The sequence below is a fragment of the Roseibium aquae genome (genome assembly GCF_008711285.1).
Lineage (GTDB): Bacteria > Pseudomonadota > Alphaproteobacteria > Rhizobiales > Stappiaceae > Roseibium > Roseibium aquae.
In genome coordinates this window covers 1-45,792 of record NZ_VXDC01000019.1, presented here as the reverse complement: position 1 = coordinate 45,792, position 45,792 = coordinate 1, and the positions used below count along the sequence as shown (strand labels likewise).

Genomic DNA, 45,792 nt, shown 5'->3' with positions numbered 1-45,792 from the left:
CGTCCCCGTCCCGCCAGTCGGACAGCGTCATGTAAGTGTCGATCCCCACCGCATCGATGGCGCTGGAACTCCACAAGGGATCGAGATGGAAGAAAAAATCCCCGGACCCGTCCGCCGGGTCATGGCCGCGGTATTCCGACCAGTCGGCAGCATAGGTGAGCTTGACGGAAGCCCCCAGGATCGCCCGGCAGTCCGCGGCAAGCTGAACAAGCTGGCTCACGGCCGGATAGCTGCCTGGCCCATCGCGCACGAAGGTCAGCCCGCGCAGCTCCGAGCCGATCAGGAAGCAGGTGACCGCGCCCGGTTCGATCGCGTTCACCGCCGCGCAGAGCCTGGCATAGTGCAGCACCATGCGCCGCCAGCCCCAGTCCGAAGGGCCGGAATAGCTGGTCGTGACGGCATGCGAGGCTGGGTCGATCGTTACGGCGATGTCGGAGGGGGCCGCGCCGCCAAAAAAACTGCTCACCTGCGCCCCCGCCGCCGCGGTTCTGTCCACGCTGCCCGGTTGTCCGGCCGCCGGATGGCAGGTGATGCGCCCGCGCCAGGGAAAGGCCGGCTGCTCCGCCCGCCCGTAAGGATCGGCAAGCCCGTTGCCGGGCGCAATGTCCATCAACAAAAACGGGCAGAAGGTGGTGGAGATCCCGCGCCGCTTCAGGTCCCGGAGCGCGTCCACCACGGTGCTGTCGGCGGGCGTGCCGCCATAGGCCGGGCGCTCGGGATCCTCCACGGAGCGCGCCAGCAGCCGCGCCCCGTCCCGGCCGAGCCCGTGCACCTGCCAGCTCCTCGGCGCCGTCGTCTTTTCCGGGCCGAACTCCACGCCGGGCCGCACCTCGCACGCCCCGCATCTGAGGTCACTGCCGAACCAGGAGACGACCAGCAGCACCGAGGCGGCATTGGGAAAATCGCGCTGCAGGCTGTCCACCGCCACCGCCCAGTCCGGCCCGCCCACCTGGTTGTTGACGTTTTCCGCCGCGCTGGTCCCCTCGCGGTCCGGGTCGAGGCGGCGGATCTCCTCGCCCGCATAGACCCATTCCCCGGCGCCCGGGATCATCACCATGCCCTGAACCTGCTCCTCGATGCCGGGCAGCTTCCGGATCACCTCGAATTCCAGCTGCGGGATCCGGTTGCCGAAGTCCCCTAAAAACAGGTCCTCGAACACCACAAGGGCCGTGCCGCGATAGGCGGGCGCGGCGCCCTCCTTGGCGCTGATCAGCGGATCGGGCAGCTGGTCCGCCGTGCCCGCATGCACCCGGTGTGTGATCCTGGAAAGATCCAGGATCTTGCCATCGGCCCAGACCCGGCCGATCCCGGCGATCGGTCCCTCGCACAGGCCGACCGCGAAATTGGCGAAGTAGCTGTAGGTCGTGGTGGTCACCGTCTGGCGCCCGCCGCCGCCCTTGCCCCCCACCTTCTCGCTCGAGGTGTTCACCTCCATCCGCAGGCGCGTCGCCCAGATCACCTGGCCCGCCAGCCGCACCCGGCCCACCGCGTCGGCGACCGGCGCCCCTTCCGTGGAGGTCTGCAGGCGCAAGTCGCCAATGCGCGGGCCTTCGGTGGACATCCGCCGCGCCGGGGTCAGGGCGCCGGCGATCAAGCCGTCGGCATACGCCCCCGCCACCCCGGCCGCGCCGCTGATCAGGGCCGAGACCAGCGGGCTTGCCCCGATCGAGCCGGAAAAGGCCGTCGCCGCTGCGCCCAGAACGAGGGTTGCCATCAGTTTCTCCTCACGGGCGCACCGCCCTGCGGGCTGCCCTCCGGAGGGGGCGCGCCATCAGGCGCGGCGCGCAGTCGCGCTTGCGGCGCAGATTGCGCCGACACCACCCCCGGGAACTTGAAGGCGAAGCGGATCCGTGCCCGCCAGGCCGGGATCAGGGGCACCTCGCAGACGGGAAGATGCTCATGGGCATGGAGGATCCGGGGCTCCGGTGCATCGATGGCAGTGGTCAGCAGCGCGCAGTGCTTGGCCGGCAGCCGGTCGCGGAACGCAAACAGGAGCACGTCCCCGGCATCCGCGTCCCCGGGATCGATCCCGATCAGATGCCGGGCGGCCGCATCCCGCAAGGTCTCGGTCCGGCTGCGCTCCGCCCAGTCCGGCGTATAGGGCGGCGGGGTCTCGGGCTCACAGCCCATCACCTCGCGCCAGACCCCGCGCACAAGACCGAGGCAGTCGCAGCCCGCATGTTTGCGCGCGGCCTGGTGGACATAGGGCGTTCCAAGCCAGCTCCGCGCAGCCGCCACGATGGCGGATCGGGTGAGCGGGGGCCGGGTCACAGACCCTGTGCCTTGGGCGCTCACCGGAACAGGCTCCCGCCATCGTTGAGGTCGTCCTTGTCCGCATAGGCGATGATCCGGTCATTGCCGGGCATGTGCGGAAAGCCGCCGAAGTTCGTGAGGTTCGCGAACCGGTCGCGGCAGGTGGCCATCGCCTTGTCGCAGCCCGCCCGCACCATAAACCCGTCCCCCGGCGCAATCGGGTCGGCCATGGGCAGCACCAGTTCCAGCGTGACCGTGCCGCCCGGGGCCGCGTGCCGCTTCACCTCGATCGCCTGGCCCGCATTCGCCCCGGACGTCCAGGTCAGGAGCCCGGCCGCAAGCACGCCGGGCGCGGCCGCCTCCAGCCCGGTGGCCGTGAACCTTCGCCGCTCCCCCGCTCCGGCCCCCGCTCCGGCCACCACCCCGGCCACTTCCCCGGCAAAGGTCCAGGGCGCCAGATCCACCCGGCAGCGCGCATCGCCCAGCTCCCAGGCGCAGGTCCGGCTGAACAGCCGCCCGGCCGGCTGGCCCAGCCGGTGCGACAGGCCGCGCAGTTCCGCGGTGAACGCCGTCCGCCCCCGCGCCACCTCGCCGATGTTGCCGGAGCGCAGGAGCACCCGTTTGTCCGGGTCCGTCCAATCCACCAACCATAACGACACGGCCGCATCGTCCCAGAGCCCCCGCGCCAGGTCGTCTTCCGTGATCGCGGCCGAGGACAGCGCCCCCTCCACGTCCAGATTGTCGACGGCAAGACCCAGCGACGCCTCCAGCGACGAGGCTGTGAAGCCAGAGGCCGCCTCGAAGGTCACCCCGCCAAAGGCAAGCGCCCGGTCGTGATCGGTGAAGCCGAACACCGCACCATCCTTCCGGGTGACCTGCCAGCACCGGCAATGGGTCGTCGCCCGCCTGTCGAGATCGGCCTGCATGGCCGGTGGTATGGTCTTCATACCCGCACCTCCACGATCGGAATGGCCCGGATCTCGCCGAGCTTCAGCTCGCGCAAGGATGTCTGGATCAGATCCGTGTCGAACCGGCACGGCACGTCGAAGGCGAAGCCCGCCGTCACGGTGCCGCTGGCCGGGGCGGCCTCGAAGGTCACGGTGCCGTTTGCCGGATCCACCGACCAGCCGGAGGCCTGGACCGCGCCGTCCACGGCGATCAGGACCGTGCCCGCCACCGGCTTGGCAATCCGCCGGATCCAGCTGCGGCTGCCGGAGGAATAGGCCTTGATGAGCTGGAAGGAAGTCTGGCTCCCGTCCGCCGCGCCCAGCACCTGATCGAACGGGGTGACCGGCGCCGACGGCCGGGACGATGTGAAGTCCGCCCAGTCCTTGAACCGGAACCCCCGCAACCGGCCGGAGCGGGCCTCGAAGAACGCGATCACCTCGGCCAGGTGATCGGGATGGCGGATGCCGGAGCCCACATCGTATTTGCGCCGGCTGTCCGCCCAGGGCGTGTTGCGCTCCTCAAAACCGGACGTCAGCTCGACGATCTCCGTGCGCCGCTCCGGCCCGCCAAGCGCGCCGCGCGCCACCACATCGGGAAACCGCACCTCGTCGAAATCGCTCATGAGCCCTCCATCGGGTATTCAGAGTCACGCATTTCTGTTCCCCCGCATGGCCAGCCGGGCGAACTCCCCCGCGATCTGCGCGCGGGACGCCCGGAAGCTCTGGATATCCGGCGTCGTGATGTGGACATGGACATCGCCCCCCAATGCGCGATCAGAAACATGATCAGCCGCGCGGTCTGATCCATGATCCAGGCCGCGGGGCCTTGACCGGGCCGCCACCGGCAGGGGCAAGGCCGAGGTGGTGACCAGGCCGCCGGTCTGGTACCCGCGCAGGGCGGAATGCCTCAAAGCCTCCAGGGCGGGAACACCGATCCGCGCGGTCGACCGGGCGTCAAAGACATATTCATTCCGGTGCACCAGCCCAGCGACCTCGCTGTCGGCCCCGGCTCCGGTCGGCCCGCCGCGGTCAAACGACCCAAACAATCCTCCCAGAAACCCGCCATTCAAAAACCCGCCCGCCGCGCTGAGCGTCGGCCTGGCCGTTCCGAACAGCGCGTTGGTCAGCGGATTGATCGCCGCAAGCTGGAGCCCCAGTTGCGAGACCTCCTGGATCACCGACCGCAGCGCGCCGGTCAGATCTCCGTCGGCCAGCTTTGTGGTCAGCGAGCGGATCGCCGCCTCGCCGGTCCGCTGCACCGCGCCCCAGGCGGTTTCTAGTTCTTCCAGCGCCAGCGTCTCCTCGGCGATGGCCCTTGCGTTGTCGCGCAAGGTAGCCGCGCCGGTCTCCGAGGCCTGCGCCCCAAGCTCCCGGATCGCGATCTCCGCCTCCAGGGCCGCCAAGGCCCGCCGCCGCGCCGCCTCGGACTGGCCGACCAGGGAAATCTCCAGCCGCAGCCGCTCCAAACTCTGGTCCTGGGTGGTGAGATAATCCCCGATCCGGTCGGGCTCGGCGCGCACAGCGGGTCCCCCGGTCCGGGATTTGGGCAATTGCGACCGCAGACGGTCCCGGGCGGTTCTCTCCTCGAAAATCCCGAAGGCTTGAGCGATCCGGGAATTGGCGGCTCCATCGATCCGGCCGAGACTGTCGGCGGCAGAGCCGACCCCCTGGAGCGCGGCCTCCACCTCGCCCAGCCGCTCGACCAGCGCCAGAAGCCCGGTGTCGGCCGCCCGGGCTTCCGTAATCAAGGCGCGGATCGCCCGCTCGGACGTCGTATCCGGTGCCGTCCGGGCGAGTTCCAGCAACCGGCCGATCAGCTGGTCGGCTTCCGCATCCGCCAGCGCGAAGGTGTCGGCGGTCGCCCGAAGCTCGCCCTGGAATGCCCGGAACAGGGCCGCGTCCTCGGTCAAGGGTTCGGCCAGGGCGCTCAAGGCATTGGCCTCGATCCGCAGGCTGCGCTGCACATCCTGTTCGATGTCCGCGATCAGCGACCGGAGGGTCTCCCGCTGGCTTTCCAGCGCGTCCGTGTCGAGCGCGAGGATCGCCGCGCTCGGACGGCTTTGCAGCCGGTCCAGCGCCGCCTCGACTTCCCCGTAACGCTCGGCGAGCTGGCCGATCAGCTGGTCCTGGTGTTCCAGCGCCTGTGTCGCGCTGGTGTCGCTGGCAATGGCCCGGTAAAGCGCGGAGGCCGCCGCCGCCCCTCCGGCCAAGCCCACCAGCGCCAGATTGAGCGGGTTTAAAAAGCCGATCAAACCCTGTTTGAGAAGACCCAAGGACCCGCCGATCGTGTTGAAGCCCTTGGAGCCCAGCAGGAACTGCACCTGGCTGCCCTGCTGCAGGATCGCGGTGAACAGCGATTGACCGCTGGCCACCTGGATCGCGCCATCGGAAATCTGCTGCGCCAGAATGTTGACTTCATTGGCGGCCAATTTGTTGGCGTTCGCTGCCTGTTGGCCCGCCACCTTGAACGCCGATCCTTGCGCTCGTGCCGCCTGAAGCGAGGCCTTGGCTGCGGCTGACAGATTGCTGATGTCTGTGGACGTTGCCTTGGCGCTCGTGCCGATCCCGGCAAGCGCCTGCCTAGCGTCGCGAGCGCCGCTTTCCACGCCCGAGGCGTCCAGCCGGGCCAGCATCTGCAGGTTCAAGGTCATGGCCCAAGCTTCGCGCGCGGGCGAGGGTCAGAACATCCGGGCGGGTGCAAGGTGGTGTATCACACAGCGCAATAAACACATTTTGAAGTACTTTAGCAGTCTACGGGTTGCGTTGACGCCTATTGGATACTCTACGAGAGAGCTGAAGATCGCAGCTTTGGCTTCTCAAAAGTGACCCCACCTAATAGTCAGTTTCCGAATATTGGCCAAAAAAATCGCAGTTTATAAACTGCGAAGCGGCAATAGGCACCCATAATGGTGTCGTGATATTGCTCATATCTAACCGGTCAATTAAAAGGGCGTGTAAGGAGAATTATTTCAACTAAAGGCATATCAATGACGAATAGTTTCTCTGAGTATTTTGGTCTTTCCCTCGAGGAGTTTTTAGAAATCAAGGAGAAAAGCAAGAGCTTTATGGAAGGAAATGATCGCCTCGAAGCGTGGAATACGCTCGATACCGTGTCAGCGAATACGAGCTTAGCGATCCGCTCCACACTTCTGGAAAGAACGCACGCTCTTCAGTCAGAAATTGGTCACATACAAAGAATTATGGCGATTAGAGATACCCCGGGGCGCTACGCGAATCGGTATTCAACCGTATATGATTTTATGGCAGATCATTGCAACTTTCGCGATGTCGCGGTTTGGACGATGTTTGTGGCCACGCTCGAAGCAGCAACAGATTTTCAGATACGGCACTGTCCAACCCGATCCAGGGAAGATCGTCTCACAGGAAATCTTATAGCCCTGTGGGGAAACCAATGCTGCCTTTGGAGCGAACGTATGGCAACTGCTCTCAGGGCGCAGGAGAGCACACTGATCCTTCAAGAGCTTGATCTTTCCGTCGGTGGCGGCGAACAGGTGAACGGCGGCGACTTTGGAATTATCCTCGATTTTGAAAAGAAAGCTCACGATGACGGCAGCGTCTCGGTGAGAGAAATAATACCCCTAGTCTTTCAAGCAAAACGATATAGACGTCCCAACGCTGACATTTCGCAGCGCAGTTCCGGCACTACCCAACAACGAACTTTACTGCAAAGAAATGCTTGTACGTCGGCTTATATTTTTTACGAGAACGCGACGGGAAAAATTCTCTCTCCATTGCCTGTACTTGTGAAAGCGGCTGCCGCGGTTGGGGATTCAAATTCTACCAATGTACTCGCAGATAGCCTTGATCTCGCAACATTCCTTTTGGTCGCACTTGGTGACCAGACTTACGCTGAACGAGCGCTGTCGCCTAAAAACGCGCTTAACATGATCTATGACCGTGCGAAATTCGATGAACTCGCTGCCCTTATGGTCGTTTCGAGTGACGGAACTGTGGGACCACGCTATCAAAAGGACTACGAGGATGTTTTGTCTGAGCGTTCAAAAGACAGCTCGCCGGATACGGATGAATACGATCCACCAAGATTCGACTAGCACCGCGTTTATGCCAACCAATGATCATCGATGCAGCTGGCCTGCGTGAAAAGTGCCAATACCCAATAAATTCACCCATTCAACACCTCTAGCGCCGCCGATTCCATCACCTTGAGCTCCCCCAACAGCCGCTGCCAGGCCCGCCGGTTCCGCCCCCGGACCGCAGCAGCCGCCGCGGCATAATCGAGCCCGCACCAGATCAACCCAACCGGTCCTGCCACAACGCGCCACTGGGTTTCGAGCGCCAGGAACGCCGTGACCGCGCGCCAGTTCTCGCGCGGGACGTCGAACGTTTCAGGATCTGGGATTTGAGCGTCCGGCACAGGAAGCCCAAGGGCGGCGAAGTCCGCGGCGCTTTGCGCGTCCAGCCGGACCGCTCGGTCCGGATCGGCCAGGCCGCGCCGGGCATAGGCCCAGGCCCGGGCGGCCTCTATCCGTTTTTTGCCGCGGCCTGGCCGTTGAGCGCGGTGAGGTAAGCCCGGTAGACGCCGACGCGGAAATGGGCAAAGGGCAGGCATTGTTCCAGCGCTTCCGGGCCAAACGGGATCTCGGATCCCCCTGCCCCGCTCACCCCGCGCCAGTCGCGCAGGATTTCGGAAAGCAGCGCGGCTTCCCCGTGGGCTTCCAGCTCCGCCAGCCGGTCCTTGCCCACCATAAGGAACTTGGCCTCAAACGTCTGGCTCAGCACCGCGCCCGGCCGGTCCGGATCGGGAAGGGTCACGCGGACCGGCCACCAGAACTCGAAGGGTTCGCACAGGCGGAACTGCATGAGGCTCTCCTTGATCTCAGCGGATGGTCAGCACGAGTTCGTCGTCGCCCGTGTCGGCAAGGAACATCAGCGGCACGGCATAGTTCACGATCCGGTCGGTTTCGCCCTGGGAGGGGCGGCCGATCTGCACCCTCGGCGCGGTCAGCTCCACCGTATGGCCCGCCGCCGTGCCATGAATGAGGCTCAAGGCCCCCGTGGTCTTGGCAAGCGCGGCGTCGAACCAGTCGGCCGCCGCCATCGTCTTGGCTTCCAGGACCGCCGTTCCGGTGACCTGCCGGCCGGTCAGCTGGATGCGTTCATCGCCAATGAGAAAGCGCGGCACGATCTCCACCCCGAGATCGACGGCAAGGCTTTCGGCGATCCGGCTTGAGCCGAACAGCGACAGACTGGTCATCGCACTGGACACCGGCCGGGGGGCTTGGAACGCTGACAGGATGGCGGCCGGCAAGGCTTCGTCGGTGACCGTGCCCAGAAGACCCCAAAAGGAAAACCGGAATCTTGGAATTTGTTTCGGTGCGAACTCCAGCTGGAAGGTGCCGCGGCAGCCAAGCGCCACATGGCGCACGCCGTCCTGGTTGAAATAGAGCGACAGGCTTTCCTCGCCTTCCGAGACCGGCTGATAGGCGACCGACACGCCAGCGGTCACCGTTTCCGAAAGCCCGCAGGCCCGGAGCAAGGCGCCATAGGCGGGCACATCCCCGGCCCCGCCCGCACCTGCGCATTCCACCGCGAAGTCCAGCCGCAGGTGATTGGCGGTGAGCTCGATGCCCTGATGGCCGAGCGTCGGCAGCAACAGATCGCGGGAGACGTCTTCGCCGGCCAGCGGCGTCAGGGTGACATCGGTCGCCAGGATCGCGTCCGCCGTGCCGGTCGGGCCGCTGTCCGTGCCATAGGCGGTCTCGATCTTCGCCAGGATCGCCAGTTTCCGGGCCTTGCGCATCCGTCACTCCTTTGTCTTCACGGGCGTGCCGCCGCCCTTGGCCCGGGGACCGGCCAACCCGCGTTGGCCCCCCTCATCCTGAGGAGGGCCAACGGCCCGTCTCGAAGGATCCTCGTCCCCCGTCTGCGCATCGCGGACATACCGGCCGCCCTTTCGGGGTGTGATCGCATTCATGGCAGTTCCTCCAGAAAGCGGGCGCAGGAAAACCGTTCCTCGGCCCAGACCGCCCCGCCGCGCACCTTCAAGAGTTCCCCGGAGACATGCTCCATCGGTTCCGCCGCACTGTCCGGCCGGAAGCCGATCAGCCTGGCCCGGACGAACGCCTTGAGCGCCTCGATGTCGTCCGCCACTGTTCCGCCCCGCGGATCGCCGAGATTTTCCAGCACCAGCACCACGGCGATATCGGTCTCGAGCCGCTGCAGCACCGGGCCGGTCATGCGCTCGTTCGCCCCGCTCGCCTCCTCGGCCACCATCACAAAGGCGGCCGGGGTCCGGGTGCGGCGCTGTTCTAGGACCGCCAGCCCCGCCGCACCGCCCACCACCCGGAACGGCGTTCCGGCATCATCAAGGCGGCCGATGATCACCTCGACCAGGCTCATGCCCTGCCCTCCCCGGCCGCAGCCTCAAAATGCGCCTCTGCCAGCGCCAGGATCTCCGCCCGGTCCGCGTCCGAAAACCCGAGATAGGGCCGCGCGGGAATGACAATCGTGCGCGTGCCATAGGTCACCGGCTTTTCGAAGGCCCGCTTGTGCGCCTTGCGGGCAAAGCGCAGGCGCCCGCCCACCTTGCGGAACCGGACCTTCCGCGATTGCGGATATTGGGTGATGGTCCCGCCGGTCTGATGGATTGCCGCATAGACCACATTCGTGCCGACCGCGGCCGTTTCCGGTGTCGTCTCCGAGGTGATCGAGGAAAAGAGCCTTGCGCTGTCGCGCAGGAGTTTTGGCGTCAGCGGCGCGTTGCCGCGCGATCTGCGCCGCGCCCTTTGCCGGGCCGTGCGCGGCGCATGCCGCGGCCAGGGCGTTCCATCCGGCCCGGTCTCACGCTCGAACCGGCGCTGGACGGAATAGAGCATGGCCGCGCCGATCTCCGCCATCAGGGCGGAGGTGTCGCCGCCCGCCCGCGCGACCCGGTCCAGCGCGGCGTTCACCTCCGCGTCCTCGATGGTCAGGGCCTGGCGCACTCCGCTCATCACAGCTTCCTTAAAACCCCGTCAGACTGTCCTTGGAAAACACCCGGTCCGGCCCGCGCACCTGGACCGTTCCGCCAGAGGGCTGCTCCGGGGCGAGGCCTTCCGCCTCCAGCTGGACCAGCCCCTTGACGACATCCTTCAGCCAGGCCACCGCATCCTCTTTGGCCTTGGCCACCGGATCGTCCTTGTCCATGGTCCGGCCATGCAATGTGGCCCGGGCGATGTCGCACACGATCCGGGTGAGCACCTCCGGCACCGGATCGAGCGGCAGCCGGTACCGCTTGGCAAGATAAGAATCGGCAAGGTTCTCGGCGTCGGAAAGATGCGCGGCAACAATGCCCGTGTCGATCGTGCTCGCCGGCCTATTGGTCCGGTCCGTCAGCTGGAACAGCTCGTCTTCCCCGAACCGGTCGATCAGGTCTTCAAGGACTGCGTAAGGCACGGCGTACCTTTCAAGAATGGCGAGAGGCGACCTTAAGTCCTTATGGGCCGGAGTGCCGTCAATCGCCCGAAAGCCGGATTGCGCGGGCGATGCTGGGGGCCTTGCGAGCCGTACCAGACCTCTCTCTGGGTATCTTTAGGTGCGGGCTTCCCACCCGCCTGAACGCCGGAACCCGGGTACCCGGGTCAAGTTGCGGTCGGGGCTCGGCGCCTTCCCCTTTTATGCTTGTCAAAGATCCTCGACCACCAGGTTCGGCTCGGCCTTCAGCACCGCGATCTCGGCGTCCGAGAACCGGCCCGCCCCATGTTCGACCGGTTCGGCCGGATGATGCACGCCGCAGCGCCGGAAGCCGTCCCTGGGCTTGGCCGTAATCCGCAGCACCGGTTTCGCCGCATCGGGTTCTGTGTCCGCAGCTTTTGGCGGGGCCTGTTTCGCTTTGGCCTGTGTCATGGATTGGTCCTTTCAAGATCGGCGGCGTCAGGCCAGCCACGGCACCATCATCATCTCGGCGGTGCCCGCCCAGGGGTTGGTCTCCCCGCCATTGACCAGCTGGCTTTGCAGCAAGCGCCGTCCGGCTTCTTCCAGCGACGGCGGCACGACCAGAAGATTGGGAACGATGGCCAGCGGCTTGCCGAAATCGGCCTTGAACTCCGCCATCGCCGCCCGGGCGGCCGCATAATTGGCGGCATTGAGGGTTTGCCTCGAGCCCCAGGCCATCTGCCAGAAACCGAAGCCGACATTCGCCCGGCCATCGAGGCCATAAAGGAACTGCTTCTTCATGAAAACGTTCTGGTCGTCTTCCCGGTCCATGCGGACCAGATTGCCGAACGCCTTGCGCTCCTGGTAGATCAGCGGTTTGAGCGCCTGGCGCACATCCAGGAGAAACCAGGGTGTGCCGGAGCCGCCATCGGTGTTGGCAACCGAAACGGCTTCACCATTGGCGTCCAGCACCGGATGGTCGGTGTCGAAGAAATACTGGCCGTCGTAACAGGGGGTCGAGAACCCGGCCTTCAGAAGCGGCCAGATCAGCTCGTCCGGAAAGGTGCCCGCGGCCATGCCAAGCTGCGAAAACAGCGGGGTATAGATACCGAGATTGTCGTCGGAAAAATCGTCCCGGTCGACCTCGACAGTCAGTTCGAACGGCCGGTTGCGGATCGAATAGCCGTGTTTGGCGAGCGAGTTGATCACCCGGTCGCCGATCCATTCCCGGAAGCGCGGGAACTTGCCCAGCCAGCCATATTCGTTCTCGCGCGTGGTCGAGGGCACGGTCGTCGCGATCCGGCCATACATCGAGGTCGCTTCCCGCAAGCCCGACTGGAACGCGGCATTGAAGCCCACATAGGCGGAGCGGAGCGTTTGCGTGTTGATGTCCATCTCAAAGGGACTCCATTGTCAGTGCGGATTTCCCGCCACTCATTCGGTCGTCATCCCCGGCCGCTCGCTGGCACACAGGCAGCTCCGAGGCTCGTCGGGGACAAGGGTATGGACCCCGGATCTCCGCTTCGCGTCGTCCGGGGTGACGCGCCGGGGCTGATGGGACCCGCGTGCCTTGATCCTTGCTCCATCGTCATCCCCGACTTGATCGGGGATCCATTCCGTTCCCTCTCCGCGCCAAACAAGCGGGGAAAGACGAATAAACCTGCCTCACCGCAAATCGACCCAGACGCCCTGGGGATCGACGTCGAACACCGTGCCCGCGGGCGACCGCGTGCCGGTGCCATCCGTCAGCGCCACGGTCTGGTCGTCCACGCCATAACAGGCCTGGCCGATATGGGCCGTGGTGATCTCGTCGGCGCCGGCGGAATTGGACAACCGGTAGATCCCGGCGCCCACCGTCACCGCGATGTCGCCGTCCGCGCCGGCGCTGTTGTCCGCCCGGGTCTCGCAGCGGCCGAGCGCGATCAGCCCGGTCGCGGTGGTCATCGGCACGGCGAACCCGTCCGCGCCGAGCGCCACAAGCGCGCCCGCATAAAGCGTCGCCCCGGCCTTCACGGGATGCTGGCGGCGGTCGCCGGAGCGTTCCGGCGTGCGCCGGTCTGTTGTCAAAGCCGTCATGGCTGCACCTCCTGGTCAGACCCGGCCCGGGCCGCGACAAAGGCCTCTTTGGACAGCCCCATCTGGCGCATGACCTGCCGGTCGGCCTCGGAGAGATCCGGGTCCCCGGCGTCTCTCGGCTTGGACCCCAGCTGCGTGGCGGTCAGAACCGGTGCCGTTGCGGTGAAGGCGGTGAATTTTTGAGGATCGGCCGTAGCAAGCTGCAGGCCCCAGTCCTTCAGCGCGGGGGCGAGCTTGCCCCCGGAAATGGCGGCCGTCACCAGGGCCTCGGCCTTGTCCGCGGCCAGCGAGGCCTGCAGGGCGGCAAGGTCTTGTTGAAGCGCGGTCACCTGGTCGATGGGAACGAATTGGGTCGGATCCGGCGCGCCTCTGTCGAACGCTGCCTGAACGGCGGCGACCAGGGCTGTGCCATCACTGCCCTCGGGCAGACCGGCCGCCGCACGGATCGCGGTTTGTGTGTCCTGCAGGGCGCGGAGCGCCGCAACGGCCTCAGCCTTCCCCGTGCCCGCGGCAAGGCCGAGGGCTTCGAGCAGTTCATCCATGGAACTATCCTTTTGCGTGAGATGCGCCCGCGCCGCGATGGCGGCAAGATCGATGGCGGGCAGATTGACCAGCGCCACATTCACAAGCCGCACAACCAGGCCTGAGCGGTCGGTCAGAAACACCGGCGAGAGATACCGGTATTCCCGGGCTGCCAGCGCTGTCCGCGCCGCCTCGGTCCAGGCGACCTGGCCATAGATCCCGTCCGCCCGCGCCTCGAAGTCCGAAATCCAGCCCGCGGCCTTGGCTGTGCCGCCAACGCCTTCAACAGCCGAAAACACCGCCTGGTGGTCATAGTCGACCATCATCTGGGTTTGCCCGAGATGGGCCTTGGTGCGGGCAATGATTGCTTGAAGCTGATCTGCGTCCCCGGCCGTGAACGGGCCACGCCCGTCGCGGGTGGAAAACGTGCCCGAAGGCAGCAGCTTGATCCAGGGATCGGCGCCCGCGTCAGGCGCGGCAACTGGATCGGCGGCGGTGATCAGAAAGGGGTCGGTTCGCTTGGACATGAGCGAACCTTGGGGGATGAGCGGGGATCAGACCATCCGGGCGGAGGCGTGGGGGAGGACGTTCATTATTGCGGGTCGATCACAAATGAAATCATAGATTGACGCGCCGCTCGCCTATTATAGGGTATGGGAAAATTGGCTAGTGATTCTAGATGGCACCGTTCGTTAATGCACTTATATCTGAAAAAGATATCAATTGATGTTCAATTCCGAAAGGTCGGCTGTGATGGGCTTTGATCAAAAGAATTTAACTGAGGTGATTTAATCCATCAGATGGAAATGAGTCGGAGGCATTTCTTTAACTGTCACGAGAGAGCATATTGCAATTATGGATACAAAGTCTTCAAACTCCAAGCATTCTACTATTGGCAACGATCCAGCAACTGATACGCAGAAAAGTTATGATCGTTTTGCATATGTGTCGAAGGCTGGACACTTTGCGGGGTTAATGCATGGGGACTCCGCGACTATGCTCAAATCGCTACCCAATAACGTTTTCAATGTTGCCGTCACTTCACCGCCTTATTTTTGGGTGCGCGATTACGGATATGATGACCAACTCGGACACGAAGAAACAGTCGACGACTATGTTGATGCACTTATGGGTGTGTTTGATGAAGTCAAACGTACCCTCCATCCCGAAGGCGTATTCTTCCTGAATATTGGCGACACGTACTATTCTGGGAACGGGCAGCCCCACGGCAGCGATCCAAAATGCTCATCCCGCAACTTCTTTCGCAAGAAGGTCCGTCCCGTTGACGTGAGCGGATGGGATATCCCTAAGAAGAGTATGATCGGCATTCCCTGGAAAGTTGCTTTCGAAATGCAGCAACGTGGCTGGACGCTTCGCAGTTCGATCATTTGGAACCGCTGCAATGCATTTGTTGAGCCGACCGCGCGGGATAGGCCATATCGGCAATACGAATTCGTCTTCATGTTTTCCAAATCGCGCTTTTACAGCTTTGATCGCTCCAAGCTAGTTGAGGAGGATGTCTGGAATATCCCTATCGAACGTAATCGGCGCGCTAAGCACAATGCCGCTTTCCCTTCGGAGCTTGTACGGCGCTGCGTCGAGGTTGCAAGCCCCCCTAACGGCCATGTTCTCGATCCTTTTGTAGGTAGCGGCACGTCCGTACTGACTTCGATGGCCCATCACCGCAATGTTGTCGGGATCGATATGGGTGATGACTATATCGACTACGTTCAGGGTGCTATCGAGAGCGAAGGATACCATTCCTCGTCATGGGGTGACCTTGTCGAAAGCCTGCAAAAACCGTCACCGCTTTGGGACGAGTGGGCTGGCAACAGACAGAACTTCCGCAAACCAGGGACAGCAAAAAAAGTATAGATCGTGCAGTACTTTGATATTCCAACAATCAAAACGTCAATTGAGGCTCTTCAAGAGATCAGTGCGAATTGGCTGATACCCGCTTTTGTTTTTGCTGCCAACGATGTCGGCCCCGCCCACTTCGTCGATATGTCCAAAAATCTCGGCACCGATCACTTTCTCGACCGCTATTTTAACGCTAAACTTGTCGGAGTTGATGCTTACCCCTCGGGCCACAACCTTCTTCGCCCTCGCCTGAAGGGCATCAAGTGGAAGAGCGGAAACTTCGCTGGCGACTACATGATCCGCCAAGACACGAAGATGTGGGGCAACCTCTTCTCCAGTCGCGGCTACCGCGAGATGCGGCTGAAAGGATATATTGAAGGCGAGAAGACAACCGTGCGCCTCACGGCTGACTTCCAGCCCGCGCTCGAAAGTGAAATCCCCGAAACGTTTGATTTTGAAGACTTCATGGTCTGGCTCTTTGCCTTCAACGGCTTTCCAGACGAGATCGAGAACTGGCAAGCCCTGTACGATCATTTACTCCAGACCGAACTCAGACTTCAGGATTTTCAACCGCCCTACAAGGGCAGGTTCAAACTGAACCCGGAGCGCTCTTGGCCTAGCACACTGAATGCTCGGCCTACTGATGCTTCCTTCATCAAACAACTCGCGCCCAAACTTTCGGCCTATATCGCCGCACCGCCAGCCCCCACAGAGCCCGAGGACGATCCCGCAAAGAAGGGTATTATGAGCGGCGATGATGCGATCTTGTCCGTTATCCTCAACGCCATCAACAAAAATACGAGCCACTCCTTCCTTCTCGCAGGACCGCCAGGCACGGGTAAGACCAAATACGCGCATGATATCGCCGATTTCCTTACAGGCGGCGATGAAAACCGCGTGCTGTTCCTCCAGTTTCATCCTGCCTTCGGCTACGATGATTTCGTCGAAGGGTTCCGTCCCGTCGAGGCCCAGGACGAAGACGGCGAAGCCAAGAGTGTTACCTACAAGCTCGACCCGCGCCACTTCCTGAATTTTGCGGAGCGGGCAAAAACAGATGGCGACAACAAATACGTGCTAGTCATTGACGAGCTGAATCGTGGCGATGTCGCGCGCATCTTCGGCGAGCTTCTTACCTATCTTGAACTCGATTACCGCGAGAAGGAGTTCACGCTCGCAATCTCAGGCAAGAAGACAAAGCTGCCCCGCAACTTAATCGTTCTGGCCACGGCTAATCCGTTCGACCGCTCTGTCACCGATCTCGACGATGCGCTCTTGCGTCGCTTCATCGTGATCATGATGGAGCCCGACAAGCCGTTCCTTCAAAAGTACCTCAAAGACAAGGGTGTTGAGGAACGAGTGCTGTCACGGGTCTTGCGCCTGTTCGATATCCTGAATGAGTCCTTCCCCGCTGGCTTTGGCCATACAAATTTCCTTCATGTTCGCACCATTGAAGATTTGGCAGATGTATGGGAAGGGCGTGTCAAGCTCGGCTTGCAGCGGACCTTGTTCCATGATCGCCAGAGATTCAACGCCATCAAGGAAACCGTCGATGAGCTTTTCGAAATCGACGAAGCAGCCGAGGCGGCGGGTGATGATAATGACGGTGACGATGGGGCTGCCGAAGGCGAAGCAACCGCTGAAGGCTAGGGCAGGCAGGATTGATGCCACTTCCTGAGACACGCATCGTCGAAGTCGAAGAACGCGGCAGACGCTACTTCGCACGCAGTGAGCTTGTTGACCATCGCGGGCATTCGCTAATTCTGCCCGAAACCCGCGAGCTCAAGGCTCTCGAATTCAAGGACGTTGCCGATGGTGTGAACCTCATGGCACTCGGGCTCATAGGCTATTTGCCTCTGACCAGCTCGATCACACTCAACATCGTCCCCAAGTTTCCGATTGAGAACCTCTGGACGATGCTAGAAATAGGCGGGGAGACATACGATCGTATTCTCCCGACAATCAGGCGGTATCAGACCACAGACAAGCCTGCGCCGATCCAACTTCTTGCGCGAAGCTTCTGTCACTACCTGCGGGACGCACTCTCAGCAGGGCTCGAGCGAAGCTACTATCCGCGCACCGTCGACGGGTTCTACAAGCCGCGTGTCGAGTTCGGCCAAACGATTAGCCGTTATCTCTCAAGAGGTAATCCCATCGACACCGTTTCCAGCGTTTTTGAGTTCGGGCTCGACAGCCCCGTGAACCAGATTATCAAAGCCGCTTGTCTGCGCTTTGCGCGGATTATTCCACCGACCAAATCCTGGGATGAAGAACGCCGTCTCATTCAGATCGCTCTCGATACCCTGCGCCGCGTCAATGAGCGCGAACCGACTGGGCAGGACTTCTTCCTCGATGATACCGTCTCGCTCAGGCTACGGGGCAACTATGAAGGCTTGCTCCGTGTCTATCAGCTCTTGCTGACAGGCGGTGGCATCGCCTTCACCTTCGAACCAAGCGGGAAGGAGCTGCCATCCTTCCTCTTCGACCTTGAAGACATTTTCGAGCGATTCATTCGAAAGACCTTTATCGATGCGCTTCGCGAACAAAAGATCACAGTGCTCGATGGCAACAAACACCAAGGCAGGCTGTTCGAGGACAACAAGACGTATCCGACGAAGCCTGACCTGATATTTCGGCGCGGTAGGAAAAACGTGATCGGTCTCGGCGAAGTTAAGTACAAGCCCAAGATAAAGGAATCTGACCGATACCAAATCATTAGTCACGTTACTGCGGCCAATGCGCCATTCGGCATTCTTTTCTCGCCAACGAACGAGGGCGAAAGCCAGCGGATGGAGCGGATCGGACGTCTCGCGACTGGCGCACAGTTTTATCACTATCGAATTGATGTCAGAGGAGATCTGATATCCGCGCAGGCAAAAATGCTAGCAGATATCCGACCGTTATTGGAAAACTCTACACAAGGCTGATCGCGCTTTGGATTTCGCCGCTATGCGAATATCCCTCGTATTAGTTACTGCCCATTACTCACAATTCCCCCGTTAAACACCCCTTAAACACCCCCACAGCGCCGCGCGGTTCTTTTCCGCCCCATCCTGCGCTTTCGCACCCTACGCGCCCCAGCGGCGCTTTATGGCGCTTGTCCCAAATCCGGCCCGCCACGGCTTTCCAGCCGCCGCACCGTCTCGGTATGCCCGGCCTTCCCGGGATTGTAATCCCAGCCCGGATCGATCCCCTCCGGCACCAGCCGCACCTCTCCGGTCCGCTTGTTCGTCCAGGGAAGCAAGGAAACTGCGGGCGGCGCGAACCGCAGCGCCCCACCCTCGGCCTGAAGCCGTTCGATGTCGGCGTCTGACAGGCTCTGCAGTGTGCAGCGGCAGTTCCAGCCATTGGGCGGCGCGTGCGTGTCCCACAAGGCATGATCCACGGGCAGCACCAGATTGTGCAGCTTCAAGTGCTGCGGCCGGGTCAGCCCGTCCTGGACGGCGACATAGCGGAGATAAGGCCGCCGGGCCTTGGTGCGCTCGAACGCCGCCCAGTGCCCGGCCGCATAGGACACCCGCATGTTGACCTCGAAGATGGTCCGGAGCCGCCGCAAGGACCCCAGCCGGACCTTGACCGGCTCGCCGGTGAGCGGATCCACCTCGACCGCCTCCCCCCACCACCCTTTTTGAACGAGGACCGGTTTCAGGCGGCGGGAAAAGCTGTCCAGGGTTTCGCCGTTTTCGAGGGCGTTCAAGACGGCATTGAAAATGTCTTCCAGGATCGAATGCCCCGCGGATTTCGCCACCGTGAACATGGCCGCATGATCCTCGGCATACACATCTTGCCAGGCGAAGGACGGATGGAGCCGCCCGCCGCGGGCCTGAAGCGCCCGGATGGCATCGCGGGGCGGCAGCGGGGTCAGGTCCACGCTCACCTGAGATCCTCATCCGCTTCCCCGGAAATCCGCGCGGCAAACGCGGCTTGCGCCAGCGTGTCGGTAAAGGCCGCAAGTCCCATGAATTCGGCCCGGCGCCGGATGATCGCCCGCACCTCCTCCAGTGTCTCGGCCCCGCCGATCTCGGCGTCCAGCCCGTCAACCACCGGCCCCACCAGCCTTTCCCAGCCCTCGTCGAGCAGCCCATCCACTGCCCGCTCAACGGCGTCAGGAGGCGCGGCCACAGGCCCTGTCCGGAACGCTTGCGCCCGTAATGGCTCAGATTTGGCTGGAGGTGTTGGTTGGTCCGGCGTTTGCGGGTCTTGCTGGGCTGGCGCCCCCAAAACCTCCTCGTCCGGATCGGGATCGGGCAGGCCGAGATGATCGCGCAGGGTCGACATGCCGACCTTCAGCCCGAGCGGCACGAGCTTGGCGACATTCTCCACCAGCTCGGTCACATCCACCTCGTCCGGCCGGCCGATCCGGATCGCCGGATAGGCTTTCTGGGGTCCGAGGTTCAGATCGATCAGCGGGCGGACCAGATCGCGGTTGAGACTGGCGGCGAGCTGGCGGGCGTCCGCCTCCTCGATGTCGGCGCGCACCTCGTCATGCACCTTGCCGACCGCATGGCCACCGGCAATCGCATCCGTCGTTCCGGTCTGGCCGAGCACCAGCTTGGAGATCTGCCGGTCGAGCCAGTCGGCGCGCCGTTCATAGAGATCGAGCGAGCCGGTGAGTTTCGCCTCGATGAAGTCGATCGCCATGGTTTCCGGCACGATCGCGGCATAATCCGACGCGATCCCGGCGACCGCCTGCATCAGCTTCTGTTTGTCGTCTTCCGTCGCGCCCGGTCCGAACTTGCCGAGCCGCAAGGGCTGGCCATAGCTTTCACAAAAGATCGCCCAGTCCTTCAAGGTGAAGGCCTTGAACAGGAACGACCAGGCCGCGCCCCGCGCCAGCCCGCCGCGGATCGGCAGGCCGGACTTGGCCTTGGCGGTGTGCACGATCCAGCCGAAGGGTTTGAGCGGCTCGTCGGTCTGGACCCCGCGCAACAAGAGACGCTCCGGATCGTCCCGGTCAAAGCGGAACCAGCGCGGATCGCGCCACTTGAACGCCTTTGGCCGCCATTCGCCCTCGGACGTGTCCCAGAGGATTTCCGTGGCGGAAAACCCCTTGCCGACCGCGTCCAGAATATCGATCAGCTCATCGCGGAACCGGTCGCGTTCCGTGACCTCGCGGATCAGATCGGCCGCGGCCACATCCATTGCCGCATCGCTGGCCGCCTCGACCGTGATCTCCAGCCCCGCCACCTGGCGTTTGCGGGTGCCCAGCACCCCGGCATAATGTTCGTTGCGCTCTTCCATGTCCTCGGCGAGCGCCAGATAGGGCTCCGGATCGCCATCGATCGAATCCCGCAGGATCCGCGCCAGGCGCTGCGGCGTCAAACCGCTCGCCGGATGGAACGTATCGTTCCGGCGCACGGCCCTGAGCTCGGCCCCCGCCTGCTCGGTCTTGAGCGACCGTGCCGAGATGGACCGGCCATGCATGTCCACCAATCCGGTGTGTTTAGGTGCCATCACCACAGCCCTTTCCGCCGGGATCCGGCCAGTCTGAAGGCCCCGTCGAGGCTGTCCCGGTCCTCCGCCCCGCGCTCCTCGAACCGCGACGGGCTGTGCGGCACGGGCTCATAGCCGAATTCCCGCCATTGCATCCGGCTGGCAAAATGCGCCAGCGCCAGCGCGATGGCATAATCGCCGTGACGCTTCTTGCCCTTTTCGCCTTCACGGACGGGCGGCACGCGCGGAATGCCCCGGATCAGTTTGACGGCGCGCAGGTCGCTCAGGTGATCCGCGTCCCGGCCCAGAAACAGCGTTTCGTCCTCGAAGGCGGCTTTCAGCGGCGGCATTTCCAGCCGGTACCAGGTTTCGGAAAAATGGACGGCCATCACCAGCCCGGCGCCCTCCGGATCTTCGCGCAGGCCAAACCGCCGACCCATGTCCTCGGCGACCGTCCAGCCCATGCCGGTGGCGTCGAACGCCGCGCCGACAAGCCGGGTTTGAACGGCGGATAAAACGGCTTTGACAATGGCCTTTTGTTCCTCGCCCGGCACGCCCCTGAGTTCAAAGGAGAGCACCTCGCGGCGGGTAAGCCGCTTGTCGATCGAAAGCAGGCAGCCGACGGTCAGATCCGACACCCGCCCGAAATCGAAGCCGAAGGCATAAAGCGGGGATAGGTCGAGATCCTCCAGCACCGCCTCGAGCGCGTCGCGGAACGGCGCCACCAAAATCCTTTGGGCCAGCCGGTCAAGATGCAGAAAGTCCCGGGGCAGATCGAGCCGCAGCACCGGGGCATCGGCGGTCATCCGCGCTTCGATGAGGGGAGCTGCGAGCCAGGTGCCCGAGCCCATGGCCGGAATGCAGAACAGTTCCTCGTCCGCGCCCTCGCCGTAAAAATCGATGATGTCCTGCCGGAACGCGGCCTCGCCTTCCGGGCTCCACGCCCGGCCCTGCACCAGGCAGATCCGCTCATAAAGCCCGTCCTTGAGCGCATCGTCCAGATCCACGCGCAGATGGGCGTATTTCGAGCGGCCGGCCAGAATGTCCTGAACGGCGATGTTGAACGGATTGTCGCTGCCGTCATGGGTGGAACAGACCACCACCTGCCCGCCCCACATCAAAAAGGCGAGCGCGGCCTTCAATAGTTCGGCAAGTTGATCGACGAACGCCGCCTCGTCGATGATCACGACGCCCTGCTTGCCGCGGAGCGAACGGGGCGCCGACGACAGCGCCAGGATTTCAAAGCCGGAGGCAAACCGGATCCGGAAGGCCTGGATGTGCCTTGTCTCTGCCGGGTCGGCCGGGTCGGTGTCCTCGAACAGGAACTCGTCCTCGGAGAGTGCCGCCACCGCATAGGCCCTTGCCCACATGGCGCAGGCATCGATGAACTCGCGGGTCATTTCCTGGGAATAGGAGATATACATGGCGTCCATGCCGCCGGCGGATTTTTCCCGGGCCGCGCGCAGCACCGCGTAGGACGCCAGCCCCCAGGTCATGCCGATCCGCCGGGACTTTTCGATAAAGAGCACCCGGATGGCTGTCGATTCCAGCAGGCCGACGGCCCTCGACTGATAGCCAAGCAGCACATTCGGCAGGCCGACCTGGTCCGCGATCCGGTCGATGGCCGTCATCGACGCCCGGCGCAGCTCCGTCCAGTCGGCTTTTGTGAGCGGGGAACTCATGCCGCCCCCTCCCCCGGTTTGGCAACGCCCAGGATCTGCGCCTTGATCGCCTCGGCCGTGTCCGCGCTCAGGCCTTTCACCTTCGCCACCCGGTCGACGGCCTTTTCCGTCCGTCTGGCAAAATCGCTTTCCACCTTCTGGCGCCGCTGGGTCGAGACGCCTTGCGCCTGCGCCGCGGCCCGAAGCGCCCCGGCGAGATTGAGCGCGCCTTTCGGGTCGATCCCGCTTTCGCCCGCGTCCGTCAGCACCTCGAAGACCAGCGTCTTGATCGCCTCGGCCGCGATCAGCGTCAGATCGTCGGACGCCTGCGCATCGAATTTTTCCGCGATACTGGCGGCGATCGCCCGCGTGTCCTCCAGCCGCCGGGTCAAGGTCGCGAGCTTGATCGCATAGCGGTTGAAGGCGGAAAAGGAGGGAATGGCAAAGTCCAGTTCGCCGCGATGCTCGCGCTGAAGCACCTCCAGTTTCAGAAAGAACTCCTCATAGATCTCCTTCTGGGTCTGGTCGCGGGATCGCAACTCATTCGCGGCCCAGGCAATCACCGGATCGCAGGCCGGTGGCAGCTGCTCGATGGCGGACAGGCGCCCCCGCCCCTTCTTGACCCGTCCCATGGTCAGGTCCCGGGCGAGGGTTTGAGCACACCGTCCAGCAGCGCCCGGCGTTCCACATGATCAAGGCCGGGGCCAAGCAACTCGGCCACCAGGACCGACCCAGCGGCAGACAGGCGCACCGCGCCCAGGTTTTCCAGGCGGCTCAGCTGCGTGCGCACATAATCGCGGGGCTTCGTGTGCCCGAAGCTTTCCAGGATCTTCTGGATCAGGGTCTCGTTGAGCCGGTGGTCGGTCTCGCCCGCCAGAGCTTTCAGGATGATCAGGCGGCAATCGGCCGCCGCATGGTCGGCATAGCTCATCGGCTCGATTCCTTCATCAGATAGTCCTCCACCCGGTGCACGGTGCGCGAGACGCCCGACAGGCTTTCATCGAGCCGCCCGACCGTGCCGCGCAGTTCCGCCAGCGCCAGTTTCAGCTCCAGCACATCGTCCTTGGCGGGCAGATGGGACAGCTCGCTTTCGGCCGCCTGGATCCGCCGGTCCAGCTCGATCAGCTTCTGGTCGACCGCTTTCAGATGTTCCGAATTCACCTTCACCCGGGAGGTCAGCCAGGAATGCACGATGGCGCCGAGCGACAGGAGCACGGCGATCAGGCTCGCCCAGTCTTTCAAGGTCTCAGGGAGCATGGCCGGGATGTCCGGCAGGCGGGCCGCACAGCGCCCGCCATTTGGCGTTCAGCACCTTTACCTGTTCGATGGTGCCGTCCGTGTCCTTGAGCGACCAGCGGATCGGATCAACGGTCCCGCACAGGAGAACCGGCCGGAGACCGGATTTTTCAAGCACGGTCACCCCGCCCTGACGGTCCGCCGGTTTAATCCCTCCGGAACCCGTCATCGTCACGCAGCCGGTCAGGATGAGCGTCAAGCTCAGCGCGCACAGCCCCTTCCGCGGCCCTTGCCCGTTCAAGCGCATGGGCGGCCTCCGTCAGGCTTTGCGCCACCGCCTCCGCCCGGCCGGCCGCCAGCAGCCGCCGGGTCCGCACGGTCGCGGCGATTTCGGCAAGGAAGGCGCTGAGCGCCTTGAGAACGGCGAGCCATCCCATGCCTCACCGGATTTTTTGCCGGGCCGTCACCCGGCCATAGATGGCCAGCAGCGCGCCCGCGATCACCGCCAGGCTGTCCCAGGCGGCAAAGATCCGGTCCGTCAGGCCTGTCAGCTCCGCCTGGTCGGCCGCCGTGATCTCGATCCCGAACAGTCCGGCTAGCGCGCCAAGCACGGCCACAGCCGCGCCCCAGAAGGTCTTGGACCTGAACAGCGGTTTGGTGTCAGTCATTGAAAGCTCCTTTCAATCGGGCCTCACCCGGCGTTTGAGGGCAAGGCGCAGGGCGCGGGCACTGACCGGTCCGAAGATCCCGTCCACGGCAAGGCCCGCGAAGGCTTGGAACGCCTTGACGGCACGGCGCGTTTGCGGCCCGAAGACCCCGTCCTGGACGAGCGCGAAGCCGAGGCGCGAAAGACTGTCCTGCAGGGTGCGGACCGCCGCGCCCCGGTCCCCGATGGCCAGAACCCTGGAGGCCCGCGTCTCGGCCCGTTCGCTCACATCGGGCGGCGCGGCGGCCCGTGCCGGATTGGCGGATTTGGGATAGGTTGACCAGGGCAGCTGGAAATGCGGGCCGTCAAAGAAAGAGGCCCAGTCGCCTCCCCACTCCAGCGGCACGCCCAGATCGCGGGCCGCCTCCTTCATGGCATCGGCGATCCGGTAATAAAGCGGCACTTCCCAGGAGACCCGGGTGCCGATCATCGCCATCAGGTCGACCGCGTGGCCGGACAAATGCCTTGAGTTGAGGGTCTTGGACGCGCCCCGGTTCACAAGCTGGCGCTGGCGGGCAAGGCTGCGCACGCCCTCGATCACCTGGAACGGCTGGGAGGTGGTCGCGGCGGCCCGTTCCACCACCCGCACAAGATCGGGATGGACGCCGTCAAGGCGTTTGAGGCTGCGCGCGGTCAATGTCATGGCTCGGTCCCGGTTCGTCAAACTCATGGGAAAACCGTGCCGGAAGGACCGCGAAAACATCACCCACGCGGGAGCCCGGATGATCAGGGATCAGGTGTCGAACAGGGAGAGTTGAGTACGGTCGCGCGCCCGGGCCGCCCAGCGGCGGACCGTGGTCTGGTCCACATGGAGCAGCCGGGCGATCGCCGCCTTGGACTTGCCCTCCCGTTCCAGGACCGCGGCCAGCCAGGGCTTGGGGATCGGCACGCGCACGATGCCGGGGCCAAGGTGTTCGGCCAGCATGGCCGCTTTGTCCGGGCCGGTCAATTCCACCACCATGGAGCGATCCGGGCGCCGGGGCAGATAGAGTTCCGAGCCGCCAAAGGCCAGAAAGAACCGGATCGCCAGCGCCTCGCCAAGCACCTCCACATAAGGCGCGATATGGGCCGGGGGCGCGAAAGGAGCGGACGGCGGGCTCATGGGCGCCTGGTCCCCCGTGCGCCCCGGCGCACCAGCGTCGCCCGGTACAGCGTGCCAAGCTCCCGGTGTACCGCGATCCAGTCGGCGCCGTTCAAGCGCTCCGGATCGCCATGGCCGAACGTGTCGATCAGATAGCCGGTCAGCGTGCTGGAGGGCGCCGCCTGCACAGCGGCAAGCTTGGACCAGACATGCAGGACCACCTGGAACTGCGGATTGTTGTAGATCGCGGGCAGGCCCTTCTCGATCCGGAACAGGCCGGGATTGGCGGTCTTGCGGCGGATCCAGTCCTTCAGCGCCTCGATCGCCTTGTCCGCGTCCTTCGGGTCGCGCAGGAACCGGTCGCTGTCGAGCCCGGTCTGGCGTTTGAGAAAGGCCCGCATGGCCTCCGGCGCACGGGTGTCGATCACGCCCAGCCAGTAGCCGGTGCACCACAACGCCCGGAGTTTGCGCGCATAGGCGCTGCGGTCCGCCGCCAGCTCCAGAACCGGTCCTTGAAGACGCATCAAGGCCCGGATGACTGCCTGCCGCTCGCGGGGACTCAGCGCGCGGGCCGAGCGCTTGCCGGTCTCCCGTTCCAGAAGATCGCGATAGGCATCGTCATCGAGACCGGCCTGTTTCTTGAGAATGTGGATGCGTGCAAGGTCGCTCATGGGCGGTCCTCAATCGTCGCGGTAGGGCAGCCAGCGGCAGCGCACCGGGGGCTCAGGCATATCCGGCGGCACCGGGGATTCCGGTGCCGCCTGGCGCTGTTCATCGCCCTTTGGCGCGCGCGTGGCCGCCGCCAGTTCCCGGCGGAGCAGTTCGGTCGTGGCCGCTTTAAGGTCTCCTGTCAGCCCGGACAGGCGGTGGAGCCGGTAGCGCCGGCGCTCGGCTTCCCGCAGAAGCCGCGCCCGGGCCGAGCGCAGGGCCTCCGTCTCCGCGAAGTCGGGAGCGGGTGGGTGGGACGAGGGGGATCCGGGCCGGGTCATGGATCACCGCCTCGCCGCTTCCATCCGGTCGATCAGGGCGAACAGGTCCTCGTGGCGGCCCTCCGCGCTCAGCTCCATGGGCGTTCGCCCGCCAAGCTCCGGATGCGGGGTGATGTGCCAATAGATCTGCTCTTGTGCGGACATCAGCTTGTCGAGCCGCAGGGCGATCACCTGATCGTTATGCCGGTGATGGCGCGGATCCGGGTTGCCGTTTTCGTCCTTGCGGTAAACCATGCCTGCCTCCTGTGCGGGCGCTCTCCTTTGGTGCAATTCCTGTTTTACACCACTTTGGCGAGATCAATGGTGATCGGCTGCCAGGCCGCTTCCGGGGCAGCGCGGTGATAGAAGCGGACATAGGATTTCGAGCCGGTGATCCGCATGGCGTCACGCAGCGCGTCCATGGCCCGGCCCCACCTTGCATCGGCAATGTCGAGCCGCAGCAGCAGGAAGATGTCCGACTTGTTGATCTGGCCTTCCTTGTCGGTGTTGAAGGCCCGCGTCACGATCGCCTTGATTTCCGGGCGGCTGTCCGCCGACCATTCGGTCAGGCATGCGTCGATCAGCTGTTTGGCGGTCTGGAGCTCCGGCCCGAAATCCACGAAATCCGACACCTGCACCGTGACCTTCATCAGCCCGTCGAAGCTCTGATAGGTCCGGTTGCCCTTCTTGCCGCCCTTCACCGCCCCGTATTCCTGGGCAAGCAGCGCGTCGAGCTCCCCCAGATCCGTTGTGGTATGGCCCTTGAACCGGCCGATCTGTGCCGACAGGGCGTCCGCATGGGCGATGATCTTGCGCACCGTCTCGTCCTCCAGCTTGTGCTGCGGCTTGACATTGGCGAGCGGCACCAGGTTGCCCTTGGCATCGCGCATGTAGCGCTGTCCGCCCAGATCGAGAACCCCGTCCGCGGCCTGCCGCGGGTTGCCGTCCCCGGCCTGCGGGTCCTGACGGGTCTCGGGGCCGCCGGTCAATGTGTCCATGGTCAGTCTCCTTTGGCTGCTTGGATTTGGTCCAGGGCACTGCGCCCCGGAGCCGGGTCGCCCATCAGGGCGGCGGTGGCCTCCGGGGTCGTGCGGCCGGGGCATGGCCGCGCCGGGACGGGGTTGCGATTGCGCAGCACGCACATGCGCCGGCGCTTGCGGATCCTCGGCAGGTCCCCGGGCAGCGGCAGCATGGCCTTGGCGGTCTCAAGACCGGTGCGCACGTCGAGTTCGGTCCGCTCCAGCACCAGGGCAATGTCCTCGATGCTGTCGCCCATGCGGTCGAGGCCGACCAGCATGGCCAGTTCCCGCCGCGTCCAGTGGCCTGTCGAAATCATGACACCCCTCCATCCGGCCGGGGCAGCCGGGCCTTGGGAAAGGGGACCACCGTGTCGCCGCTGAGGTCGATCACGGTCATGCCCCTCGCGTGCCCGGGCACCACCGCCTGCTCCAGTTGCCGGATCTGGTCCCGGTACGTGGCCACCCGCCCGGCAATCCGCAGCAGATAGCCATGCATGGGATCGCTGGCCTCGAAGTCCTGGGCCTTGACGAACAGGGTCCGGCACAGATTGGTGATGTCGTCACTCAGCATGGCTCTCCTCCGGGGGCTCGTGGATCGGGGTGCGGGGTTTGAGGCGGGAATTCGGGCAGCCGGACCGGCAGGCCCGGAAAACGCGGGTGCGCACGGCGTTGGTGACGGCCCGCGGTTTTGCCTGCCAGGAAAGGCAGGCATCCCGGCCGATTTCTCCGAGCACCGGGCAGACAACCGTCTCGCCCAACAGCGCGCCGCGCACGGTCGCCGCGATCTTTTCCAGATCGCCGGGATACTTGTTGGCGAGCGTCTGGCTGAGGGTCGCAGGCGAATAGCCGAGGCGTTTGGCAGCCGCGTTCAGGCTGGTGCGGCTGGCCAGCGCGGCAAGTTCGCGGACCCAGTCCGGCATGTCCGGACCCCAGGCGGCTTGCGCCTTGTCAGTCATGGTGGGATCAAAAGTCATGCCGCTACCTCTTCGGCCACAACGGGTCCCATGACCTGTTTCAGGTTCGCGTCATAAACGAGTTTGGAGCGCAGGATTTTCGGTGGTTTTGGCCCGGTGTTCATGGCGGGGTTCAGACGCCAGATGCCTGGTGTTGCCGCTTTTCCCTTGCGCAGCACCTGCAGATACCCGGCAAGCTCCAGCCGGTAGATATAGGCTTGCGCCGACTTTGCCCGAACCGGCACATCCACCGTGCTGGCTGCGATCGCCAGCTCATTGACGTCGAAAGCGGACAGCGACCGGATTGCGGTCCACAGCTGGATCTGGCCCTGCCCCAGCTTGCCGGGCGAACCGTCCCGGTTGAGGATCGGTGTTGCGGAAGGGCGTTTTAGCAGCCGGTAGACATTTTCGGGTCGCGTGCTCTTGTTTGTGGAGGCATAACGGGTCACCAGATGGTCGCGGGTCTCGGCAATTTCGAGAAATCCGGCCCGCAGCAGACGGATGACATAATCGCTGATGCATTTGCCGTCCCGGTCGTTGCACCTCAGATCGATCTCTTCAAAGGTGAACAGGCGCCCGCCCTTGCCCAGATCCCGGATCACACTCCAATAGTGATCATGGCCCCGGTAGACGGGTTTGCCAGTGGTCACGCGCAATTCGAGCTGGATCGGCATCAAACGGCCCTCCGCTTTGCCCGGCCGCGCGGATCGCCGGTATAGAACCAGTCTTCCGGAAACCGGCCGGTGCTGACTGTGTCCGCCCGCTCGTTGCGCGCCGTCTCGCGGATCCGGTTGAGATTGACGACGATCCGCCGCGCCCGGCCGCCGGACTTCTCCAGCACCTGGGCGATCAGATCCTCGCAAAGAACAAGGCCGGGGCAAAACAGGTCCGCCAGCGCCCGCGTGTCGTCCAGGTCGCATTTTTCCGCCGGCACCCATTCCAGCACCCGGTTGTGCACCCGTTCGACCGCTTGAAGCTTTTGCGGCAGCAGCTCCTCGCCGATCAGCAGCATCGGCACCTGGGAATGCTCCTGGATCTCGCGGATCAGCTCGAGCATGTTCTTGTCCGCGAGCTTGTCGGCCTCGTCGATGATCAGCGGCCGGTCGAAATCATCGCCAAGCGCCAGGATCGCCTGCTCGGTGAGATCCGCGATCGAGCCGCGCCGGGGTTCGCGGCCCGCCTCCTTCAGGATGTTTTCCAGAAACTTCTTGCGGGTCCAGCTGTCGCCGACCTCGACCCGCAGCGCGCCCGTGACGTTCTGGGCGTAGATCGCCGAATAGGTCTTGCCATACCCGGAAAACCCGTGAAACACGCCGATGCCCGGCAGATGCGGCCCGCTGGCGCGCAAGAGTTCGACGAGGGTCAGGAACCTTGCGACATTCTTCAAGGCGGCGAGACCACCGGATCGGGTCTCGGAGGTGCGGTTGTGCGTCATCCAGGTCTCCTCGGTCCTCTGATGGAGTGGGCGGCGTGGTCGCTCAGGAGCTTGCGGGCGCGGTATTCGGGGCCTTCCCTGTAGCCGGTGAGCCAGAGCGCGTCCCGGTCACTGAGCGGTGTGCCCTCGGCCAGGCGCGCCTCCAGTTGCAAGGCCCGCTGGAACCGGCTCTCGGGTGTGTCGGCTGCGGCCAAAGCATGGACGGTGGCCGGGACAGTGGCCGGGACGGCGGGTTTGTCCGCCTGCGTCAGACGGTCGAACATGGCCGCTTCCCGGCCCGACAGCGGTTGTGGCTTGGGTTTTTGTTTCGCAGCCCTGGCCGCCAGCGATTGCGGCGTCTCATGAGGCCGGGCTGGCTTGGGAAAGGCCAGAATGTCGGCATTCATCTGGTAGGCCGCGCGCTGCGCCTCGGCGACCGTGCGCGGCGTGATCCGGCGCTTGGCTTTGCGGATATCGGCCAGCGCGTCCGTTTCCAGCGCCTTTTGCCGGGCGCGGACCTCGGCGATCGTCGCCGCCGGATCCAGCCCGGCGAGATCCGGACACAGCGCTTCGCCGAGATACGTCTCGCCATCCGGCTCGAACAGCCACAGGCGGCCGAGGTCGTCCGGATTGTGACGACACAGGATAGTCCGGCCCGGCATGACATCGCCGGTGAGATACTGGCTGCCATCGACCCGGATCCCGAGCTTGGTGACCCGCCGCAGGCCATCGGATCCCGGAACCGGCGCCAGCAGGACATCGAGCACAGCCGGGTCCTTGATCGCGCGAAGATCGCCGTTCCAGGCCTGCGCCGCCTGAAACGGCGTCTTGCCCTTGAGCCCGGCATGGGGCGTGTGGGCATATTGCTGGAGCGCCCAGCGGTCGGCTTCGGCTTGAAGCTCGGCCGCGCTCATTTCCACATGGAAGAGCTTCGCATCCTCCGTCCCCAGGCGGGCCGAAAAGGCTTTTCTGGCCTCGATCACCTTCCGGTCGGCGACATTATGGCCAATGAAGCCGGGAAGCGTTGCCGCGCAATCGCGCTGGAACGTGCCGATCAGCCGCTCCACCGTACCCTTTTGCTCCGGCGCATGCGGCTCGCAAGGGTCGTGCTCGATCCCCAGCGCGTCCAGCAGCCGCTTGGTTGCCCTGGCCACGAAATCGGAGCCGTTGTCGGTGACAATTTCCTCCGGCACGCCCCAGGCCATCAGGCATTTGCGCAGGAGAAGCCCGACCGCGGCCGCCCGCGGCGTGTCGCAAATCAGCAGCAGGCACCGGCGGGAATAGAGATCGATCGCCGCATAGATCGTCTTGCGCCCGTCCGTGGTCATCACATCCGAGGGCGAGGCGTCGATTTCCCAGACCTCGTTGAGCCGTTCCCTCCGGTTGGCGCCGGTGGCGGCAAAACGGATCGTGGACTTGTAGGCATCCGGATCGGTGATCTTCAGGAGTTCGTTCCGGTGCGTCTCTTTCCAGCGTTTGAGCGCATCCTGAAAGGTGCGGAGCGGCGGCATCGCCACCCGCCGCTGGCCTTGTTTGCCATCGATCAGCACGGACGGCCCGAATTCGGCGAGCGCGGCGGTGCGGATGTGTTTGGCGGCGAGAAACGGGTTGCTGGCATGAAGCGCCAGGCACCAGGCGCGCAAACGCCCCTGTTCGGCCCGGTCGAGGATCCCCTTGCCCTTGCGCGCAAAGGAGGGATCGGAGCCAAGCCGGTTGAGATCGCGTTTCATGTGCGCGCGCCAGCGGCTCAAGGTGCGCCGTGAAAGCGATGTGATTTCAGCGTGAACCCACTCGGGCACGGCCACCTGCCCGGCCCTATAGGCCTGTGAAAACAGGTGATCGCTCACCGCCTGGCCCATCCCGGACTGTTTGTGGAACCGCTCAGCCACTTTCAGGACGATCAGCCGGGCATCGCGCGTGGTCCGTTCCCGTGTGGTCAGGTCCTCGTGGGTCTCACAGGCAAAATCGTCCGGCTCGACGCAGATGAACCGGGCGGCATAGGCAAGTTTCTGGGGCAGCGGCAAAAGGTCGATGTGATATTCAAAGCCCCCGCCCCCGAGCGAGCCGGACCGGCGGCGGCAGAGCGGGGTATCCGCCCAGCCCTCCCGCTCGATCAGCTTGTGCACACCGCGTTTGGTTCCCGGAAAGCCGTCGAGCTTGAGGTCGGCGAGGTCCTGCGCGGTGTGCCAGAGCTTCATTGCGCGCTCCGGATCTTGGCTTGCAGATAGCGTGCCCGGCCCTCGATCTCCCGCTTGTGATCCTCGATCAGGGCGAGCTCGATGACGTTCTCATAGCGCTTGGGGATCACCGCCAGATCGAACTCGTCGGCCAGAAACCCGAGCAGCTCGGTCTTGCCCGTGGCGTGGATCAGCGCGATCAGCCGTTCCACGGAAATGTTATGGTCCGTCTTGCTTTCGGCAGCATAGCTGTCGAGCATGGCAACAGAGACCGGGGATCCGAGACGCTGCGACATCTGCCCTGCGATCGTCGCCCGGTCCTTGCCGGATTCCCGCAGCGCCTTGGCCACCGCCCGGCTGATGCGCGAGGACAGCCGCTTGCCCGGAATGGATCCGGGCTCGAAGCCGACCGAGACCCGGGGCGGCGTCCAGCCCTTGAACATGTCGATTGTGTAAGGATCGCGGGGCCTACGCATCGAACCATCCCTCCCGCTGCGCGAGATCGAGGATCTCGGTCTTGTGCTGCCGGAACACCGCGGCCCGGCCGCTTGAATTGAGTTTTGAAAGACTGTTTGAAACCGATTTGAAGAGCTTTTCCGCCTCGCTCAGCGGCGGGCGTCCGGCGAGCACCACCAGCGCGTCCGCAACGGACATCGCCTTGGGCACCGGGGCCAGGATCAGGTCCAGGACCCTGGATTGGGTCTCGGCGGCCAGTTCGCTGAGCGCTTTCAGGTCGCTCTGCTTGTTGGCGAGCGGCGTGCCCTTGAGACGCGCCCGGCTGTCCGGCGCAAGGCCCTGCCAGATGGTGATCGCCAGCCGCACCGCCCGGTCCGACAGGCCGGTGGTCTCCGCCGCATGGTGGCAAAAGGCAAAGATTGCCGTTTGATTTTTTTGCGCCTCTTGAAAGGCCCGGCTCTTGCGATCGCCGCCCTTCCGGGTTTCCGGATAAAGCAGCTCATGGACCGCCTTCAGTTCGGCCAGCCCTTCGCAGCGCTCAAGGGCATTCAGATCCTTGCGGGCGAGGTTTTCCAGAAGCTCCCGGCGGCGGAGGACATCGCTGGAAGGAAAAATGTCTTCCGGCACGATCTGCGCGGCGATCTCGGACCATCTCAATAGCTTTGCAGCTTCCAGCCTGTGCAGGCCGGAGATCAGGACAAACCCCTTCCCCTCAGCCAGGAGATCGATCGGCGTCTGCTGTCCGCTGTCGAGAAACATCTCCGCCAGCACCGCCGCCCAGTCGGGATCGAAGGACCGCAGCCGGTCGTCCGGGACCCGGATCGCGCGAACGGGGACGTCCGCGAAGGTCCGCAGTCCAGCCGTCCGGGCTTTGGCGGGGTGCGGACGGGGCGCGGCCATCACGCCGCCACCCGTGTCTGGCGGGAGGATTTGTTTTGTCTGGCCTTTTGGAAGGCGGACGGTGTAGCGTTCGGGCGGAGACTCGGGTGGTAGGTACGCAGCATGGAGCCCCACCGGTCGTCCGGCCACAGATCTTCAGGATCGGCCCCGAGAAAATGCGCGACAATGATCTTGCCGCGCCGGCTTTGGGGATCGGCCCGAAGGGCATCGGACACGGTGGAGAGCTGTTCGCCATAGGCCCAGGACAGGAACTGGAGCGTGAAGCCGGCGCCAAAGCGCTGCCGGCCCGAACGCATCACATCGGCCCGGATCGCATGCCGGTCCCGCTGTGACGGTCTTGTGTTCTGGTGTGTATCCCCTGCCATGCCAGCCTCCATCGCGGCCGCCCATCGGGAGTGCAGTCCTTGAGGCGGCCATCGGATCAGGAATGAATGCGCCGGTTTGACCGGCGTTTTCGAGTTCGGGAAACTCGCAACCAAGGGGAGTATACACACAATCGTGCGTATTTGAAGATTATTTATGCACTTTAGTGTGTTTTGTTATCAATGGCGAGGCCGTCAAAACCAAAAACAGAACTGGCTCAACGCCTTGTCACGATCCGCGGAGACCTCACACGGGCCGAATTCTGCGCCAGACTTGGCATTTCCGATTCAACCTATGCGACCTACGAAAGGGGTGACCGGACGCCGGACGCAATTCTCTTGGCGAGATTGACGGTCGATTGCGGGGTCGATCTGCACTGGCTCCTGACCGGCGAAGGCACACCGGCGCGCTCGCAAGGATCAGCCGAACCACGGCCCGGCGAGCGCACCGCGGTCCCGATAGACCCCGATCTCCTGAAAAAGGTCGCCCGGATCGTGGAGCGCACCCATGCGGCGGCAAACATTCGCCTGCCCCAGGACGCCCGCGCCGGAGAACTCGCCCGCGCCTACAACCTCGTGATGGCCAAGGCCGACGACCCGGCTGACCCGCTGGAACTCAACAGCCTGCTGCCCTGGCTGGAAACCCATCTCACTAAAACCTTGCGGGAAGCGCTGAACGACCCCGGCGCCGGGAAACGCGAGGCTTGAGCGTGGTCCGGATTGCGGAAAAGGGACCAGAAATTGCTGCGACAGCTTAAAAACGCAAAGGTTGTATTGTCAAGTTTTGCTACTTTTTCTTAGAGCAACCAAACGGAGCCAACTGGGAGCCGTACACAAAGGCCACATCCGGATGAGGCGATATGCTGTGTAAAGACGAGGCAAAAAGAACATAACAAGAACATTTTAATTGATAACCGGGAATCTTTGTGCCAACGTGGCACTCAACGACACAGTAAGGATTCGGGTTGATGGCAATTACAACCACGCCAAACGAGTTTTCCCGTCTCCGCGAAATGGCCGGACTCACCATTGAAGAGGCTGCAAGGATTACAAAAGTATCGGTCCGGTCAGCGTATCGCCATGAAAGCGGCGAAAGTACCCCCTCGCCCCTCGCTATGGACATACTCAGATTGATGGCTGACCAGAATAGTCCGCCGCAACAGGATGCCCGGTTCCGCTTTGTCGATCTTTTCGCTGGAATTGGCGGCCTTCGGGTCGGGTTTGAAAACATTGGAGGGAAGTGTGTTTTCACAAGCGAATGGGACAAATACGCAACCGAAACCTATCGCAAGAATTTCCGGAATGACCCTGAGCACGTATTTGCCGGAGATATAAGGGAATTCACGTCAGGTGACGAGGCTTTGGCCAGAATTCCGGCGCATGATGTTCTGCTTGCCGGTTTCCCGTGCCAGCCTTTTTCGATTGCCGGCGTATCAAAAAAGAATGCACTCGGTCGACCGCATGGTTTCCTTGATGACACTCAGGGCACGCTGTTTTTTGACGTCGCACAGATAATTCGCTTCCACCGTCCCAAGGCTTTTTTGCTCGAGAACGTGAAAAACCTGCAGCGGCATGACAAGGGCCGCACGTTTGCGACCATCATGAACGTGCTGGAGCAGGAACTCGGATACCGGGTTACAACAAAGGTTCTCAGCGCCCGTCCCTGGGTTCCACAAGGGCGTGACCGTATTTTTATCGTCGGCTTCCTCGACCATTCAAAAGACTTCTCGTTCGATGAAATCGTAGCCCCGATCGGACCTGAACCGACACTCGGGACCATTCTTGAAGATACCGTTCCGGAGAAATACACGCTGACGCCGAAACTCTGGGCGTACTTGCAGAACTACAAGAAAAAACACGAGGCAAAGGGCAACGGTTTCGGGTTTGGACTTTTCGGGCCTGACGATGTGGCAAGGACACTTTCCGCCCGGTACTACAAGGACGGGTCAGAGATCCTTATCGATCAGGGTAAGGGCAACCGGCCGAGACGGCTGACGCCAAAAGAGTGTGCACGTTTGATGGGGTTTGAACGGGGAAACCGGAAATGGGAAATCCCGGTTTCAGATACGCAGGCTTACAAGCAGTTCGGAAACGCAGTTGTTGTGCCTGTCGTAGAGGCCATTGCTGAGGCGATGAGCCCGTTACTTCCCAAATCGGTAACAGATGGGTTTGCCTCCCCCACCCCTGTCGTCAGCACAGTGACCGGTGACGAGGTCAAAGCAGCAGTAAATGGCTGATGTAGTCAGGCCGGAGGTCCGCAGCCGGATGATGTCCGGCATAAAGGGGAAAGATACAAAACCCGAAGTCTACGTTCGGAAAATGCTCCATGCGGCCGGTTTTGGCTATCGGCTGCACCACAGGAAACTTCCCGGCAAACCTGATATCGTTTTATCGAAATACAGGGCCGTGATTTTTGTACACGGATGTTTCTGGCATGGTCACCGGTGTCACCTGTTCAAGCTCCCTTCAACACGAACAGAATTCTGGCGTCAGAAGATATCGGCAAACGCCGACCGCGACGTTGTTGCGAACCAGAAGCTTCTGGATAGCCAGTGGCGCGTGGCAACGGTCTGGGAATGCGCGATAAAGGGCAAAAAAAGACTCCAACCTGCTGAAATCGAGAGTGTTCTGGTAAACTGGTTGCGCAGCGAATCAGGAAAACTGGAAGTTACAGGACGCCCCGGTGATTGAAACAATCGACGCCCTTGTGGGCCTCATGCGCCAGGACGGTGCAAAACGAATTTACGCCAAAAGACTTGCACCCAATGACAATTCAAAAAACCAAGTTTACCTCGGTGGAGACTTTACAGCTCTAAACATTATTCCTTATGGCGACATCCAGAACGACGATACCGAAATGGCCGGGAGTGTCAGGGACCGGGCCAAGGCTCCCGTCGACTTCTACTGGATTGACGACACTGGCCACCACCACGCGCCGAATACGCAGCTGATACTGTATCCGAAGTATCCGGAAGTCCGGATGTCCGGGTTTCTCAAGGGCTGCAGGCAAGCGCCGGCCGATATCATGCGTGTTCGGGATCCAGGGCGAGTTCTGTTTCTCGGGATCACGGAAGATGGCTCGGTACTTGGTCATGCTGCTGGTCCGGACAGCCCACTGGCACGCGAACTGGATCAAAGAGACGGTCTTGAGGAAGTCGGCGTCTTCCTCGAGATATCAGCGACAGAGGGACTCGGAAGCACAAAGGAGCGCCTTTTGGAAGCCCTTTCGGCAATCTACCAAAAACAGTGGATTGCGTCACAGAAGCTGGGTTCGGACGGCATAATCCGGCCATATACAGCCCGGAACGGCGGTGGATATACGCTCGAAGCCGAACTTGGCATTTCACCTAACGGATACGCCGAACCAGACTACCTCGGCTGGGAAATCAAGCAGTTTTCTGTTGCAGATTTCGACAGCTACCGTCCTAAAAGCCCGGTGACCCTTCTGACACCGGAGCCCACAGGGGGGTACTATCGAGACAAAGGCGTAGAAGCATTTATCCGGCGCTTTGGCTATGCGGATAAAGGCGGCAAGGACAACCGCCTGAATTTCGGAGGCATTTACTCCTCCGTACGTCCATACCATGCAGACACCGGATTGCAGTTGCGGCTCACCGGATACGACTTCGACAAGGGAAAGATAATCGATCTGGAAGGCGGTATCACGCTACAGGACCGGAACGGCGAGATTGCTGCGCTCTGGAAATACACCGGCATTCTTGAACACTGGAAACGAAAGCATGCCCAGGCCGCGTACATGCCATCCCTGTTTCGCACGCCGCCGCCTGAGTACAGGTTCGGGCCCAAGGTGTTGCTCTGCGAAGAGACAGATCTGACCCTGTTTCTCCGGGCAATAGCGAACGGTACCATCTATTATGATCCTGCCATAAAGCTTGAAAATGACGGCACATCGAAAATGAGCATCAAGCGGCGAAGCCAGTTCCGCATCCGCCATAACGATCTGGCCAGCATGTACCATAGGACAGAAGCGAAAGAGCTAGATCTCTAGCAGTAGTATTGCGGCTCAGAAAATAGGTGACCGCAACGGCTCTGTATCCGCAGCCTGCCTAACCTTTCGAGCTAAACATACTTGCGACGGCTGCAAAAACAAAACCCCATATTCTTCACAGGAAAATACCTTGATAATTGTATTGATAGTTTATCACCTGTCCAACACCTGATCGATAAAACCATTTGAGAGACGTTGGACATATAAGGAAGATATATTTACTTGTCGACTCAAGTCTTGACACCAAGAAAGAAGATATCCCCCACCAAAGGATGATGATTTGAAGGTACATAACTTTGCCTTGGTCAATTTCTTAAGTGTAAGATTACTATCTGATGATGAAACAGTAATGACAGAGTTTTCGGCCGGAGGAGCCTCTCTCCAAAATCGACTGGAATGTAAAAATGACATAGCAACGCCCATAAGTGGAGCCCCCTTTGACAAATAATTCTCGCGACCACCTTTTATTCTTTTAAAACCCTCCGGCAATGAACTCACTGCATCAGCTGAATAATATCTCAATGGTTGTAGTGTGTTAATTTGCGTAACGACTAAAACCCCTTTTGCGCTTCGAAAAGCAAGAGCAGGTAATTCCTGGATATGGAATACAGATCCTTGTGTCCTGAGACGTTCCGCATTTTCCTTTGCGCTCTCGAGCGTGGTGTGCATACAGCCCGACCAATACTGGGTTACCCAAGTTGAGTGCCACGCATTTCGTCCCTGGTAGATATAATATATTATACAAGACTCTAATTTTTTGATTTTTGACCTTCCCAACGGTTCGAGTTCATCGGATTTAAAAGTAAATAGACGTGTCATCACAAATTTCTTGTTAAGTCGATTCACCAACTGGTGTGCCGGATATGGATACTAAGCGATAGGTGTTTTCTGCAACTTTGAACCAGATTCAAAATTCAACGGCAAGAGCTCCTTACCTTCCGATAAAGCGGATTTTGCTTGGAACAGAACTAACGGGCCAATTCCTCGGATCAATTCGGGGCATCCTTCATTTTTTTGCCATTCGCCGCAAACTCCGCCGGAGCTACGAACGACCCGGCAAACACTTCATTCCGTTCAAATCTATGGCTTGCCGCGAAACCGCTCGTGATCAGCTGAGAAGCCGCTGTTCGCCGTCAAAATCCCATGCCCATGTTTTGACTACAAGGCGCACCGCGCGCCTAGAAAAACGCTCCAAAGCTGTTTGATTTTATATTTTTATATTTTTCTGGTTGACGAAGAATATAAAACTATATATCTATACACCCATCGAAAGGGGGCGGTTATGCTTTTGTCCAAACACGCAGAAATACGATGTGCCCAAAGGGGTTTTCCGATGGATGTGGTTGCCACAATCCTCGCCTTTGGATCCGAAAAGCCGGCAAAGGGCGCAGTAAGTCTCGTGCTGGACAAATCAGCTATCGAACTGGCTGTGGAGAATAACCGGCACCAAAGAGCTCGTCTTGAACGGTACCGCGGTGCCTACGCAATCACCTCAGGCAACAGGCTAATCACCGTTGCACATGGGACGCGCCGGTTTCGCGCCTGATTTTCGAAAAACGCTAGGAGAAAAACACCTTGGAAAATCATTCCATTTTTGCAGACAAATTCCTGCCAATCGCTCAGACCATCACCGCCGACCGGCTCGTGCAAAGCCCGGAGATGAGCATTGCAAGCGAAGGGGCAATCCGGGTCCAGTACGCACCGTTCGACTACATCGAAAAGGAAGCAAAGCTTGTTGTTGTCGGCATCACGCCGGGGGAAACGCAAGCAACAAATGCCTGGCAGGCAGTCCTGAAATCACTCAATAAGGGTTTGAAACAGGATCAAGCTTTGGCAGATGCCAAACTCATTGGCAGTTTCAGCGGTGCCATGCGGTCTAATCTCGTCGCGATGCTAGACGCGATCGGCGTTGGCGAACTACTTGGTTGCAACACAACAGCATCGCTATTCGAACCAGGCTCTCGTGAGGTCCATTTCACCTCCGCATTGCGGTACCCAGTATTCGTTAACCGAAAAAACTACAACGGCACCCCAGAAATGCTGAAGACACCTTTGCTGCGCCGATTTGTAGAAACCTGCTTGGCTGAAGAGGCTAGAACCCTGCCCTCTGCACTGTGGCTGCCCCTTGGGCCAAAGGCTAGTGCTGCCCTAGAACACCTATCTGTTGTGGGTTGCCTTGATCCTCGCCGTGTTCTGGTCGGCTTACCTCACCCCAGCGGAGCCAATGCAGAACGGGTCGCCGTGTTTCTGGGGCGCAAGTCTGCTGAAAAGGCATCCCGCAAAACAAATCCGGCGGCCTTGCAAGAATCATTTGCAAGACTTCGCAATCAGGTGACCAGCTTGAGCGAGGCACGTGCATGAGTAACGAAAAACCAATACCTTATACATGGGATGAAATTGAGGATCAGGTTCGCCGCCTAATCATCGCTCAGGCAGCCACACTCAATGAATTCGGTCCTGACGACAAAACAATCGTTTCTCGATTTCTCGGCTTTGAAACCGATGCGGTTTTGACCGAGTATCCAGAAGAAGTGAGGCTACGGCTCGAACCGACGCATCACTCGGTGTTCAACGATGCCTACGCCGCATATCAATACCTTTATCAGCTCGAGGATCGGCATATCGCCGACTTCTATCATTGGAATAGGATTGGTTCTGGTCTGCTGAGCGGATGTTACCCAACAACCGATCCTGAGGGTGAGCCCACACCACTTTGTCGTTTGAACAACCCCCCGCTTCGCCGGGTTTTTCAAGGCTTTTTCGCGCGGTTCGGGATGGAGGTGGATGGTAGTTATGATCCAAGTCTCGCAGATCTCAGCATCTTGTCGGGCCTTTCTGAAGCTTCCGTTAGGGCATCCCTCAGCAAAGAGGGTTTCACCATCGAACGGATCGGTGACAGCCAGACGTCAGTACTCGCCGGAAAGGATGCTATCGTTTGGCTTCAGAAACGGCGCGGTTTCATTCCAGATCAGGGGCCTATATCGCCTGAGGCGCTTCTGGCGCGGCAGTTGCGACTACTAAATGGCGATAGCCCATTTCCATTGGCTTTGAGGCGAATTATAGAAAACCAGGAGCTTTCTCAAGCCGAACTAGCATCCTGCACTGCAGTGGATGCGTCATGGCTCACTGATTTATTCGCAGGCCGTAAAGTCTCATTAGATATCGACGCGCTGACGCGCTTGGCCCATGAGTTTGGATTGCCACGCTCCAAGTTCGTCGCCCGCGCCATTGAGTACCTCCTCGAAGATTAAACGGAGCCCGGATCGTAATCAACGGGGGAGCGGCTCGGAAATCGAAAAGTCGGCTCCCCCTAAAGGTTGGTTTCCGGCTAACGAGAAGTTTTTGTTTTGGCTCGATTGCATGCCAGCCACAGAGTAACAGATATGACAAAACGATATGAACGACCACTTTCAATCGAGGAACTTGCAAGCCTCTCAGATGACGACATCGATTTCTCGGATATTCCCGAACTCGACGCGAGTTTTTTTGAAAATGCGTTGGTCGTCGATCCGACGAAACAAGAACGCGTGACATTGGCCCCGCGCAAGGAGGTGATCAAATTCTTCAAAGAACGCCACCCGCACGACTTCTTAGCGGCAATGTCCAGTATTCTGTGTCGGTATGTAGCCGATCGTTCGAAACGGCCCCTTTTAACGGATGAATGCGTACCGGCGGCAAAGGATCTCATTGCCGAGTATATCCAGCGCAGGAAATTGTATGGCGCAAAGCAACGGGACATTGCTGCCGAAGCCGGTTACGACAAGCCGAACAATATATCGATGCTGAAAACCGGAGCAACAAAGGTACCTCTGGACAAGATTCCCTCTATTTCGAGGGCGTTAGGCATTGATCCCATTCTTTTGTTACGATCTGTCATTTATGACTATCACCCAGAATGGAAATCCGTTCTGGAAGATATTGTCGGTGGCCTGACAACAAACGCTGAACGTGAAATCCTCGCCTATATCCGCGAGATTTCCGGAAAAGATGATCTGCACCTCACCGAAGATGTTAGAGAGCGTTTGCGGGCGGCATTTGAAACAACCGATACCCGCGCGGAAAAAGATGGACCCTGACAAAAGAAGCATGAGTCCGCCAACCGACACGGCCGGATTCGCATAATGTGTCATATGGAACACGGTCCCTCGGTTCCCACCACGGCATGGGTGCGCCACCAGTTTCCATTCAAGTGACCTTGAAAAGCCGCAGGAAACTGGCCCCAGGGAACAGGTCGCATCGCTCCCCTGCCCGGTACCCTGCTTGAAGCCGCATAAGGGCTGTCTTGACAGCGCTTTTTAATCTGGCCAGGCGGAAACCAGGCACGCCGCGCCAACCGAACCTGCGCCAGGAGTATATCAACGGCGCGTTAAACACCCCTCAAATCCGCACAAAACCGCGAAAAACCATCCATTCCCGGATAATCCCGCTTAAGCCCTTAAGGCCACTCGTTCCTGCGCGTTACAGGTTTTCCGACGCCACCCGCATCCGTGTGCGTTAACCGTTCAATTGCTGATCAAAAGCTCCGTCACCCGTTTTGACCGCGTCTTGCTGGCCGAATAGGTCACGTCGACCTCCTCGATATGGAATGCCCCGAATGCCTGCCGGATCTCCGGCGCATCGTTGATCGACAGCAGGAACCGGCCTTTGATCTCGATCAGCTGGTTTGCCAGGCGTTCGAAGTCCTGCGGTCCGAACACCCCGTCGCCATAGTAGGTCTCGCAGTCCCAATAGGGCGGATCGAGATAGAACAGCGTGCCGGGCCGGTCATAGCGGGCAATGCAGTCCCCATAGGCCAGTTGTTCGATGATGACGCCGGACAATCGCTCATGGACATCCTCCAGAAGGGGCACCACCCGGCTGAGATCGAACCGCGCGCCGCGGGTCAGCGACACGCCGAATGTCCGGCCCTTGACCTTGCCCGCGAAGGAGATGCGCTGGATGTAGAGGAAGCGCGCCGCCCGCTCCAGATCCGTCAAGGTGTTCGGGTCGGTCTTCAAAAGCCGTTCAAACTCGGATCTGCTGGTCAGCTGGAACCGCAAAACCTCCAGGAACTGCGGATAGTGCCGCTGGAGGATCCGGAACAATGTGACCACGTCGCCCGAGATGTCATTGACGATCTCGCAGGGCGCGCGGAACGGGCGGCGGAAGAACACCCCGCCCATCCCGACAAAGGGTTCGGCATAGACACTGTGCGGGAGGGCTTGCAGCTTGGCCGCAATGCGCTTCGCCAGCCGGTGTTTGCCGCCAATATAGGGTGCAACCGGCACCACAGGCCGGATCGTTTCTAGAGCCCGGGATTGATCAGGGGTCGGATCGCTCGGCATCGTCTTGCTCCTTGCCGTCGCGCTCTTCGGCGCGGATCAAGGGCTCCACCGGCCTCAACCAATTGAGTGTGCCGCATCTGCGGCACTTGATCTGGATAGCTCCCGCAATGGCGCCCTGTCCAGCCTTGAACAAAAGCGCATGACACCGGCCGCATCGGATTTCCTGCATATCAACCCAGACGAGAATCGCCGACACTTCTCCTGCCCGCGCGGGCAGCGGGTGCGGCGGTTGTTCTTCTTGGCTGCCGGGCGGGCACTTGGTTTGGCGATCGATGGCCCGCCGTCCGGATTTCTTTCAGGGTCCGGACCGCCCGTGTCCTCAGATACTCATGAGCCCGGCACCACGGGCAGGAAGTAATGCAGCACCACCTTCACGGCGCCGCCGGTAAAGGCCCCGCCATTGGCCGTCAGCTGGACAGGCGTGTCGGCATAAAAGGCCTGCGGGCCGATCACGCCGGCATTGGTCGCGCCCGCCGCGATGCCGAGCGAGCCGCCGAACTTCGAGACCTCCCCGGCGATCCCGCAGTCATAGGAAGCGGCCCCGGTGATCGCGGTGGTCGTGCGGGTGGAAACGCCGAAGACGATCGCCCGGTCGGGGATGACGATCGAGGTGAGCGCAGTTGCCCCCGACAGCGTCACCTCCTCTTCCACGGTACACATCCGGCTCTCAGCCCCCGACGGGCTTTGCGAGACGGTCGCGACCTGCGACAGCAGCGCGCCATAGTCGCGCCACCCCGCGGCCGTGAAGACCGCCAGCGTGCCCTCGTCGGCGATGAAGGCCAACAGGCCGGTGACCGGCGCATGGAAGGTCCAGAAGCCGTCGGCAAAGCTGGCGATCGCCCCGTCCTGCCCGGTCCAGTCGCCGGTCGCGCTTGGGGCGACCAGATAGGTGTCGCCATCGGTTGCCGCGGGCGGGGTGGTGAGATCCCGGTCGAGAAAGACCAGATGCGCCAGGGCGTCCAGCCGGGCGAGCGCCTCGTTGTGGGTGACCTCCTTCTGGGCCTGGCTGGCCGCGATCAGCGGCAGGTTTAGCCGCGGGGTTGTGCTCATAAGTTCGCCTCCGTTGGAACACCCCGGCCGACCAGGCCCGAGATCTGGACAACGCGCAGGGTGATGGCGGGTTGCGGGGCGCCGAAATCCGCCGTCTGGTCGGCCGCCGCATAGGTCCAGGCCGGGCTGGTCAGCCCCCGGACCGTGCGGATCACGCTGCCGCCATTCAGAACATCGATCTCGTAGAGCTCGCGCTCCTCGCCGAGCGGCACGTCCGTGCCGTCCGCCCAGGTGGCGTTCACCCGCCCCTGGCGGATCCACGAGACGGCAAGATCCCCTGCCGGAGTCCTTCGGCCCCGCACATGCACCGGCGCAAAGGGCTTCAGGGCCACCGCTTCAAGGCGCATTGAAAGCGTCTTGAAGGCCGGATCGCTCGAGGGCAGCGGCGCCGGGCCATAGGCCCAGGTCCTTGGGATTCCCCGGTCGGTGAGCGGCACATCCGCCTGGACCAGCGCCCCGTCCAGAAGCACCACCCGCGCGCCCGCCGCAACGGCACCCCGCATGGCATGGGCGGTCCCCCGCCGCCCGCGCAACAGGCCCGAGAGCTGCCATGTCATTTGGCCAACCAGCTCGGCGGTGGCAAACTGCAGGATCTCCCAGGCATTCTCCCCGTTCCAGACCGCCAGCACATTCACCGCCCGCTCGAGCAGCTCCTCTTCCGGCACCGAGGACAAGGTTCCGTAAGCCAGCCGGACCGTCAGCCGGTTCGCCCGGTCGAAGCGATAGGCGGTGCCCGCAAAAAGATCGGTTTGCGTCCGGCCCATCCTCGCCTGGCCCGGCACGCTGGCGATGATCCGCGATCCCTCCTGCACCCGCACCCCGCCCCAGGGCGCGGCAAAGGCCGCGCACCAGGGCTGGTGGTCCCCTTGCGTGTCCGAGATCACCGGAAGGTCCAGCACCTCCAGCACCGCCGCCCCGAAGCTTTGCACCGGCTGTGCGGGCGGCGGCGAGGCCTCTGCCCGGCGCAGGCTGTAGACCCCGGGCTCCACCGCCACCGCCTCGCACAGCCGGGCGCCCGCCTCCACGATCCTTGTCAGCCGGACCGCGCGCTGGCGCCCGCCCGCCTCCAGCACGATCCCGTCACCCGGATCGAAGGCAAGCTTCGAGGGCGGCAGGGCAAAGCTCGCCCGCTCGCGTTCGGCCCACCGCTCCATCAGCCAGGCCTCGATCCGCCCCTGCCCCTCGCCCGGATCCATCACCAGCGGCGCCGTCAGGCTTTCGGTGCGCGCGCTGGAGGTCACCAGCCGTCCGGCCGCAACGCTCGTCTGCCGGTAATCATGGCCCGCGTCCCAGAACCCCAGATGCGCCCGCACGGGCAAGTCCGTCTCCTGCGCCCGGGTCAGCGTCCAGTCCGGCTTCTGGCGGTCCGGGGCGGCCAGCTCCGCCTCGGCCAGGGTGCCAAGAGGCGGACGCCCGCGCGGGCGGCAGACGATCCGCTCCCCCGTCTCCACCATGTCGAAGCGGTAGACCTGCGCCAATTGTTCCAGCTGCTCGCGCGGGCTCACGATCCCCGCGCGCAGCCAGCCCGCCACCGGATCGGAAAGCGCCCCGGCCTCGATCGCGTCAAACCCCACCGACTTGCAGATATGGACAATCAGCGCGCCGAGGGTCACGGCGCCCAGCTTGCCCTGCACCCAGTGGCCATATTGCCAGTTCGCCGCATCGCCCCACACATCGGACCGGTTCGGAAAGGCCGGAAAGGGCCTTGCGTCCCAGGTCCAGAGAAACGAGCGGGAGAGGTCCAGCATCGGCCCGCCATAGACGGGGGACACCGGATTGCGGCCCTCGCCCGGATCCCAATAGGTCAAAAGCGCCTCGATGCCGCGCCGCTGGATCAGATCGTCCCGCCCGCCATTGGAAAAGTAAGGAAACGCGCTTTCCGAGGACTTCGGGTCGACAAAGACATTGGGCTGGTTGGTCGCCTTGTCCACGGAAGGAAAGCCGTATTCGGTGAACCAGATGGGCTTGGATTGCGGCACCCAGCCGGTCGGGG

Annotated in this window: 56 protein-coding genes; 11 read left to right on the top strand and 45 right to left on the bottom strand. The window is 62.2% G+C overall.

From position 1 onward, the window contains the following. From F0184_RS20955 to F0184_RS19405, 5 genes are all read right to left on the bottom strand, one after another. Positions 1-1,714, bottom strand: a 1,714-nt coding sequence (locus F0184_RS20955) for a baseplate megatron protein TIM-barrel domain-containing protein (protein WP_206668380.1), incomplete at its 3' end; no start/stop codon positions are given. Next, the gene (locus tag F0184_RS19420; protein ID WP_308809959.1) at positions 1,714-2,295 is read right to left on the bottom strand and encodes a C40 family peptidase; all 582 of its coding nucleotides are present in this window, start codon (positions 2,293-2,295) and stop codon (positions 1,714-1,716) included. The genes F0184_RS19420 and F0184_RS20955, both read right to left, overlap by 1 nt. Then, positions 2,292-3,200: a DUF2163 domain-containing protein gene (locus F0184_RS19415; protein ID WP_150497774.1), complete on the bottom strand. Its 909-nt coding sequence runs from the start codon at positions 3,198-3,200 to the stop codon at positions 2,292-2,294. The genes F0184_RS19420 and F0184_RS19415 overlap by 4 nt, the downstream gene beginning before the upstream one ends. Beyond that, on the bottom strand, positions 3,197-3,823 hold the full coding sequence (locus tag F0184_RS19410; RefSeq protein WP_150497773.1) for a DUF2460 domain-containing protein: 627 nt from the start codon (positions 3,821-3,823) through the stop codon (positions 3,197-3,199). The genes F0184_RS19415 and F0184_RS19410 overlap by 4 nt, the downstream gene beginning before the upstream one ends. Positions 3,824-3,847: 24 nt before the next feature. After that, entirely contained in the window at positions 3,848-5,851 is a 2,004-nt protein-coding gene (locus tag F0184_RS19405; RefSeq protein WP_150497772.1) for a phage tail length tape measure family protein, read from the bottom strand. Positions 5,852-6,187: 336 nt separating this feature from the next. On the opposite strand from F0184_RS19405, the gene F0184_RS19400 reads away from it, so the two are divergent. Further along, on the top strand, positions 6,188-7,273 hold the full coding sequence (locus F0184_RS19400) for a hypothetical protein (protein ID WP_150497771.1): 1,086 nt from the start codon (positions 6,188-6,190) through the stop codon (positions 7,271-7,273). A gap of 71 nt (positions 7,274-7,344) precedes the next feature. Here F0184_RS19400 and F0184_RS20820 read toward each other — a convergent pair whose 3' ends face one another. The 11 genes from F0184_RS20820 to F0184_RS19350 all read right to left on the bottom strand — a co-directional run bounded on the left by F0184_RS20820 (position 7,345) and on the right by F0184_RS19350 (position 13,720). Next, the gene (locus tag F0184_RS20820; protein WP_208998563.1) at positions 7,345-7,596 is read right to left on the bottom strand and encodes a DUF1799 domain-containing protein; all 252 of its coding nucleotides are present in this window, start codon (positions 7,594-7,596) and stop codon (positions 7,345-7,347) included. Positions 7,597-7,703: 107 nt separating this feature from the next. Next, positions 7,704-8,042: a hypothetical protein gene (locus F0184_RS19390; protein WP_150497718.1), complete on the bottom strand. Its 339-nt coding sequence runs from the start codon at positions 8,040-8,042 to the stop codon at positions 7,704-7,706. A gap of 16 nt (positions 8,043-8,058) precedes the next feature. Continuing rightward, positions 8,059-8,982 (bottom strand): phage tail tube protein, encoded by a 924-nt coding sequence (locus F0184_RS19385; protein ID WP_150497769.1) that lies wholly within the window; start codon positions 8,980-8,982, stop codon positions 8,059-8,061. 3 nt (positions 8,983-8,985) lie between these two features. Then, positions 8,986-9,156 (bottom strand): hypothetical protein, encoded by a 171-nt coding sequence (locus tag F0184_RS20650; RefSeq protein WP_172972170.1) that lies wholly within the window; start codon positions 9,154-9,156, stop codon positions 8,986-8,988. Further along, positions 9,153-9,581, bottom strand: coding sequence for a phage tail terminator protein (locus F0184_RS19380; RefSeq protein ID WP_150497817.1), 429 nt, complete (start codon positions 9,579-9,581; stop codon positions 9,153-9,155). The genes F0184_RS20650 and F0184_RS19380 overlap by 4 nt, the downstream gene beginning before the upstream one ends. Beyond that, a complete protein-coding gene (locus F0184_RS19375; protein ID WP_150497765.1) occupies positions 9,578-10,174 on the bottom strand; it encodes a phage virion morphogenesis protein in 597 nt (198 codons plus the stop codon). Before F0184_RS19375 ends, F0184_RS19380 begins: the two co-directional genes overlap by 4 nt. A gap of 10 nt (positions 10,175-10,184) precedes the next feature. Beyond that, a complete protein-coding gene (locus F0184_RS19370) occupies positions 10,185-10,616 on the bottom strand; it encodes a gp436 family protein (RefSeq protein ID WP_172972166.1) in 432 nt (143 codons plus the stop codon). Positions 10,617-10,844: 228 nt separating this feature from the next. Further along, complete coding sequence (locus tag F0184_RS19365) at positions 10,845-11,066, bottom strand: HI1506-related protein (RefSeq protein WP_150497763.1); 222 nt, start codon at positions 11,064-11,066, stop codon at positions 10,845-10,847. A gap of 27 nt (positions 11,067-11,093) precedes the next feature. After that, positions 11,094-11,990, bottom strand: a complete 897-nt coding sequence (locus F0184_RS19360) for a Mu-like prophage major head subunit gpT family protein (RefSeq protein WP_150497762.1) — start codon at positions 11,988-11,990, stop codon at positions 11,094-11,096. Between the two features lie 270 nt (positions 11,991-12,260). After that, complete coding sequence (locus F0184_RS19355; protein ID WP_150497761.1) at positions 12,261-12,671, bottom strand: hypothetical protein; 411 nt, start codon at positions 12,669-12,671, stop codon at positions 12,261-12,263. After that, positions 12,668-13,720, bottom strand: a complete 1,053-nt coding sequence (locus F0184_RS19350; protein ID WP_150497760.1) for a phage protease — start codon at positions 13,718-13,720, stop codon at positions 12,668-12,670. The genes F0184_RS19355 and F0184_RS19350 overlap by 4 nt, the downstream gene beginning before the upstream one ends. Before the next feature lie 328 nt (positions 13,721-14,048). Here F0184_RS19350 and F0184_RS19345 point away from each other — a divergent pair, with 328 nt between their 5' ends. From F0184_RS19345 to F0184_RS19335, 3 genes are read left to right on the top strand one after another with little or no spacing between them, the layout of a single operon-like run. Further along, on the top strand, positions 14,049-15,068 hold the full coding sequence (locus F0184_RS19345) for a DNA-methyltransferase (protein WP_150497759.1): 1,020 nt from the start codon (positions 14,049-14,051) through the stop codon (positions 15,066-15,068). 3 nt (positions 15,069-15,071) lie between these two features. Beyond that, on the top strand, positions 15,072-16,700 hold the full coding sequence (locus tag F0184_RS19340; protein WP_150497758.1) for an McrB family protein: 1,629 nt from the start codon (positions 15,072-15,074) through the stop codon (positions 16,698-16,700). 14 nt (positions 16,701-16,714) lie between these two features. After that, the gene (locus F0184_RS19335) at positions 16,715-17,977 is read left to right on the top strand and encodes an McrC family protein (RefSeq protein ID WP_150497757.1); all 1,263 of its coding nucleotides are present in this window, start codon (positions 16,715-16,717) and stop codon (positions 17,975-17,977) included. 161 nt (positions 17,978-18,138) lie between these two features. Here F0184_RS19335 and F0184_RS19330 read toward each other — a convergent pair whose 3' ends face one another. The 24 genes from F0184_RS19330 to F0184_RS19220 all read right to left on the bottom strand — a co-directional run bounded on the left by F0184_RS19330 (position 18,139) and on the right by F0184_RS19220 (position 33,419). Then, positions 18,139-18,927 carry a phage head morphogenesis protein gene (locus F0184_RS19330; protein ID WP_150497756.1) on the bottom strand — a complete coding sequence of 263 codons (789 nt, stop codon included), beginning with the start codon at positions 18,925-18,927 and terminating at the stop codon, positions 18,139-18,141. Further along, a complete protein-coding gene (locus tag F0184_RS19325) occupies positions 18,924-20,504 on the bottom strand; it encodes a DUF935 domain-containing protein (RefSeq protein WP_150497755.1) in 1,581 nt (526 codons plus the stop codon). Before F0184_RS19325 ends, F0184_RS19330 begins: the two co-directional genes overlap by 4 nt. Next, positions 20,504-22,165 carry a terminase large subunit domain-containing protein gene (locus tag F0184_RS19320; protein ID WP_150497754.1) on the bottom strand — a complete coding sequence of 554 codons (1,662 nt, stop codon included), beginning with the start codon at positions 22,163-22,165 and terminating at the stop codon, positions 20,504-20,506. The genes F0184_RS19325 and F0184_RS19320 overlap by 1 nt, the downstream gene beginning before the upstream one ends. Beyond that, entirely contained in the window at positions 22,162-22,776 is a 615-nt protein-coding gene (locus tag F0184_RS19315) for a DUF3486 family protein (protein ID WP_150497753.1), read from the bottom strand. Before F0184_RS19315 ends, F0184_RS19320 begins: the two co-directional genes overlap by 4 nt. Before the next feature lie 2 nt (positions 22,777-22,778). Further along, positions 22,779-23,075, bottom strand: coding sequence for a VpaChn25_0724 family phage protein (locus F0184_RS19310; protein ID WP_150497752.1), 297 nt, complete (start codon positions 23,073-23,075; stop codon positions 22,779-22,781). Continuing rightward, positions 23,072-23,401: a DUF2730 family protein gene (locus F0184_RS19305; RefSeq protein ID WP_150497751.1), complete on the bottom strand. Its 330-nt coding sequence runs from the start codon at positions 23,399-23,401 to the stop codon at positions 23,072-23,074. The genes F0184_RS19310 and F0184_RS19305 overlap by 4 nt, the downstream gene beginning before the upstream one ends. Continuing rightward, positions 23,391-23,558 (bottom strand): hypothetical protein, encoded by a 168-nt coding sequence (locus F0184_RS20645; RefSeq protein WP_172972165.1) that lies wholly within the window; start codon positions 23,556-23,558, stop codon positions 23,391-23,393. Before F0184_RS20645 ends, F0184_RS19305 begins: the two co-directional genes overlap by 11 nt. Positions 23,559-23,586: 28 nt before the next feature. Next, positions 23,587-23,817: a hypothetical protein gene (locus tag F0184_RS19300; protein ID WP_150497750.1), complete on the bottom strand. Its 231-nt coding sequence runs from the start codon at positions 23,815-23,817 to the stop codon at positions 23,587-23,589. A gap of 3 nt (positions 23,818-23,820) precedes the next feature. Further along, positions 23,821-24,048: a hypothetical protein gene (locus tag F0184_RS19295; protein ID WP_150497749.1), complete on the bottom strand. Its 228-nt coding sequence runs from the start codon at positions 24,046-24,048 to the stop codon at positions 23,821-23,823. Positions 24,049-24,060: 12 nt separating this feature from the next. Further along, a complete protein-coding gene (locus F0184_RS20640; RefSeq protein ID WP_172972164.1) occupies positions 24,061-24,729 on the bottom strand; it encodes a peptidoglycan-binding protein in 669 nt (222 codons plus the stop codon). Positions 24,730-24,819: 90 nt separating this feature from the next. Next, positions 24,820-25,188 (bottom strand): helix-turn-helix domain-containing protein, encoded by a 369-nt coding sequence (locus tag F0184_RS19285; RefSeq protein WP_150497748.1) that lies wholly within the window; start codon positions 25,186-25,188, stop codon positions 24,820-24,822. Then, complete coding sequence (locus F0184_RS19280; RefSeq protein ID WP_150497747.1) at positions 25,185-25,838, bottom strand: regulatory protein GemA; 654 nt, start codon at positions 25,836-25,838, stop codon at positions 25,185-25,187. Before F0184_RS19280 ends, F0184_RS19285 begins: the two co-directional genes overlap by 4 nt. A 9-nt stretch (positions 25,839-25,847) precedes the next feature. Continuing rightward, on the bottom strand, positions 25,848-26,156 hold the full coding sequence (locus F0184_RS19275) for a hypothetical protein (protein WP_150497746.1): 309 nt from the start codon (positions 26,154-26,156) through the stop codon (positions 25,848-25,850). 3 nt (positions 26,157-26,159) lie between these two features. Then, positions 26,160-26,390, bottom strand: a complete 231-nt coding sequence (locus tag F0184_RS19270; protein ID WP_150497745.1) for a hypothetical protein — start codon at positions 26,388-26,390, stop codon at positions 26,160-26,162. Between the two features lie 44 nt (positions 26,391-26,434). Beyond that, entirely contained in the window at positions 26,435-27,025 is a 591-nt protein-coding gene (locus F0184_RS19265; RefSeq protein WP_244299354.1) for a DUF3164 family protein, read from the bottom strand. Between the two features lie 110 nt (positions 27,026-27,135). Beyond that, a complete protein-coding gene (locus F0184_RS19260) occupies positions 27,136-27,471 on the bottom strand; it encodes a hypothetical protein (protein WP_150497743.1) in 336 nt (111 codons plus the stop codon). Next, positions 27,468-27,725 carry a hypothetical protein gene (locus tag F0184_RS19255; protein WP_150497742.1) on the bottom strand — a complete coding sequence of 86 codons (258 nt, stop codon included), beginning with the start codon at positions 27,723-27,725 and terminating at the stop codon, positions 27,468-27,470. Before F0184_RS19255 ends, F0184_RS19260 begins: the two co-directional genes overlap by 4 nt. Beyond that, positions 27,715-28,128, bottom strand: coding sequence for a helix-turn-helix domain-containing protein (locus F0184_RS19250; protein ID WP_150497741.1), 414 nt, complete (start codon positions 28,126-28,128; stop codon positions 27,715-27,717). The genes F0184_RS19255 and F0184_RS19250 overlap by 11 nt, the downstream gene beginning before the upstream one ends. After that, positions 28,125-28,781: a hypothetical protein gene (locus F0184_RS19245; protein WP_150497740.1), complete on the bottom strand. Its 657-nt coding sequence runs from the start codon at positions 28,779-28,781 to the stop codon at positions 28,125-28,127. Before F0184_RS19245 ends, F0184_RS19250 begins: the two co-directional genes overlap by 4 nt. Further along, complete coding sequence (locus F0184_RS19240) at positions 28,781-29,542, bottom strand: AAA family ATPase (protein ID WP_150497739.1); 762 nt, start codon at positions 29,540-29,542, stop codon at positions 28,781-28,783. The genes F0184_RS19245 and F0184_RS19240 overlap by 1 nt, the downstream gene beginning before the upstream one ends. Continuing rightward, positions 29,539-31,719, bottom strand: coding sequence for a DDE-type integrase/transposase/recombinase (locus F0184_RS19235; RefSeq protein ID WP_150497738.1), 2,181 nt, complete (start codon positions 31,717-31,719; stop codon positions 29,539-29,541). The genes F0184_RS19240 and F0184_RS19235 overlap by 4 nt, the downstream gene beginning before the upstream one ends. Continuing rightward, positions 31,716-32,174 (bottom strand): hypothetical protein, encoded by a 459-nt coding sequence (locus tag F0184_RS19230; protein WP_150497737.1) that lies wholly within the window; start codon positions 32,172-32,174, stop codon positions 31,716-31,718. Before F0184_RS19230 ends, F0184_RS19235 begins: the two co-directional genes overlap by 4 nt. Beyond that, positions 32,167-33,054: a ParB N-terminal domain-containing protein gene (locus F0184_RS19225; RefSeq protein WP_150497736.1), complete on the bottom strand. Its 888-nt coding sequence runs from the start codon at positions 33,052-33,054 to the stop codon at positions 32,167-32,169. The genes F0184_RS19230 and F0184_RS19225 overlap by 8 nt, the downstream gene beginning before the upstream one ends. After that, positions 33,054-33,419, bottom strand: coding sequence for a helix-turn-helix domain-containing protein (locus F0184_RS19220; protein WP_150497735.1), 366 nt, complete (start codon positions 33,417-33,419; stop codon positions 33,054-33,056). The genes F0184_RS19225 and F0184_RS19220 overlap by 1 nt, the downstream gene beginning before the upstream one ends. A 180-nt stretch (positions 33,420-33,599) precedes the next feature. On the opposite strand from F0184_RS19220, the gene F0184_RS19215 reads away from it, so the two are divergent. From F0184_RS19215 to F0184_RS19200, 4 genes are all read left to right on the top strand, one after another. After that, entirely contained in the window at positions 33,600-34,124 is a 525-nt protein-coding gene (locus tag F0184_RS19215) for a helix-turn-helix domain-containing protein (protein ID WP_150497734.1), read from the top strand. 260 nt (positions 34,125-34,384) lie between these two features. Further along, on the top strand, positions 34,385-35,653 hold the full coding sequence (gene dcm, locus F0184_RS19210; RefSeq protein WP_150497733.1) for a DNA (cytosine-5-)-methyltransferase: 1,269 nt from the start codon (positions 34,385-34,387) through the stop codon (positions 35,651-35,653). Next, complete coding sequence (locus F0184_RS19205; protein ID WP_150497732.1) at positions 35,646-36,107, top strand: very short patch repair endonuclease; 462 nt, start codon at positions 35,646-35,648, stop codon at positions 36,105-36,107. Before dcm ends, F0184_RS19205 begins: the two co-directional genes overlap by 8 nt. Then, a complete protein-coding gene (locus F0184_RS19200) occupies positions 36,100-37,425 on the top strand; it encodes an MvaI/BcnI family restriction endonuclease (protein ID WP_150497731.1) in 1,326 nt (441 codons plus the stop codon). Before F0184_RS19205 ends, F0184_RS19200 begins: the two co-directional genes overlap by 8 nt. A gap of 153 nt (positions 37,426-37,578) precedes the next feature. Here F0184_RS19200 and F0184_RS19195 read toward each other — a convergent pair whose 3' ends face one another. Beyond that, the gene (locus tag F0184_RS19195; RefSeq protein WP_150497730.1) at positions 37,579-38,244 is read right to left on the bottom strand and encodes a hypothetical protein; all 666 of its coding nucleotides are present in this window, start codon (positions 38,242-38,244) and stop codon (positions 37,579-37,581) included. A 756-nt stretch (positions 38,245-39,000) separates the two neighbouring features. Here F0184_RS19195 and F0184_RS19190 point away from each other — a divergent pair. The 3 genes from F0184_RS19190 (at position 39,001) to F0184_RS19180 (ending at position 41,501) form a co-directional block, all read left to right on the top strand. Then, positions 39,001-39,786, top strand: a complete 786-nt coding sequence (locus F0184_RS19190) for a hypothetical protein (RefSeq protein ID WP_150497729.1) — start codon at positions 39,001-39,003, stop codon at positions 39,784-39,786. Beyond that, entirely contained in the window at positions 39,783-40,676 is an 894-nt protein-coding gene (locus F0184_RS19185; RefSeq protein ID WP_150497728.1) for a helix-turn-helix domain-containing protein, read from the top strand. The genes F0184_RS19190 and F0184_RS19185 overlap by 4 nt, the downstream gene beginning before the upstream one ends. 132 nt (positions 40,677-40,808) lie before the next feature. Then, positions 40,809-41,501 carry a helix-turn-helix domain-containing protein gene (locus tag F0184_RS19180; RefSeq protein ID WP_150497727.1) on the top strand — a complete coding sequence of 231 codons (693 nt, stop codon included), beginning with the start codon at positions 40,809-40,811 and terminating at the stop codon, positions 41,499-41,501. Positions 41,502-41,927: 426 nt separating this feature from the next. Here the strand turns inward: F0184_RS19180 and F0184_RS19175 are convergent, their stop codons facing one another. The 4 genes from F0184_RS19175 to F0184_RS19160 all read right to left on the bottom strand — a co-directional run. Then, on the bottom strand, positions 41,928-42,749 hold the full coding sequence (locus tag F0184_RS19175) for a DNA adenine methylase (protein WP_150497726.1): 822 nt from the start codon (positions 42,747-42,749) through the stop codon (positions 41,928-41,930). Further along, complete coding sequence (locus tag F0184_RS21140) at positions 42,727-42,918, bottom strand: Com family DNA-binding transcriptional regulator (RefSeq protein WP_150497768.1); 192 nt, start codon at positions 42,916-42,918, stop codon at positions 42,727-42,729. The genes F0184_RS19175 and F0184_RS21140 overlap by 23 nt, the downstream gene beginning before the upstream one ends. A gap of 158 nt (positions 42,919-43,076) precedes the next feature. Then, positions 43,077-43,799 (bottom strand): DUF2793 domain-containing protein, encoded by a 723-nt coding sequence (locus F0184_RS19165; protein WP_150497725.1) that lies wholly within the window; start codon positions 43,797-43,799, stop codon positions 43,077-43,079. Further along, positions 43,796-45,792: baseplate megatron protein TIM-barrel domain-containing protein (locus tag F0184_RS19160; protein ID WP_172972169.1), on the bottom strand; the 1,997-nt coding region annotated here is incomplete at its 5' end. The genes F0184_RS19165 and F0184_RS19160, both read right to left, overlap by 4 nt.

Excerpts from the sequence above, each read along its gene's own strand:
- F0184_RS19415 (WP_150497774.1), bottom strand. The coding sequence starts at position 3,200 with ATGAAGACCATACCACCGGCCATGCAGGCCGATCTCGACAGGCGGGCG.
- F0184_RS19410 (WP_150497773.1), bottom strand. The coding sequence starts at position 3,823 with ATGAGCGATTTCGACGAGGTGCGGTTTCCCGATGTGGTGGCGCGCGGC.
- F0184_RS19405 (WP_150497772.1), bottom strand. The coding sequence starts at position 5,851 with ATGACCTTGAACCTGCAGATGCTGGCCCGGCTGGACGCCTCGGGCGTG.
- F0184_RS19400 (WP_150497771.1), top strand. The coding sequence starts at position 6,188 with ATGACGAATAGTTTCTCTGAGTATTTTGGTCTTTCCCTCGAGGAGTTT.
- F0184_RS19390 (WP_150497718.1), bottom strand. The coding sequence starts at position 8,042 with ATGCAGTTCCGCCTGTGCGAACCCTTCGAGTTCTGGTGGCCGGTCCGC.
- F0184_RS19385 (WP_150497769.1), bottom strand. The coding sequence starts at position 8,982 with ATGCGCAAGGCCCGGAAACTGGCGATCCTGGCGAAGATCGAGACCGCC.
- F0184_RS20650 (WP_172972170.1), bottom strand. The coding sequence starts at position 9,156 with ATGAATGCGATCACACCCCGAAAGGGCGGCCGGTATGTCCGCGATGCG.
- F0184_RS19380 (WP_150497817.1), bottom strand. The coding sequence starts at position 9,581 with ATGAGCCTGGTCGAGGTGATCATCGGCCGCCTTGATGATGCCGGAACG.
- F0184_RS19375 (WP_150497765.1), bottom strand. The coding sequence starts at position 10,174 with ATGAGCGGAGTGCGCCAGGCCCTGACCATCGAGGACGCGGAGGTGAAC.
- F0184_RS19365 (WP_150497763.1), bottom strand. The coding sequence starts at position 11,066 with ATGACACAGGCCAAAGCGAAACAGGCCCCGCCAAAAGCTGCGGACACA.
- F0184_RS19360 (WP_150497762.1), bottom strand. The coding sequence starts at position 11,990 with ATGGACATCAACACGCAAACGCTCCGCTCCGCCTATGTGGGCTTCAAT.
- F0184_RS19355 (WP_150497761.1), bottom strand. The coding sequence starts at position 12,671 with ATGACGGCTTTGACAACAGACCGGCGCACGCCGGAACGCTCCGGCGAC.
- F0184_RS19350 (WP_150497760.1), bottom strand. The coding sequence starts at position 13,720 with ATGTCCAAGCGAACCGACCCCTTTCTGATCACCGCCGCCGATCCAGTT.
- F0184_RS19345 (WP_150497759.1), top strand. The coding sequence starts at position 14,049 with ATGGATACAAAGTCTTCAAACTCCAAGCATTCTACTATTGGCAACGAT.
- F0184_RS19335 (WP_150497757.1), top strand. The coding sequence starts at position 16,715 with ATGCCACTTCCTGAGACACGCATCGTCGAAGTCGAAGAACGCGGCAGA.
- F0184_RS19325 (WP_150497755.1), bottom strand. The coding sequence starts at position 20,504 with ATGGCACCTAAACACACCGGATTGGTGGACATGCATGGCCGGTCCATC.
- F0184_RS19320 (WP_150497754.1), bottom strand. The coding sequence starts at position 22,165 with ATGAGTTCCCCGCTCACAAAAGCCGACTGGACGGAGCTGCGCCGGGCG.
- F0184_RS19315 (WP_150497753.1), bottom strand. The coding sequence starts at position 22,776 with ATGGGACGGGTCAAGAAGGGGCGGGGGCGCCTGTCCGCCATCGAGCAG.
- F0184_RS19310 (WP_150497752.1), bottom strand. The coding sequence starts at position 23,075 with ATGAGCTATGCCGACCATGCGGCGGCCGATTGCCGCCTGATCATCCTG.
- F0184_RS19305 (WP_150497751.1), bottom strand. The coding sequence starts at position 23,401 with ATGCTCCCTGAGACCTTGAAAGACTGGGCGAGCCTGATCGCCGTGCTC.
- F0184_RS19300 (WP_150497750.1), bottom strand. The coding sequence starts at position 23,817 with ATGGGATGGCTCGCCGTTCTCAAGGCGCTCAGCGCCTTCCTTGCCGAA.
- F0184_RS19295 (WP_150497749.1), bottom strand. The coding sequence starts at position 24,048 with ATGACTGACACCAAACCGCTGTTCAGGTCCAAGACCTTCTGGGGCGCG.
- F0184_RS20640 (WP_172972164.1), bottom strand. The coding sequence starts at position 24,729 with ATGACATTGACCGCGCGCAGCCTCAAACGCCTTGACGGCGTCCATCCC.
- F0184_RS19285 (WP_150497748.1), bottom strand. The coding sequence starts at position 25,188 with ATGAGCCCGCCGTCCGCTCCTTTCGCGCCCCCGGCCCATATCGCGCCT.
- F0184_RS19280 (WP_150497747.1), bottom strand. The coding sequence starts at position 25,838 with ATGAGCGACCTTGCACGCATCCACATTCTCAAGAAACAGGCCGGTCTC.
- F0184_RS19275 (WP_150497746.1), bottom strand. The coding sequence starts at position 26,156 with ATGACCCGGCCCGGATCCCCCTCGTCCCACCCACCCGCTCCCGACTTC.
- F0184_RS19270 (WP_150497745.1), bottom strand. The coding sequence starts at position 26,390 with ATGGTTTACCGCAAGGACGAAAACGGCAACCCGGATCCGCGCCATCAC.
- F0184_RS19265 (WP_244299354.1), bottom strand. The coding sequence starts at position 27,025 with ATGCGCGATGCCAAGGGCAACCTGGTGCCGCTCGCCAATGTCAAGCCG.
- F0184_RS19260 (WP_150497743.1), bottom strand. The coding sequence starts at position 27,471 with ATGATTTCGACAGGCCACTGGACGCGGCGGGAACTGGCCATGCTGGTC.
- F0184_RS19255 (WP_150497742.1), bottom strand. The coding sequence starts at position 27,725 with ATGCTGAGTGACGACATCACCAATCTGTGCCGGACCCTGTTCGTCAAG.
- F0184_RS19250 (WP_150497741.1), bottom strand. The coding sequence starts at position 28,128 with ATGACTTTTGATCCCACCATGACTGACAAGGCGCAAGCCGCCTGGGGT.
- F0184_RS19245 (WP_150497740.1), bottom strand. The coding sequence starts at position 28,781 with ATGCCGATCCAGCTCGAATTGCGCGTGACCACTGGCAAACCCGTCTAC.
- F0184_RS19240 (WP_150497739.1), bottom strand. The coding sequence starts at position 29,542 with ATGACGCACAACCGCACCTCCGAGACCCGATCCGGTGGTCTCGCCGCC.
- F0184_RS19235 (WP_150497738.1), bottom strand. The coding sequence starts at position 31,719 with ATGAAGCTCTGGCACACCGCGCAGGACCTCGCCGACCTCAAGCTCGAC.
- F0184_RS19230 (WP_150497737.1), bottom strand. The coding sequence starts at position 32,174 with ATGCGTAGGCCCCGCGATCCTTACACAATCGACATGTTCAAGGGCTGG.
- F0184_RS19225 (WP_150497736.1), bottom strand. The coding sequence starts at position 33,054 with ATGGCCGCGCCCCGTCCGCACCCCGCCAAAGCCCGGACGGCTGGACTG.
- F0184_RS19220 (WP_150497735.1), bottom strand. The coding sequence starts at position 33,419 with ATGGCAGGGGATACACACCAGAACACAAGACCGTCACAGCGGGACCGG.
- F0184_RS19215 (WP_150497734.1), top strand. The coding sequence starts at position 33,600 with ATGGCGAGGCCGTCAAAACCAAAAACAGAACTGGCTCAACGCCTTGTC.
- dcm (WP_150497733.1), top strand. The coding sequence starts at position 34,385 with ATGGCAATTACAACCACGCCAAACGAGTTTTCCCGTCTCCGCGAAATG.
- F0184_RS19205 (WP_150497732.1), top strand. The coding sequence starts at position 35,646 with ATGGCTGATGTAGTCAGGCCGGAGGTCCGCAGCCGGATGATGTCCGGC.
- F0184_RS19195 (WP_150497730.1), bottom strand. The coding sequence starts at position 38,244 with ATGACACGTCTATTTACTTTTAAATCCGATGAACTCGAACCGTTGGGA.
- F0184_RS19185 (WP_150497728.1), top strand. The coding sequence starts at position 39,783 with ATGAGTAACGAAAAACCAATACCTTATACATGGGATGAAATTGAGGAT.
- F0184_RS19180 (WP_150497727.1), top strand. The coding sequence starts at position 40,809 with ATGACAAAACGATATGAACGACCACTTTCAATCGAGGAACTTGCAAGC.
- F0184_RS19175 (WP_150497726.1), bottom strand. The coding sequence starts at position 42,749 with ATGCCGAGCGATCCGACCCCTGATCAATCCCGGGCTCTAGAAACGATC.
- F0184_RS21140 (WP_150497768.1), bottom strand. The coding sequence starts at position 42,918 with ATGCAGGAAATCCGATGCGGCCGGTGTCATGCGCTTTTGTTCAAGGCT.
- F0184_RS19165 (WP_150497725.1), bottom strand. The coding sequence starts at position 43,799 with ATGAGCACAACCCCGCGGCTAAACCTGCCGCTGATCGCGGCCAGCCAG.